Source organism: Acidimicrobiales bacterium (genome assembly GCA_041394185.1).
In the GTDB taxonomy this organism is placed as follows: domain Bacteria; phylum Actinomycetota; class Acidimicrobiia; order Acidimicrobiales; family Poriferisodalaceae; genus JAAETH01.
In genome coordinates this window covers 200,001-257,671 of sequence record JAWKIQ010000005.1, presented here as the reverse complement: position 1 = coordinate 257,671, position 57,671 = coordinate 200,001, and the positions used below count along the sequence as shown (strand labels likewise).

The 57,671-nt window shown below is 65.2% G+C and carries 49 protein-coding genes (2 of these 49 cut by a window edge); 37 read left to right on the top strand and 12 right to left on the bottom strand.

Annotated elements, in window-relative coordinates; genetic code table 11:
• The 8 genes from hisC to hisG form a co-directional block, all read left to right on the top strand.
• On the top strand, positions 1–628 hold the 3' portion of the coding sequence (gene hisC / locus R2770_21285; protein ID MEZ5282997.1) for a histidinol-phosphate transaminase. It extends 464 nt beyond the left edge of the window; 628 of the gene's 1,092 nt are visible here — the last part of the coding sequence; its start codon lies beyond the left edge, outside the window; its stop codon occupies positions 626–628.
• Positions 625–1,218, top strand: coding sequence for an imidazoleglycerol-phosphate dehydratase HisB (gene hisB, locus R2770_21280; protein ID MEZ5282996.1), 594 nt, complete (start codon positions 625–627; stop codon positions 1,216–1,218). Before hisC ends, hisB begins: the two co-directional genes overlap by 4 nt.
• A gap of 50 nt (positions 1,219–1,268) precedes the next feature.
• Positions 1,269–1,922, top strand: a complete 654-nt coding sequence (hisH, locus tag R2770_21275) for an imidazole glycerol phosphate synthase subunit HisH (protein ID MEZ5282995.1) — start codon at positions 1,269–1,271, stop codon at positions 1,920–1,922.
• Positions 1,909–2,652 (top strand): 1-(5-phosphoribosyl)-5-[(5-phosphoribosylamino)methylideneamino]imidazole-4-carboxamide isomerase, encoded by a 744-nt coding sequence (hisA, locus tag R2770_21270; protein ID MEZ5282994.1) that lies wholly within the window; start codon positions 1,909–1,911, stop codon positions 2,650–2,652. The genes hisH and hisA overlap by 14 nt, the downstream gene beginning before the upstream one ends.
• A complete protein-coding gene (hisF, locus tag R2770_21265; protein ID MEZ5282993.1) occupies positions 2,649–3,419 on the top strand; it encodes an imidazole glycerol phosphate synthase subunit HisF in 771 nt (256 codons plus the stop codon). Before hisA ends, hisF begins: the two co-directional genes overlap by 4 nt.
• A 48-nt stretch (positions 3,420–3,467) precedes the next feature.
• Positions 3,468–4,031 carry a TetR/AcrR family transcriptional regulator gene (locus R2770_21260; protein ID MEZ5282992.1) on the top strand — a complete coding sequence of 188 codons (564 nt, stop codon included), beginning with the start codon at positions 3,468–3,470 and terminating at the stop codon, positions 4,029–4,031.
• Positions 4,032–4,064: 33 nt separating this feature from the next.
• Positions 4,065–5,618, top strand: a complete 1,554-nt coding sequence (locus R2770_21255; protein ID MEZ5282991.1) for an AMP-binding protein — start codon at positions 4,065–4,067, stop codon at positions 5,616–5,618.
• 71 nt (positions 5,619–5,689) lie between these two features.
• On the top strand, positions 5,690–6,565 hold the full coding sequence (gene hisG, locus R2770_21250; protein MEZ5282990.1) for an ATP phosphoribosyltransferase: 876 nt from the start codon (positions 5,690–5,692) through the stop codon (positions 6,563–6,565).
• 190 nt (positions 6,566–6,755) lie between these two features.
• On the opposite strand, the gene R2770_21245 is transcribed toward hisG, so the two are convergent.
• Positions 6,756–7,142, bottom strand: a complete 387-nt coding sequence (locus tag R2770_21245; GenBank protein MEZ5282989.1) for a hypothetical protein — start codon at positions 7,140–7,142, stop codon at positions 6,756–6,758.
• Positions 7,143–7,383: 241 nt separating this feature from the next.
• Here R2770_21245 and infC point away from each other — a divergent pair, with 241 nt between their 5' ends.
• The 5 genes from infC to R2770_21220 all read left to right on the top strand — a co-directional run bounded on the left by infC (position 7,384) and on the right by R2770_21220 (position 11,228).
• Positions 7,384–8,064 (top strand): translation initiation factor IF-3, encoded by a 681-nt coding sequence (gene infC, locus R2770_21240; protein ID MEZ5282988.1) that lies wholly within the window; start codon positions 7,384–7,386, stop codon positions 8,062–8,064.
• Between the two features lie 144 nt (positions 8,065–8,208).
• Complete coding sequence (gene rpmI, locus R2770_21235) at positions 8,209–8,406, top strand: 50S ribosomal protein L35 (protein MEZ5282987.1); 198 nt, start codon at positions 8,209–8,211, stop codon at positions 8,404–8,406.
• Between the two features lie 79 nt (positions 8,407–8,485).
• Complete coding sequence (gene rplT / locus R2770_21230) at positions 8,486–8,842, top strand: 50S ribosomal protein L20 (GenBank protein ID MEZ5282986.1); 357 nt, start codon at positions 8,486–8,488, stop codon at positions 8,840–8,842.
• The gene (locus R2770_21225) at positions 8,839–9,615 is read left to right on the top strand and encodes an RNA methyltransferase (GenBank protein ID MEZ5282985.1); all 777 of its coding nucleotides are present in this window, start codon (positions 8,839–8,841) and stop codon (positions 9,613–9,615) included. The genes rplT and R2770_21225 overlap by 4 nt, the downstream gene beginning before the upstream one ends.
• Before the next feature lie 50 nt (positions 9,616–9,665).
• The gene (locus tag R2770_21220; protein ID MEZ5282984.1) at positions 9,666–11,228 is read left to right on the top strand and encodes an AMP-binding protein; all 1,563 of its coding nucleotides are present in this window, start codon (positions 9,666–9,668) and stop codon (positions 11,226–11,228) included.
• A 62-nt stretch (positions 11,229–11,290) separates the two neighbouring features.
• Here R2770_21220 and R2770_21215 read toward each other — a convergent pair whose 3' ends face one another.
• A complete protein-coding gene (locus tag R2770_21215; GenBank protein MEZ5282983.1) occupies positions 11,291–11,899 on the bottom strand; it encodes a hypothetical protein in 609 nt (202 codons plus the stop codon).
• Between the two features lie 145 nt (positions 11,900–12,044).
• On the opposite strand from R2770_21215, the gene pheS reads away from it, so the two are divergent.
• From pheS to R2770_21200, 3 genes are read left to right on the top strand one after another with little or no spacing between them, the layout of a single operon-like run.
• Entirely contained in the window at positions 12,045–13,082 is a 1,038-nt protein-coding gene (gene pheS, locus R2770_21210; GenBank protein MEZ5282982.1) for a phenylalanine--tRNA ligase subunit alpha, read from the top strand.
• A 9-nt stretch (positions 13,083–13,091) separates the two neighbouring features.
• The gene (gene pheT, locus R2770_21205) at positions 13,092–15,449 is read left to right on the top strand and encodes a phenylalanine--tRNA ligase subunit beta (protein ID MEZ5282981.1); all 2,358 of its coding nucleotides are present in this window, start codon (positions 13,092–13,094) and stop codon (positions 15,447–15,449) included.
• Between the two features lie 56 nt (positions 15,450–15,505).
• A complete protein-coding gene (locus tag R2770_21200; protein MEZ5282980.1) occupies positions 15,506–17,131 on the top strand; it encodes a S8 family peptidase in 1,626 nt (541 codons plus the stop codon).
• On the opposite strand, the gene R2770_21195 is transcribed toward R2770_21200, so the two are convergent.
• On the bottom strand, positions 17,125–19,188 hold the full coding sequence (locus R2770_21195; GenBank protein MEZ5282979.1) for an acyltransferase: 2,064 nt from the start codon (positions 19,186–19,188) through the stop codon (positions 17,125–17,127). The two genes, R2770_21200 and R2770_21195, sit on opposite strands and share 7 nt — an antisense overlap.
• Positions 19,181–20,752 (bottom strand): Rieske 2Fe-2S domain-containing protein, encoded by a 1,572-nt coding sequence (locus R2770_21190; GenBank protein ID MEZ5282978.1) that lies wholly within the window; start codon positions 20,750–20,752, stop codon positions 19,181–19,183. Before R2770_21190 ends, R2770_21195 begins: the two co-directional genes overlap by 8 nt.
• Before the next feature lie 437 nt (positions 20,753–21,189).
• On the opposite strand from R2770_21190, the gene R2770_21185 reads away from it, so the two are divergent.
• Entirely contained in the window at positions 21,190–23,346 is a 2,157-nt protein-coding gene (locus R2770_21185; protein MEZ5282977.1) for an alginate lyase family protein, read from the top strand.
• A gap of 26 nt (positions 23,347–23,372) precedes the next feature.
• Here R2770_21185 and R2770_21180 read toward each other — a convergent pair whose 3' ends face one another.
• Positions 23,373–24,833, bottom strand: coding sequence for a L,D-transpeptidase family protein (locus tag R2770_21180; GenBank protein ID MEZ5282976.1), 1,461 nt, complete (start codon positions 24,831–24,833; stop codon positions 23,373–23,375).
• Between the two features lie 135 nt (positions 24,834–24,968).
• Between R2770_21180 and R2770_21175 the strand changes: the two genes are divergently transcribed.
• Positions 24,969–26,552, top strand: a complete 1,584-nt coding sequence (locus tag R2770_21175; protein MEZ5282975.1) for a sulfatase — start codon at positions 24,969–24,971, stop codon at positions 26,550–26,552.
• Here R2770_21175 and R2770_21170 read toward each other — a convergent pair.
• On the bottom strand, positions 26,549–27,244 hold the full coding sequence (locus tag R2770_21170; GenBank protein MEZ5282974.1) for an alpha/beta hydrolase: 696 nt from the start codon (positions 27,242–27,244) through the stop codon (positions 26,549–26,551). The two genes, R2770_21175 and R2770_21170, sit on opposite strands and share 4 nt — an antisense overlap.
• 72 nt (positions 27,245–27,316) lie before the next feature.
• Positions 27,317–34,414: a hypothetical protein gene (locus tag R2770_21165; protein ID MEZ5282973.1), complete on the bottom strand. Its 7,098-nt coding sequence runs from the start codon at positions 34,412–34,414 to the stop codon at positions 27,317–27,319.
• A gap of 228 nt (positions 34,415–34,642) precedes the next feature.
• Between R2770_21165 and argC the strand changes: the two genes are divergently transcribed.
• The 9 genes from argC to R2770_21120 all read left to right on the top strand — a co-directional run bounded on the left by argC (position 34,643) and on the right by R2770_21120 (position 45,843).
• Positions 34,643–35,659 (top strand): N-acetyl-gamma-glutamyl-phosphate reductase, encoded by a 1,017-nt coding sequence (argC, locus tag R2770_21160; protein MEZ5282972.1) that lies wholly within the window; start codon positions 34,643–34,645, stop codon positions 35,657–35,659.
• Between the two features lie 98 nt (positions 35,660–35,757).
• Positions 35,758–36,651 carry an acetylglutamate kinase gene (gene argB / locus R2770_21155; protein ID MEZ5282971.1) on the top strand — a complete coding sequence of 298 codons (894 nt, stop codon included), beginning with the start codon at positions 35,758–35,760 and terminating at the stop codon, positions 36,649–36,651.
• Between the two features lie 51 nt (positions 36,652–36,702).
• The gene (locus R2770_21150) at positions 36,703–37,893 is read left to right on the top strand and encodes an acetylornithine transaminase (GenBank protein ID MEZ5282970.1); all 1,191 of its coding nucleotides are present in this window, start codon (positions 36,703–36,705) and stop codon (positions 37,891–37,893) included.
• Positions 37,893–38,783 (top strand): ornithine carbamoyltransferase, encoded by an 891-nt coding sequence (argF, locus tag R2770_21145; GenBank protein ID MEZ5282969.1) that lies wholly within the window; start codon positions 37,893–37,895, stop codon positions 38,781–38,783. The genes R2770_21150 and argF overlap by 1 nt, the downstream gene beginning before the upstream one ends.
• Before the next feature lie 10 nt (positions 38,784–38,793).
• Entirely contained in the window at positions 38,794–39,252 is a 459-nt protein-coding gene (argR, locus tag R2770_21140; protein ID MEZ5282968.1) for an arginine repressor, read from the top strand.
• A gap of 28 nt (positions 39,253–39,280) precedes the next feature.
• Positions 39,281–40,498, top strand: coding sequence for an argininosuccinate synthase (locus R2770_21135; protein MEZ5282967.1), 1,218 nt, complete (start codon positions 39,281–39,283; stop codon positions 40,496–40,498).
• A 6-nt stretch (positions 40,499–40,504) separates the two neighbouring features.
• Positions 40,505–41,926 carry an argininosuccinate lyase gene (argH, locus tag R2770_21130; protein ID MEZ5282966.1) on the top strand — a complete coding sequence of 474 codons (1,422 nt, stop codon included), beginning with the start codon at positions 40,505–40,507 and terminating at the stop codon, positions 41,924–41,926.
• 36 nt (positions 41,927–41,962) lie between these two features.
• Entirely contained in the window at positions 41,963–43,333 is a 1,371-nt protein-coding gene (locus R2770_21125; GenBank protein ID MEZ5282965.1) for an SWIM zinc finger family protein, read from the top strand.
• Positions 43,330–45,843, top strand: coding sequence for a DUF6493 family protein (locus R2770_21120; protein ID MEZ5282964.1), 2,514 nt, complete (start codon positions 43,330–43,332; stop codon positions 45,841–45,843). Before R2770_21125 ends, R2770_21120 begins: the two co-directional genes overlap by 4 nt.
• A 35-nt stretch (positions 45,844–45,878) precedes the next feature.
• Here the strand turns inward: R2770_21120 and R2770_21115 are convergent, their stop codons facing one another.
• Positions 45,879–46,247, bottom strand: coding sequence for a TIGR03792 family protein (locus tag R2770_21115; protein ID MEZ5282963.1), 369 nt, complete (start codon positions 46,245–46,247; stop codon positions 45,879–45,881).
• A gap of 133 nt (positions 46,248–46,380) precedes the next feature.
• Here R2770_21115 and R2770_21110 point away from each other — a divergent pair, with 133 nt between their 5' ends.
• Entirely contained in the window at positions 46,381–47,202 is an 822-nt protein-coding gene (locus R2770_21110; GenBank protein MEZ5282962.1) for a mechanosensitive ion channel, read from the top strand.
• Here the strand turns inward: R2770_21110 and R2770_21105 are convergent.
• Entirely contained in the window at positions 47,199–48,773 is a 1,575-nt protein-coding gene (locus R2770_21105; protein MEZ5282961.1) for a hypothetical protein, read from the bottom strand. The genes R2770_21110 and R2770_21105 overlap by 4 nt on opposite strands.
• A gap of 205 nt (positions 48,774–48,978) precedes the next feature.
• Here R2770_21105 and R2770_21100 point away from each other — a divergent pair, with 205 nt between their 5' ends.
• Positions 48,979–49,299: a hypothetical protein gene (locus tag R2770_21100; protein MEZ5282960.1), complete on the top strand. Its 321-nt coding sequence runs from the start codon at positions 48,979–48,981 to the stop codon at positions 49,297–49,299.
• A gap of 10 nt (positions 49,300–49,309) precedes the next feature.
• Here the strand turns inward: R2770_21100 and R2770_21095 are convergent, their stop codons facing one another.
• The gene (locus R2770_21095; GenBank protein ID MEZ5282959.1) at positions 49,310–49,912 is read right to left on the bottom strand and encodes a class I SAM-dependent methyltransferase; all 603 of its coding nucleotides are present in this window, start codon (positions 49,910–49,912) and stop codon (positions 49,310–49,312) included.
• Between the two features lie 48 nt (positions 49,913–49,960).
• On the opposite strand from R2770_21095, the gene R2770_21090 reads away from it, so the two are divergent.
• The 3 genes from R2770_21090 (at position 49,961) to R2770_21080 (ending at position 51,546) form a co-directional block, all read left to right on the top strand.
• On the top strand, positions 49,961–50,485 hold the full coding sequence (locus R2770_21090) for a hypothetical protein (GenBank protein ID MEZ5282958.1): 525 nt from the start codon (positions 49,961–49,963) through the stop codon (positions 50,483–50,485).
• Positions 50,482–50,757, top strand: a complete 276-nt coding sequence (locus R2770_21085) for a zf-TFIIB domain-containing protein (protein MEZ5282957.1) — start codon at positions 50,482–50,484, stop codon at positions 50,755–50,757. The genes R2770_21090 and R2770_21085 overlap by 4 nt, the downstream gene beginning before the upstream one ends.
• Before the next feature lie 81 nt (positions 50,758–50,838).
• Positions 50,839–51,546 carry a maleylpyruvate isomerase N-terminal domain-containing protein gene (locus R2770_21080; GenBank protein MEZ5282956.1) on the top strand — a complete coding sequence of 236 codons (708 nt, stop codon included), beginning with the start codon at positions 50,839–50,841 and terminating at the stop codon, positions 51,544–51,546.
• Here R2770_21080 and R2770_21075 read toward each other — a convergent pair.
• Entirely contained in the window at positions 51,543–52,481 is a 939-nt protein-coding gene (locus R2770_21075) for an alpha/beta hydrolase (GenBank protein ID MEZ5282955.1), read from the bottom strand. The genes R2770_21080 and R2770_21075 overlap by 4 nt on opposite strands.
• 60 nt (positions 52,482–52,541) lie before the next feature.
• Here R2770_21075 and R2770_21070 point away from each other — a divergent pair, with 60 nt between their 5' ends.
• Genes R2770_21070 through R2770_21055 form a run of 4 tightly spaced genes read left to right on the top strand, consistent with a single transcriptional unit; the run spans position 52,542 to position 54,497 of the window.
• Positions 52,542–52,952 carry a thioesterase family protein gene (locus R2770_21070; GenBank protein MEZ5282954.1) on the top strand — a complete coding sequence of 137 codons (411 nt, stop codon included), beginning with the start codon at positions 52,542–52,544 and terminating at the stop codon, positions 52,950–52,952.
• A 47-nt stretch (positions 52,953–52,999) separates the two neighbouring features.
• Positions 53,000–53,560: a DNA-3-methyladenine glycosylase gene (locus tag R2770_21065; protein ID MEZ5282953.1), complete on the top strand. Its 561-nt coding sequence runs from the start codon at positions 53,000–53,002 to the stop codon at positions 53,558–53,560.
• A gap of 29 nt (positions 53,561–53,589) precedes the next feature.
• Positions 53,590–54,228: an NUDIX domain-containing protein gene (locus R2770_21060; GenBank protein MEZ5282952.1), complete on the top strand. Its 639-nt coding sequence runs from the start codon at positions 53,590–53,592 to the stop codon at positions 54,226–54,228.
• 11 nt (positions 54,229–54,239) lie between these two features.
• A complete protein-coding gene (locus R2770_21055) occupies positions 54,240–54,497 on the top strand; it encodes a hypothetical protein (GenBank protein MEZ5282951.1) in 258 nt (85 codons plus the stop codon).
• Positions 54,498–54,504: 7 nt separating this feature from the next.
• Here R2770_21055 and R2770_21050 read toward each other — a convergent pair whose 3' ends face one another.
• Entirely contained in the window at positions 54,505–56,871 is a 2,367-nt protein-coding gene (locus tag R2770_21050; GenBank protein ID MEZ5282950.1) for a PBP1A family penicillin-binding protein, read from the bottom strand.
• Between the two features lie 116 nt (positions 56,872–56,987).
• Here R2770_21050 and tyrS point away from each other — a divergent pair, with 116 nt between their 5' ends.
• Positions 56,988–57,671, top strand: the 5' portion of a protein-coding gene (tyrS, locus tag R2770_21045; protein MEZ5282949.1) for a tyrosine--tRNA ligase. It continues 591 nt past the right edge of the window; the window shows 684 of its 1,275 coding nt (coding positions 1–684); it begins with the start codon at positions 56,988–56,990; the stop codon falls past the right edge of the window.

The window sequence follows — 57,671 nt, the reverse complement described above, 5'->3', positions numbered from 1 at the left end:
CCTGTGCTCGCCCAACAACCCGACGGGCACCGCCGAGCGCGTCGAGATCGTTGAGCTGGCGCTGAACCTGGCGCCTGGTGTGGTGGTGGTCGACGAGGCCTATGGCCAGTTCGCCAGCTTCTCGGCCCTCGATCTGTTGGCCAGGTCGGGTGGCGCCAACAGCGACCTGCCGTTGCTGGTGACCCGGACCTTCTCCAAGACATGGTCGATGGCGGGCGCCCGGCTGGGTTATGTGGTTGGCCCGTCGTGGATGATCGCCGAGATGGAAAAGGTGTTGTTGCCTTACCACCTCGACACCGCCAAACAACTCGCCGGCACCATCGCCTTGCAGTTCCAGGACGAGATGAACGCCCGCGTTGCCGCCATCATCGAAGAGCGCGGCCGCATCAGCAGCCGTCTGTCGGAGATGGGCTTCCAGGTGTGGCCGTCGCAGGCCAACTTCGTGCTGTTCAGAACCACTCCTCTCGGCCGCAAGGGCAAGGACGTCTGGCAAGGGCTGGTCGATCGATCGGTGCTGGTGCGCGACTGCTCGTCTTGGCCGCGGCTGGAGGGTTGCCTGCGCGTCACGGTGGGCACACCAGGCGACAACAACCGGTTCCTCGAAGCACTCGAAGAGGTGATCTCGTGACCCAGCGATCAGCCGCCAGGCAACGCCAGACCAAGGAGACCGACATCGATCTTCGGCTCGAGGTCGACGGAACCGGCTCGGTCGATGTCCAGACCGGCCTGCCGTTCTTCGACCACATGTTGGCCCAGCTGGCCAAGCACGCCAGGTTCAACCTCTACTTGAGGTGCAGGGGCGACATCGAGATCGACAGCCACCACACGGTCGAAGACACCGGCATCGCACTTGGCGAGGCTTTCCGTGAGGCCATGGGCGACAAGGCCGGTGTGCGGCGCTTCGCCAGCATCACGGTGCCGCTCGACGAGGCTGCCGTCGAGGTTGTGGTCGACCTGTCCGGCCGACCGTTCCTGCACTACGACATCGATCCGCCCGGCGAGAAGATCTTGGGCGACCCGCCGTTCGATCCTCAGCTGTGTGAGGAGTTCTGGCGGGGGTTCGTGATGGCCTCTGGCATCACATTGCACCTGGTGATGCTGAGGGGCAAGAACACCCACCACATCATCGAGGCCAGCTTCAAGGGCGCGGCCAGGGCGATGTACGACGCGGTCAAGATCGTCGACGACGTCATGCCCAGCACGAAAGGGGTGCTGTGAGCCGCACGGCGGACACCCGAAGGGTGGACCAGAAGGCGAACGTCGATGCTGTGAGCCGCACGGCGGACCAGAACGCGCCCTTGGTTGCCGTCATCGACTATGGCATCGGCAACCTTCGTTCGGCCCAGAAGGCGTTTCAGCGCGCCGGTGCCGACGCCAGGCTGACCTCAGACCCGGGCCTCATCGCAGAGGCGGCTGGTGTGGTGCTGCCCGGCGTGGGGCACTTCGGGTCGTGCATCGGACAGTTGAGGTCGTCGGGGATGTTCGACGTGACGCTCGATGCGGTGCATTCCGATCGTCCGTTCCTGGGCATCTGTGTGGGCATGCAGATGCTGTTCGAGGGTTCCGAGGAAGCCCCCGGGGTCGAAGGGCTGGGGGTCATACCCGGCATGTCCAGGCTGATACCGCCAGGGCTGCCCAGGCCACACATGCAGTGGAACCGCCTCGACATCGAGCGCCCCGAATCGCACCTGCTCGCGGGGCTCGACGGCGAGGTGTGGATGTACTTCGTGCACAGCTACGCCGCCGATACCGAGCCCGAATACATCGTCGCCACAGCCGAGTACGGGGTCGATCTGACCGCCATGGTCCAAAAGGGCGACAAGCTGTGGGCCACCCAGTTCCACCCCGAGAAGTCGGGCGATCGCGGACGCCAGTTCATCGCCAACTTCGTGTCCGAGGTGTCTGCGGGTGCCCGTGTTTGAGCTGTTCCCGGCCATCGATCTGCGCGACGGGCGCTGCGTGCGGTTGCTGCAGGGCGACTATGACCGCGAGGTCCGCTACGAGGCCGACCCGGTCGAGGTTGCGTTGTCGTTCGAGGCGGCCGGTTCACCGTGGATACATGTCGTAGACCTGGACGCGGCAAGGTCGGGGGTGGCGACGAACCTCGACGTCATCGGCTCGATCGCTTCTGCCGTGTCGGTGCCCGTGCAGTCGGGCGGTGGTGTCAGGTCGGTCGATGCGGCGAAGGCCCTGTTCGACGTGGGCGTGACCCGCTGCGTCGTCGGAACCGCCGCCGTCGAGAACCCCGACGTAGTCGATCGACTGGCGGCCGGCGGGCATCGCGTCGCCGTCGGCCTCGACGTCAAGGGCGACGAGGTGGCCATCCGCGGCTGGGAACAGGGCAGCGGCCGGTCGATTTTCGACCTGCTGCCGCGGTTCGCCGACGTGGGCGCCGACGCCGTCATAGTCACCCAGATCCACAACGACGGCATGGGCCACGGCCCCGATTTCGATGGGCTAGCTGCGGTGTTGGCGGCCACAGATCTGGCTGTTGTCGCCAGCGGCGGGGTTGGCAGCACCGACCACATCGCCGACCTGGTGCGTGTCGAGGTCGAAGGCAAGACGCTGGCCGGGGTCATCGTCGGCAAGGCCCTGCACGACGGCACCATCTCGATCGATGCCGCCGTCGCCGCATCGAAAGGAACGTCATGAAGACCGTCAGGGTCGTTCCCTGCCTCGACGTCGACAGAGGCCGGGTGGTCAAGGGTGTGCGGTTCGTGGAGTTGCGCGATGCGGGCGACCCGGTAGAACTGGCCGCTCGCTATGACCAGCAAGGCGCCGACGAGGTGGTGTTCCTCGACATCACCGCCAGCTCCGACGACCGCGACACCATCGTCGAGTTGGCAGAGCGCGCAGCCGAGGAGTTGCACATCCCCTTCACCATCGGCGGGGGAGTGCGCACGGTCGAAGACGCCAGGCGCCTGTTGCGGGCCGGGGCCGAGAAGGTTTCGGTCAACTCGGCGGCTGTCAGTCGCCCCGAGGTGGTTTCCGAGATCGCCAACGAGTTCGGTAGCCAGTGTTGTGTGGTGGCCATCGACGCCAAGCGGGTGGGCGACACCAGCGCCTGGCATGTCTATGTAAAGGGTGGCCGAGAGGACACCGGGCTCGATGCTGTCGAGTGGGCTGTCGAAGTGGCCAGGCTCGGCGCCGGCGAGATACTGCTGACGTCGATGGACGGTGACGGCACGAAGGCCGGCTACGACCTCGAGCTGACGCGCACCATCGCCGAGGCCGTCGATGTGCCGGTGATCGCGTCGGGCGGTGTCGGAACGCTCGAGCACCTGGTGGCCGGCGCCGTCGAGGGCAAGGCCGATGCGGTTTTGGCCGCATCGATCTTCCACTTCGGGCAACACACGGTTGCCGAGGCCAAGCAGGCACTGCTGGATGCCGGGGTGGCCGTGCGCCCGCCTGGAGCCTGACCGGCTGAATAGGTCTGCGGCCGGGCCACACGGCTAAGCTCGCTCCTCATGGGGGAGGGGGCTCACCACGAGGACATCAAGCTCTCTCTCGTCGACGCTGTAACGGAGCTGATCGCCGCGCACGGCATCGAGGGATTTACCGTCAGCGACGTCACCGGCAAGGTGGGGATCGCCCTGGGCAGCTTCTACCGCTACTTCGATTCGAAGGAGCAACTGATCGAGGCGGCCATACTCAACCATCGGGCCGAAACCTCCGACCTGCGTGCCTTGATCGACAAGGGCGAACACGACCCGATCGATCTCATCGGCATGTTCCTCAGCCGCAACTACGTGACCATGTCGCACGATCCGGCGCGCGCCGGTTTCGAACATGCGGTGATCGGCCACCCGTTCTACGCCAAGCTCATAGCGGCCGACGCAACAGCGCTGCTCGAGCTGAACCCACCCTCGGACGAGCTGGTGAGGCGTCGAAGCGACTTCATGGTGTCGCTGCTGAAGGGCTTCATGATCGCTGCGCACGAGTACGCGGCCGATCATCCCGAGGTGTTCGACGACGAGCTGGCTCTGGTCGACGCGATGACGATTATCAAGCGGGTATTCGGCGAGACCTGACCTGGGGATCGTCGCAACACATCTAGGGGGACCATGTATCCAGGAGTCCATGCGGCGGAAAAGCCCGATCACCCGGCGGTGATCATGGGCCGCACCGGAGAAACCCAGACCTATGCCGAACTGGACGAGCGCTCGTCCAGGCTGGCGTCGTTCTGGGTCAGTTCTGGTCTGCAGAAGGGCGACCACATCGCCCTGTTCATGGAGAACCAGATCCGCTTCATGGAGGTCGTCTGGTCTGCATTGCGAAGCGGGCTGTACGTCACCGCCATCAACAGCTACCTGTCGGCTCCCGAGGTCGCCTACATCGTCGACGACTGCATGGCCAAGGCCGTGGTCACGTCGGCGGCGCGCCACGCGGTCGCGTCCGAGGTTCAGGCGCTGGGCGAGACACCAGCCGTCGACACCTGGCTGCTGGCCGGAGCCGAAGGTGCCGCACCCGGATTCGACGACTACGAAGCCGCCATCGCGGCGGCCGATCGCTTCGACCCAGAGCTCGAGACCATGGGCTCCACGATGCTGTACTCGTCTGGGTCGACCGGACGCCCCAAGGGCATCCTGCGCGCCCTTCCGGGCACCCACCCCTCCCAACCCGACGCCAGGGCGCTTGGGTTGGTAGCCAACTACGACTATGGCCCCGACATGGTCTACCTGTCGCCGGCGCCGATGTATCACGCGGCCCCGCTGGCCTTCGTCACAGGAGCCCAGCGCCACGGCGGCACCGTGGTGATGATGGAAAAGTTCGACGCCGAATATTCGCTCGACCTGCTGGCCCGATACCGGGTTACACATAGCCAGTGGGTGCCAACGATGTTCGTGCGGATGCTCAAGCTCGACGAATCTCAACGCGCCGGACGCGATCTCAGCGCTCACCGCGTCGCGATCCACGCCGCCGCGCCGTGCCCGGTAGAGGTCAAGCGCCAGATGATCGACTGGTGGGGGCCGATCCTCTACGAGTACTACGCCGGCACCGAGGGCATGGGCAGCACCATCGTGACCAGCGAAGAGTGGCTGACCAAGCCGGGAACGGTGGGCAAGCCGCGCAACTGCGAGATCGTCATCGCCGACGAGGACGGCACCATCTTGCCCGCAGGCGAGATCGGCACCGTCTACTTCCGCGGCGCCGCCGACTTCGAGTACCACAACGCACCCGAAAAGACTGCCGAGGCCCACCTCGACGCCAACACCGCAACCCTCGGCGATGTCGGCTACGTCGACGACGACGGCTACCTGTTCCTGACCGACCGCAAGGCGTACATGATCATTTCGGGTGGTGTGAACATCTACCCCCAAGAGGTCGAGGACTGCCTGGTGCTGCACCCCGACGTCGCCGACGTGGCCGTGTTCGGTGTGCCCGACGCCGAAATGGGCGAACAAGCGAAGGCCGTGGTGCAGCCCGCCGAGGGAGTTCAGGCCGGCCCCGACCTCGAACGCGCCATCATCGCCTACACCCGCGAACATCTGGCCCACTTCAAGTGTCCAAAGACCGTCGACTTTCTCGACGAGCTACCCAGGCTGCCGACGGGCAAGCTCTACAAGCGGCTATTGCGCGACAAGTACTGGGGCAAACACGATTCGAAGATCGTCTAGCCCAAAGGCCCGGCCGTCGAGGTCGAAAGTCCGGATTGGGCGACTGCTACAAGGCGCTAGCTTGGGACACCATGCTCAGACTTGTCCTGCCCAAGGGGTCGCTCGAGAAGGCGACGCTTCAGCTGTTCGAAGAGGCCGACCTGGCCGTCAACCGCAGCAGCTCCGTCGACTACAAGGCCGAAATCGACGACCCCAGGGTCGCGGACGTGCGCATCCTGCGGCCACAAGAGATCGGTGGCTACGTCTCCGACGGCTTGTTCGACATGGGCATCACAGGCCGCGACTGGATCGAGGAGACCTCGGCCAACGTCGTGTCCTTGGGCGAGATGAAGTACTCGAAGAACACCTCCAAGCCGGTTCGGATCGTGCTGGCGGTGCCCAACGATTCGCCGTGGCAGGCGGTCACCGACATGCCCAACGGTGTCAAGGTCTCGACCGAGTATCCAGAGTTGACCCGGCGGTACTTCGCCGATGCCGGCATCGAGGCCGACATCAAGCTGTCGTACGGTGCCACCGAGGCCAAGGCCCCAGACATCGTCGATGTGGTCGTAGACATAACCGAGACCGGTCGGGCTCTGAAGGCCGCCGGTCTGCGCATCCTCGACACCATGCTCACCAGCTACACCGAGTTGGTCGTCAACCCCGAGGCATACCAAGACCCCGACAAGCGCAAGGCCATGGAGCAGATCAAGACCCTGCTCGACGGTGTTCTCGACGCTCGTGGGCGGGTACTGGTGAAGATGAACGTCCCGGCCGACGCACTGCAGGCTGTCATAGAGGTGCTGCCGTCGGCCAAGGTGCCAACGGTCAACGAGCTGTTCGGCGGCGCCGGTTATGCGGTCGAGACGGTGGTGTCGAAGGACAAGATCAACATCTTGATCCCAGAACTGGTCGAACGTGGTGCCACCGACATCCTCGAAATGGGCATCGCCAAGATCGTGCCTTAGCTTGCTGCTAGTTCGCGCCCTTCGGGCGCTCATACGCAGGTTGGCTAGCTGCTAGTTCGCGCCCTTCGGGCGCTCATACGCAGATTGGTCTTTGCCGTTCGTCGCCGAGGGCTCCTCACTACGTCTGGGTAGAGCTGCTAGTTCGCGCCCTGCGGGCGCTCATACGCAGATTGGCTAGCTGCTAGAAGGCTCAGTCTTGTTCGTCGGGGTCTTCGGCTTCGTTCATGGCGGTCGAGACCTCGACGTAGGCCATACGAAGCTGGGTCAGGGCCGCAGCCAGGGTCTGGTGCTCGGCGAGGCGATCACCCAGATTGTCGACAAGCAGGCCCATGGCGTCTATCGGCAGGCGGGCCTTGTCGAGGCTGCCGGTGCGCAGGTGCAGCGCGGCCAACTCGAAGAGCCCCATCACGTGGTTGGCCACAACCTGTTCGACCGGTGCAGCGACCAGCTGGGCCTGTGCTCGCGCCAGCTCCTCCTCGAGTGCCTCGGCCTGGGCGGCGGTCAGCTCGGGCTCGGTTGGCTGCCCGGCAGCATCGCCCGGTACCTCGTGCTCGCCGTCTGGTGTCCAAAGGCTCATCTGAGCGGTCCTTCCGTTGTGGAGAGGCGAATTGTCGCCGGCAGCTGCTAGGGTAGGACACCGGACAACTGAGGCAAGCGGGGCCGCGCCCCCACCTGGCCACGCCGAGTGCGCCAGGTCTACAGAAAAGCCCTCGTGGCTTTCTGTTGTGTGACCGTTTCAAACGGTCTCGTGGGCGGGCTCGTTTTCTTCGAGTCCGCCTGGTTTCGTTTCGGGCCCAGCCCGCTCGTCGCCAGGTGAGTTGCACATAACGGACACTCAGGAGGCGTCCCTTGGACAAGCAGGTCTTGTCATAGCACCCGCAAACGAAGACGAACCCCGTCGCAACGAACGGATCCGGGCCCGCGAGGTCCGTCTGGTCGGCCCCGACGGTGACCAGATCGGCATCAAGCCGCTCCCCGAGGCTCTGGCAATCGCCCGTGCCGCCGAACTCGACCTCGTCGAGGTGGCAGCCCAGGCAAACCCGCCGGTGTGTCGGATCATGGACTACGGCAAGTTCAAGTACGAGGCCGAACAGCGAGCCAAGGAATCTCGCCGCAAGTCTCGTGCTGCCGAACTCAAGGAGATGAAGTACCGGCCCAAGATCAGCGTCGGCGACTTCAACACCAAGACACGCAATGTCGAGAAGTTCTTGAGCCATGGTCACAAGGTCAAGCTGACGATCATGTTCCGCGGTCGAGAGATGGCACACCCAGAACTCGGGCGAGACATCCTCGACCGGGTCGCCGAAGCGGTCAGCCATGTCGGCAAGGTCGACCAGTACCCGCGGCTCGACGGTCGAAACATGACGATGGTGCTCAGCCCCGACAAGCGGGCCCAGCAAGCATCGGCACGCAAGAAGGAAGCCGATAGCCAGGCAACCGACACGGCCGAGCAACAGGACAAGACCGAAGCCGAGGCTTCCGCCGCAACCGGCGACTGATCAACCGAATCACAACCGTTCTCGTCATCAGATCCGGCGGCAGGTGCTTTGCATCGTCCGCCCGATCGTCACGAGCGGGCCCGGGTTCTCGCCACGACGCGAGGACACCACCCCAAGCCACCATCAAGACACGAGGCAATGCTCATGCCAAAGATGAAGACCCACAGAGGCACCAAGAAGCGCATCAAGACCACTGGTTCTGGCAAGCTGCGCCGGCGCCAGCGCAACCGCGCCCACATCCTCGAGAAGAAGAGCTCGCGTCGCAAGCGCCGGCTCGCCGGCGAGGTCGATCTCGCCCCGGCAAACGAGGCGCGTATCAACCGCATGCTCGGTCGTCGCTGAGCCAACCCATAGGCGCTCTGCGCCGCCCCACTCCCGGCGCATCTAGCGCCAACTTCTCCAAGATCGAAAGGAAGAACCGATGGCACGCGTCAAGCGCTCTGTGGCCTCGAGAAAACACCGCCGCACGACCCTCGCGAAGGCCAAGGGCTACTACGGCAACAAGAGCCGTTCGTACCGGGCTGCAAACGAGCAGCTCATGCACTCGGGTCAGTATGCGTTCCGCGACAGGCGGGCACGCAAGGGTGAGTTCCGCAAGCTCTGGATTCAGCGGATCAACGCCGCGACCCGCGAGCACGGCCTCAGCTACAGCCGGTTCATCAACGGGCTGCACACCGCCGGTGTCGAGGTCGACCGTAAGGTCCTCGCCGACATGGCCATCGCCGATCCGGCAGCCTTCGCCAAGCTGGTCGAGGTCGCCAAGGCGAACCAGGGTTGAGCTCTCCGCAGCACCTGGCGGCGTCCAATCGTCGCGTGGTCGAGCTGCGCAAGCTGACTAATAGCCGCAAGGCCCGTCGCGACGAGCAGGTGTTCGTCGTCGACGGGCCTCGTGCATTGTCGACCCTGGTCGCCGCCGGCGCTGGGGTGAGGGCGGTGTTCGTCGACGAGCAGCACCCGGTCGAGTCGTTGCCGTTCGAGCTGCCGCACACGACGGCCGTTTACGAGCTCGACCGTTCTGTTCTGGCATCGGTCGCCGAGTCGAAGAGCCCTCAAGGTGTTCTGGCTGTTGTCGAGCTGAAGATGGCCGCGCTCGAGACCGTGGTGGCCCACCCCCGCGTTGTCGTTCTGGACGGGGTCCAAGACCCGGGCAACGTGGGCGCCATCGTTCGGGCCGGTGCGGCGCTGGGGTGGGGCGGTGTCGTGGTTTGTTCGGGTTGTGGCGACCCGTGGTCGCCCAAGGCGGTGAGAGGCTCGGCTGGCACCATCGGTCTCGTAGACGTTCTGGCCGACATCGAGGTCTCTGACGCCATCGAGGCCCTGGGCGTTGCGGGTTTCACGGTTGTGGGTGCCGACATGAATCCGTCGACCGAGGTCACCTCCATCGATCCCGGGCAGCGTTTGGCGCTGGTGCTCGGCGCCGAAGGGGCGGGCCTGAGCGCGCAGGCTCGCAGCGCAATCGATGCGACGGTCGGCATCGCCATGGCTCCTCTGGTCGAGTCGTTGAACGTCGCCGTGACGGCAGGCATCTTGATGCACTCACTGGCTCGATGAGCCGGCCACGTCGATAACATCGTCTGCCAGCGAAGACCGACCCTGGGGGCATGATGATCGTTCATCCGAGCAAGCTCGAAGACCGCGAACTTCCCGTGATGTCAATCACCGACTACGTGCTTCGTCACGCGGCCCACAAGGCCGATGTGCCGGCGTTGATCGACGGTGCTTCTGGCAGGGTGGTCACGTTCGGCGAATTCGCCGATCTGGTTGCCAGGCTCGCCGGTGGTTTGGCGGCTAAGGGTTTCGGCAAGGGTTCGACCCTGGCGCTGATCGCTCCGAACATGCCCGATTACGCGATCGTGTTTCATGGCGTGGCCCGGTCGGGCGGAACGGTCACCACCGTCAACCCGGTCTACAACGCGGACGAGATCCGCCACCAGCTGATCGATTCGGGCGCGACCATCGCCATAGCCGTGTCGGCGGCGATTCCGACCGTGATGTCGGCAATCGAGGGCACGTCGGTCACCGAGGTCTACTCGATCGGCGACAACGATTCGGCCCAGAGTTACGAAGCCCTGTTCGGCGATCCGATCGACCAGGTCGACGTCGACCCCATGCAAGACGTGGTCGTGTTGCCGTACTCGTCTGGCACCACCGGGTTACCCAAGGGTGTGATGCTGACCCACCACAACCTGGTGGCCAATCTGGTGCAGGCCGAAGCCGCCCTCGAGTACTCCGAGGGGGATGTGGCCTTGGCGGTTCTGCCGTTCTTCCACATCTACGGAATGCAGGTTCTGATGAACGGCGTGCTGGCGTCTGGGTGCACGGTTGTGACCCTGCCGCGGTTCGATCTGGTTCAGGCCCTCACCCTTATCCAAGACCACAAGGTGACGGCCTTCTATGCGGTGCCGCCCATGGTGCTGGCACTGGCGAAACAACCTGTCGTCGATCAGTTCGACCTGTCGTCGCTGAAGTTCATCTTCTCGGGCGCGGCCCCGCTGGGCGCCGATCTGCAGGAAGAGTGCGAGCAGCGGGTCGGTTGTTCGGTGGTCCAGGGCTATGGCATGACAGAGCTGTCGCCGATCACGCACGCAACCTTGCCCGGCGACCAGAAGGCCGGCTCGGTGGGTGTCACCATGCCCAACACCCTGGTGCGCATCGTCGATGATGAGGGCAACGACCAAGATATCGACGGCGAGGGTGAGCTGTGGATCAAGGGCCCGCAGGTGATGAAGGGCTACTTGAACAACCCCGAGGCCACCGCGGCCACGATCGATGCCGATCAGTGGCTGCACACCGGCGATGTCGCGAAGATCGATTCCGATGGCCACGTGTACATCGTCGATCGGGTCAAGGAGCTCATCAAGTACAAGGGTTTCCAGGTGCCACCTGCCGAACTCGAGGCGCTCATCGTGACCCATCCGGCCGTCGCCGATGTGGCGGTCATCGGTGTCGATGATGCCGAGGCCGGCGAGCTGCCCAAGGCGTTCGTGGTGTTGAAGCCCGACGCCGAGGCATCGGCCGAAGACATCCAGAGCTTCGTGGCCGATCGGGTCACCAGCTACAAGCAGATTCGTATCGTCGAGTTCCGGTCGGAGATTCCGAAGTCTGCTTCTGGCAAGATCCTCCGCCGCTTCCTCAGGGACGAGGAGCGAGCGAAGCAGGGCTGAGCGGAGCGACCCGGGGGTACAGAGCGAGCGAAGCAGGGCTGAGCGGAGCGACCCCGGGGTGATCAGTCGGGGCGGGCGACCAGGTCGAACGCGTCTGGCGGCATGACGGCGCCGAAATAGTGCTCTTCGGCCGAGGACCACACAAGTTCCCAGTCGTCTCGGTATTCGTCGCCTTCGCGGTCCAGCAACTGGGCCCGCCGGCGTTGGGGGTCGGTGTCCAGCAGAACCCGGAGGTCGATGAGGTCCGACAGTTCGGGCCTGGCGCTATACGCGCCTTCGAGGATCACCGTGGGTGTGGGTTCGAGCGTTGTGGGCACGCTCGAGAGGCTGCCGTCGAAGGCCTCCCAGTCGTAGGCGTGATATTGCGCCGGCCGTCCCTGTCGAAGGGCCTCCAGCACGGGTCGCTGCCGCCGCCAGTCGATGCAGTGGTCGGCCCGTTGTGACGGAGTCATTTCGAGCCAGCGGTCGATCGCCTCGCCCGAATAGAAGTCGTCGCCTTCGACCACGGTCGAGCCCAGGTGTCGAGCCAGTTGGGCAGCCAGCGTGGACTTTCCGGCCCCGCTTCTGCCGTCGATGGCGATGACTCTGACACCGGCTGGGGTCACCAGGTCCTGGAGGGCGAGCGTTATCGCGGTGACGGCTGCCTGGTACAAGGTTCCCCCGATGCCCACGGCGGTACGATTCGCCAATTCTGCCGACAACCGAGCCGTTCGACACTGCCTGGTTGTCGCGATTTGCGGGCGGGGTGGTGGTGCTTGCCGGTGAAGTGTCGCAACTCGACAGGTTGAACGGGTTTGGTGCCCTACGATCTTTGGCGTGTCAGTGCACGATCAGATCGAAAGCGCTCGCGCCGAGGCCCTCGAGATGGTGGCAGCCGCCACCGACCTCGATGCCCTGAAGGCGGTCGAGCCGACGTTGTTCGGGAAGAAGTCTGCGCTTGGCGGCCTGAAGCGGCTGATGGGTCAGGTCGACCCGTCCGAGCGCGCCGGCGTGGGCCAGGCCCTCAACGCCGCGCAGCAGGCGGTGCGCGACGAGTTCGACGCCGCTCGGACGCGCCTGGCCGCCGTCGCCCGGCGCCTGCAGCTCGAAGACGAGCGAATGGATCTGACAGAGGTTCCCTATGAGCCCAACCTCGGCCATCTGCACCTGGTGACCCAGACCACCCAACGTCTCGAGGACGTGTTCGTCGGCATGGGCTTCACGGTGTCGGAGGGGCCAGAGGCCGAGACCGACTGGTACAACTTCACGGCGCTGAATCTGCCCGAGTGGCACCCGGCCCGCTCGATGTGGGACACGCTGTATCTCGACCTGGGCTCTGGCGACGATGTTGTGCTGCGAACCCACACCTCACCGGTGCAGGTGAGGGTGATGGAGAAACAAGAGCCGCCCATCTACACGGTGTGCCCGGGCCGGGTGTTCAGACGCGACACCGCAGATGCGTCGCACCTTCCCGCGTTCCACCAGATCGAGGGCTTGGTGGTCGACCGGGGGATAACGCTGGGCGATCTGGCCGGGACTCTCGACGAGTTCACTTCTGCGTATTTTGGGGAATCGATCAAGAGCCGCCTTCGCCCGTCGTACTTCCCGTTCACCGAGCCCTCGGCCGAGTTCGACATCACCTGCACGATCTGTGAGGGTGCGGGATGCCAGACATGTTCTCGCACCGGTTGGGTCGAGTTGGGCGGGTGCGGAGTGGTTCACCCCAACGTCTTGAGCAACGTGGGTATCGACCCCGAGGAGTTCTCGGGATTTGCGTTCGGATTCGGCATCGACCGTCTGGCCCTGATGCGCCACGGCATCGGCGATCTGCGCGACATGTTCACCAACGACGTACGTTTCTTGACCCAGTTCTGAGGAAGACTTATGAAGGTTCTGTTGAGCTGGCTTCGCGAGTTCGCTCCCATCGAGGGTTCGCCTACTCAGATCGCCGACCAGATGTCGATGCTGGGCATGGCGGTCGAGTCGATGGATGTGTTCGACCCGATGGAGTCGATCGTGGTGGCGCGGGTGCTCGATCTCAAACCACATCCCGATGCCGACCGGATTCAGCTGGTAGACGTCGATCCGGGTGACGGAGGCCCCCTGCAGATCTGCTGCGGGGCTTTCAACATGGCGGTCGGTGATCTGGTGCCTCTGGCGACCATCGGCACAGTCATGCCCAATAGCATGGAGATCGCCAAGCGCAAGATGCGTGGCGAAGTGTCCAACGGCATGTTGTGCTCTGCGGCCGAGATCGGGCTCGGGTCAGATCATGCGGGCATCTTCGTGCTGCCGTCCGACATGGAGGTGGGCCGTCCGCTGATGGCTCAGCTGGGGCTGGCGGGCGATGTCTTGTACGACCTCGAGATCAACCCCAACCGCCCCGACGCCATGTCGGTGGCGGGGGTGGCGCGCGACCTGGCTGCCCAACAGGGTGTGCCCTTCGCCATTCCGGCGTGGGAGGTCGACGAAACCGGCGAGCGGGTCGAAGATATCGCCAGCGTCTCGATCCACGACCCAGACCTGTGCGGTCGTTTCGTTGCCAGGGTGCTGCGCAACGTAACCGTAGGGGTGTCGCCCATCTGGATGCGCATGCGGCTGACCCTGTGCGGCATGCGGCCCATCAATAGCGTGGTCGATGTGTCCAACTACGTGATGCTCGAATTGGGCACACCGAACCACACGTATGACCTCGACAAGGTGCCAGGCGGCCATCTGGGGGTGAGACGTGCAGTTGAGGGTGAGACAATCACCACTCTCGATGATGCGACTCGCACTCTCCGGGCGACCGACGGGGTCATAGTTGATGCAAACGATGTGGCCATCGGAATCGCGGGAGTGATGGGTGGGGCTTCGACCGAGATCGGAGACTCGACATCGGCGGTTCTGCTCGAGATGGCCTGGTGGGACGAACGCTCGATAGCCGTCAGTTCGGCGTCGCTGGGGCTGCGCAGCGAGGCATCGGCGCGCTTCGAACGTGGAACCGACTGGGACCTCAACCTCAATGCCGTGAACCGATTCTGTTCTCTGCTGTCGCAGCAGGGCGCAACGGTCGCCAGCGGCGCAATAGACGTGGTGGGCAACCTTCGACCCAGGCCGGTCGTTCCGGTGCGGGTGGCGCGCGTCAACCACATGCTGGGTACCGATCTCAGCGGCGACCAGATCGTTGCGCTGCTCGAGCCCATCGGATTCGAGTGCGAACTGGCCGACGGGGTCATCACCACCACCATCCCGACGTTTCGACCCGACTGTGAGGTCGAGATCGACGTCATCGAGGAGGTGGCGCGTCACCACGGCTATGAAGCCATCGACAAGACCGTTCCGAAGTCGCCCGTGGCGGGCCACCTGACGGCCGATCAGCAGGCCAGGCGCGCCCTCAAGGCCACGCTGGCGGGTGCCGGCTTCAACGAGATAGTGCCTTCGCCGTTCCTGTCGCCCGATGCGGTGTCGCGTTCGGGGCTCGACCTCGAAGCGGTGGTGAGGGTGCGAAACCCGCTCGCGGCCGAGGAGTCGATCATGCGCCCTTCGCTGCTGCCCGGCATGCTGGCGACCATCGCATACAACCACTCGCACCGCAGCGGCGACGTCTCGCTGTTCGAGATCGGCAACACTTTTGGCCTTCCCCTCGGTGGCGAGGTTCTGCCCAACGAGGTCGCTTGGCTGGCGGTTGCGGTGTCGGGAGCTGATGCCACGGTGGCCAAGCGCGTTTGGGACATGGTTTCGGCCAGCGTCGGAATTGACGGCGCCACCCTGACCAACCGGGACGATCTGCTGGGCTTGCACCCGACCCGGGCCGCGGAGATATCGCTGGACGGGCGCGTCGTGGGGCGCCTGGGCGAGGTCGACCCGGGCGCACTCGAGAGTTGGTCGATTGCCGGGCGTGTCGCGTGGCTCGAGGTCGAGGTGGCCGCCCTGCTTGGTGCCAGGGTCGAGTCGAAGCCATACGTGGTCGTCAGCACCCAGCCCACGAGTGACATCGACTTGGCGTTCACAGTTCCAGACGACATCCAGGCATCGACGGTCGAGGCCACGCTGGTGCAAGCGGCCGCCGACGAACTGGCAGCCATCAAGCTGTTCGACGTGTACCGGGGCGCCCAGGTGGGCGACGGTGCACGCAGCGTCGCTTGGGCGCTCAGGCTGCAGGCGGCCGACCGCACGCTGACCGACTCGGATATCGCTGCGATCCGCCAACGTTGTATCGACGCTGTAGAGAAGGCCCACGGCGCATCATTGCGGGCCTGACGGCCTCACATCTGCCCGATCCATAACACCCGGCCCAGTTTCTCCGATGGAGAGGAATGCGTTCGTGGTTGTTGCGGTTGGTGGCCGGGTCGGTGTTCGCGACCGCGGTCTCGGCCTTGACGCTGGGCGCAACCCCTGCCGACGGCTCCGAAGCCACCTCGGTCGAGCCGCAGCGCTACGTGGTGATGGAGTCTCCAGAGGCGCTCGATGAAGTCGACCCCGCTGTCGCCCGTCTTGGCGGCGCCATCACGGCAGCCAGCTTCCCGCAACCGACGGTGGCAGACCAAGTGGCGGCCGTCGTGGGCGCCGGGCCGATCGAGCGCCTCGAAACGATCGATGCTGCGGTTGTCGAGCTGACCGCGGAGCAGATCGAGACGCTGCGGGCCGACCCGCGGCTGATAGTCGAACGCGACATCGAGGTGGGCGTCGCCGAGAACGAGCTGCCGTGGGGCGTAGACAGGCTGGATCAAACCTCACCCGAGCTAGATGGCCGCTTCGCGGCGCGCTTCGACGGTGGCGGGGTGAGGATTTTTGTCGTCGACTCGGGTGTGCGAGCCGACCACCAGCAGCTCGCGGGTCGAGTGGTGGACGGTTTCGACCTGTTCGACGAAACCTCTTCTGGCACCACCGATTGCCATGGGCACGGCACCCACGTCGCGTCGGTGGTGGCGGGCAACACGGTTGGGGTGGCACCGGGTGCAACCATCGTGCCGGTGCGGGTTCTCGACTGTTCCGGGCAGGGACACACGTCGGGCGTTGCCAGAGCTGTCGACTGGATCATCGCCAATCACGAGGCTCCCGGTGTGATCAACATGTCGATCGGAGGCGAACCAAGCGATGTGTTGGACGCTGCGATCGCTCGCGCCCACGCTGTTGGTTTCGTGGTGGTGGCGGCTGCCGGAAACTCCGCAGACGATGCTTGTGAGACGTCGCCGGCGCGAGCCGCCGAGGCGATCACTGTCGGGGCGGTGGGTCGCAACGACGTATACGCCAGTTGGTCGAACAAGGGTCCGTGCGTCGACATGGCCGCTCCGGGCCTTGCAATCGTGGGCGCCAATGCCCGGTCGGGCGTCGGCCTTCGCACCATGTCTGGTACATCCCAGGCGGCACCTCACGTTGCGGCGCTGGCTGCGATGTTGATCCAGTCTGGGGTGGTCGACCCAGCGGCAGTTGCCGCTGAGCTCGAAGCAGCGGCCCACTCCGCGGGCGTTGTGGTGGCTACCGGCGATGGGGCCGTTGTGGTTGCGACGCTGCCAGAACGGGTGCGTCACCATGTGTCATCGCTCGATGTGAGGGTTGCCGAGAGCCCGGCGCCGGTCATCACCGCGTCTGTAACAACCGACGCCGATGTTCGGGTGCTGCTCGTGGGCGGTCCCGAAGGCCCCGATTCTGCTTCTGCCAGCGAGGCGGTTGTGGTGGCCCGCCCAACCGACGGTACGGCGCTGGCCACGTTCGCGGTCGAGCCGGGGCGCTATCGGGTACAGGTCGCTGGGTTCGGGTTCGCCGCCGAGGTTGTCGCGTCGGGGCCCGCCGAGACCCAGTACCGGATCGATGGAGCGCTGCTGGGGTTGGAAGGTGTCACCCTCTTGATCGGCGCCGCGCCGGCGGACACGCCAGATGGGGGTCTCCGGTTCGGGCCTACCGGGCGCAGCGTGGACTTGGTCGGCTCACCGGCTCAGTAGTCGACAGGTACTTCCAGCAGCGCCTGCTCGATTCTGGCCCAGATGAATGCGCCTCCAAGCGGGCCATAGTGAACTCCGTCCCACCGCAGATTGACGTCGTCACCCACCGACTCGTCGGTGCAGAATTCGGCCGGTGGCGTCACCACTGCGACGTCGTCGGGGTAGGTGCTGGCGACCTGTCGAATCAGCTCGGTCAGGTGCTGGGTGCGTTGGCGGTCGCCGCGCTCGGGCAGGGCTACGAGGCCGCCGCCGTCTACGGGTGACCAGCACGGGATCTCCATCAGCGCGACCTCGGTTCCGGTTTCGAGCAGTGCGTCGATGCCGGCCGAGAGCCCAGCGGTAACGATTGCGTCGTGGTCTGGTGAGCCAAAGACGATCTCGCGCCCGTCGACGACCAGATCGAATACCTCCCATGCACCGATGGTCACGAGCGTGACCTCGTTACCGGCAGCGCCGCGCGCCCAGCGTGCCGGCAGGTCGGTACATGCTTCGAGGTTGCGGATGGTGCGCCCGTTCGATTTCAGAACGCCGTTTTCGATGACCCCGCATCCCTCGACGCCCGCATTGTCGACGGTGATGCTGTCGATGTCGGACGGGAAGTTGATGGCCATCGTGATGCCGACGCTGTCTCCGGTGACCGCAACCGAACGCGGCAGGCGTGCCTGGGTGGTGGTGGTTGGCTCAGTCGTCGATGTGGTGGTCGACGTTGTCTGCTGGCCGGTGGTCGTAGACGGGGCCGCGTCCGTGGTGGTGGAGGCCGTGGTGGTAGTGGTCGAGGCCCGGTTGATCAGGTCGGCGACGTCGTCGGTGGTGGCGGCCTCGACGGCGGCTGGTTCGGCCCTCACCAGCGCCAGCGTCAGGCCGGCGATCAGTATCGAGGCGGCAGCGGCCACCGCAACGGCGGGCTTTGCGCCCGCAGCCCCGGCGTCTCGAAAGCGCCGCCAGGCCCGGCCCAGGGCGCCATTTCTAATTGGCGTTTCGACGTAGGTGAACGACAGTTCGGTGAGCACCAGCGCCAAAGCGAGGCGCAACCCGTGCAGTTGCCAGCCGTCGATAGTGGTGTCGAGCCGGGGCCGGGTGAACACGATTATCGGCCAGTGCCACAGGTACAGGCCGTACGAGCGAAGCCCGACCCAAACCAATGGCTTGGCTGCGAGGAGCCTCGGCATCAGCGCTGCGGCGGGATGAACCACCACGAAGATCACGACCGACGTCAACAGCCCGGTCACCAGAAAGCCACCCCGGTAAAGGAACGGGCTCAGCTCGTCGAGGCGCCAGAACATCACGGCCAAGAACCCCAGGGCGGCCGCCGCGGCGGCGTCCATGACGGCCGGGGCCCGCGGCCCGACCCTGTCGGTCATACGCCATGGCGGCGACACCACTGCCAGCAATGAGCCCAGCAGCAGCCCTGCCGCCCTGGTGTCGGTTCCGAAGTAGATCCTGCTGGGGTCGGCGTCCGGGTCGTACAGGCCCCACATGAGCGCCGTCGAAGCCACCACACCCACGGCCATCGGCACCACCAGGCGGGTTGCGTTTCCCCGCGAGGCCCACAGGCCGCCGGCGAACACCAGGGGCCATATCAGGTACCACTGTTCCTCGACGGCGAGCGACCACAGGTGGCGCAGGGGAGAGGGGCGACCCAGCGCTTCGAAGTAGGACTGGTCGGAGAAGCTCAGGAACCAGTTCGTGACGTACGTCAGCGCTGCCAGCACGTCATCGCGGATGTCGACCAGTTCGTCAGATGGCCCCACGACCATGAACGCCACGAGGGCGATGATCAGCAGATACAGCGCCGGCAGCAGGCGTCGGGCGCGCCGCAACCAGAAGTTCGCCAGGTCGATCCGACCTGTGCGCTGGTGCTCGGCCAGCATCAGCGCGGTGATCAGGAATCCACTGATGACGAAGAACACCTCGACGCCCAAGTAGCCGCCCGCGGCCCAACCGAGGTCGAAGTGATAGGCAACCACCGCCAAGACGGCGATGGCCCTGAATCCGTCTATCGCCGGGCTGTAGCCCAGCCGTGGTTCTCGAGCGCTGTGCGCCGACCCGTCAGGCATGTGTTGCTTCGACGGGTCCCTTCACGGCCAACGTCACGCCTTCGCTGTTGATGCAACGGCCCGATGGCAGCTCGAACTGCCAGCCATGAAGATCGCAGGTCAACACGTTCGCCTCGACCGAACCCACTCGGTCGAGCGCCGCCTTCTGGTGAGGGCAGCGCTTCTGGACGACCCAGCCGTCGCACTCGACCCATTCGACCTCGCCTACCGACGACTCGGCCGAGTAGTGCGCCTCGACGGTCCTCATGCGTTCTGGCGAGAGCGACTTGAAGAACGTGTACACGAACTCGTTGTAGGGGCCGTCTCGGTGGGCGCTGAACCGACACGACAAGAACAGCTCGTTGCACCAGTCCTCGACCCGGCGTCGCACGCTGGACTCGATCAGGGGACGGTGGGCTCGAAACACGAAAGGAGCGGTCTCGTCCGGGGCTGCTTCGCGGATGCGTCGTTGGCTCAGATCGATCATGATCCTCACGCCGTCGTCGGTCTCGAGCACGATGTTGGCGCCAACGCCCTCGGCCGTCTTGTCGGCCAACGCCAGGATGGGGTCGAGCCACTCGGCCATCTCGGAAACGAGGTCGGTGGTGTCGGTTGGCCAGCTCGCATGCTCGGCGGCGATCAGCTCGGAACAGTCCTGCTGGTAGCGGAGCAGATAGTTTCGCTTGTCTGCGAAGATCGCGTCGACCTGTTCGACCGGTATCGGGTGGGTCAACGACCCGTCGGTCGGGCCGCCGACCTCGAGGGTCGATCCGGGGATCATCAGCTTGCCCTCGTCGTGACCCACCGAGCGCATGTAGTCGATGAACACAGACGCATCGGGGAAGATGGTCGGCGCCGTCTCTGGTTCTGAGCCGCTGAAGTCGTTGAACTGGAACAGTTCGGGGTCGAGAAAACACGGCGGGCCCGCGGTGGGTATCACGTGGCGAGCGCCGACCATTTCTATGAACTCGACTGCCCGGCGCATCTGCCTGGCCCGCTTCTCGCCGATGAGCCGGCTCATCTCCTCTTCGGTGAAGTCATAAACCATCGGGTACCAGATGGCGCCCGAGTGCTGCAGCATGTGGGCGTCGCAGGCGCCGAACTGCTCGACAATGTCCAGGTCTGCGGGATGAGCATCGTTCTGGTTCAAGACCACGGCGGTGCTGTCGGCCACCACCAAGGCCGAATCGCCCATCGGTCCCACGTGTGGGGCTGCGAGCGATCGGATCGCTATCGAGAGCCCACCGTCGAGTTCGACCGGCTCGTCGTTGCGCGTGTGCACGAAGTGGGTGAAGCCCACGTCGCGGAGCGCGTCTTCCAACGCCGATACCCGGTAGTGGGGCAGCAGGACGCGGGCCGACTTGTCGACGTGGTTGCGCAGGAAGTCGACGTCGAGGTGATCGAGGTGCAGGTGGCTGACATAGAGGTAATCGGGCTTGGCGATGAGGCTCAGGTCGAGGGTGTCGGTTCGAGGGAACGGGAACCACGAGCCGAAGAACGCAGGGTTGAACCAGGGGTCGCACAGGATCGAGCCGCCTGTGGTTTCGATCAGTCCTCCGGCGTGTGACGTGATGGTGATGCGCACGTCTTCGAGTGTAGGAGCCACCAACAGCCCGATCGGGCCACCCCATTGGGCAGATCGACGGTACACAATCACACGAGAAGCACGTGGAGTAGCCACGGTATGGGTGTAGGCCACGCGTGGTGGTGAAGGCGGGGCTTAGGCACGTGTTTGCCCCGCCGACCTGACCATACGTGATGGTCCTGCGCAATCTGTTCGCCTGCTCGATCGCGGTCGTCACGCTGATGTCTACCGCAGCCACGCCTGGGGCGCCCGCCGCTGTCGAGTTACCCGAGACGAGGCTGGCGGCCGATGTTGCGCTGAGGGTCAATTTTCAGCCGTCGGGTGTTGTGGTGCCTTCGGGTTGGGTGGCTGATTCGGGTGAGGCGTTTTCTGGTGGGCGTGGTTTTGGGTGGGTGTTGTTGGATGGGTTGTCGCGTCAGTGTGGTGATCGTGATCGGGTGGTTGATCAGGTTTGGGACACGTTTTGTCATGCGACGACGCGTTATGAGCGGGTTGGTGGTGTGTGGCGGGCTGTTGATTCGCCTGCGTCGTGGCGGGCTGTGGTTCCTGATGGTGTGTATCGGGTGACGGTTTTGGTGGGTGAGTCTTTGGCTCATTCGTCTTCGATTGCTCATTCGGTTCAGGTTGAGGGTGTTGTTGTTCATGATCGGGTGTTGACGTCGTCGGCTGTTCCGGTGGTGTCTGGGACTGTTGATGTGGTTGTGTCTGATGGGTTGTTGGACATGACTTTTGATGGTGGTTCCAAGACCAAGGTTGTGGCTGTTGAGATCGAGTCGATCGATGGTGGTGGCACCACGACGACCACGACGACGGCTGCACCCACCACGACCACTACTTCGACTTCGACCACGACCACGACTTCGACCCCGCCGAGCCCAGAGGGTTCACCGATAGCCGAGTACGGCTTTGGTGAAGGGTCCGATGTATTCGCCAGCGACTCAGCGCCGGTGCCGTTCCCGAACGATCTCTTCTTCGGCTACTACGGACCAGGGTGGATGTGGACCAACGGTGGCGTCGCGTTCGAATCGGGTGTCGCCGCGACACCCGGGCCGGCGTCTCGCCTGACCAGCCGGTTGGCCGAGACGGGGCGTACCACCGTCGAGGTCTGGCTCGATCCCGGACCACCCGACCAGGACGACGGTGTTGTTGTCGCCCTCGCCGACACAGCAGGCTCGTACTCGTTCATGTTGCTGCGCGAAGGCCCCAACCTCGTATGGCGGGTCGGGTCCGGCTCGTCGCAGATCGCAGCACCGGCTGGGGCCGGCACACAACACACCGCCCTGGTAGTCGATGGCCAAACGATCGAGATGTGGCTGAACGGCAGCCTGATCGATTCGGTGACGGCTGCTGGTCAGAGCCCACTGATCTCATCTGAGCTGGCGCGCCTTACCGTCGGGGGTCTCGTCGACGGCACGCAGTCGTGGGTCGGCGACATCGATCATCTGCGCATCACCGACGGGGTTACACCGGCCGATCGTCTGGCCACCAGAACCGCCCAATCTCCATCCGACCTCTGTTTGCCTCCGGTCGCTGCGGTGAGGGGAGGGGCCGGCGATGCCGACGGCCGAACCTACCGGGGCGTGCTGTTGCCTGAGGCCGAGATGCTCGCGGCTTCGGCATCAAGCGCCGCGGTCGACGACTTGATGTCCAGGGCTCAGGCAATGCTGTGCCAGAGCCCGCTGTCGGTCGTGGCCAACGGTGGTGGCAACACCTGGAACACCGACAGTGCCTACACCTCAGACGGGATCTTCGACGATCTCGCCGACAGACACGACTATCGTGCCGCGGAACGACTGTCGCGTGGCCTCGTCTCGCTGGGTTGGGCCTACCGTCGCACCGGCGACGGGGCTTACGCCGAGAAGGCGCTCCAGCTGATCGATGCGTGGGCCATCGACCCCCAGACCCGATGGGTTCCGGCGGTCAGCGACACGTCTCGTGACATCGAGATCTATATCACCCAGCCGGGCATCATCTATGGGGCGGATCTGATCTGGAGTTATCCGGGCTGGACACCACAACAGCGCTCCGACTTCGAGCAATGGGCCGAACGAGCAGCCGTCGCGTTTGCTGCCGGCGATGCCGATGCAAATATCGATTCGTGGCGCATGGCTGCATCGGCGGTCGCCGCCGCCTTCGCAGGAAGAACCGATCTGCTCGACGATGTGTTCAACAGGTACGGCACCCTCATCGACGAGCGCATCTCGAGCACAGGAGTGATGTCCACCGAGATCGACCGCACCCGTTCGCTGTTCTATTCGGTGTTCCACATTTCGGCCCTGACAACCCTGGCCGAGGTGGCGCGCAGCCACGGCACCGACCTCTACGCAGCGACCGGCTCGTCGGGTCAGTCGCTTCGGACCGCGTTTGACTATGTGGCGCCGTTCTTGGCCCAAGCCGACCCGGCAGCGCAGTGGCCGTATGAAGAGATCGGGCCGCTCTGGCCGCAGGACACACCCATTGCAGTGTTCGAGGTCGCGTCTGTGCGCTACCCCGACGCGGACTATTCAGCGGTGTTCGATCGCTGGGAACGTCCGCTGTTTCAGCGTGTGGTGTTGGGCCCGGTGACCTTCAGCCACTCGACTCTGGGCCCCTAGACCCCGACCGACCTGTGTCTTTGGGTCTAGTAGACCCACACCGTGGTTCCGACCGGGGCGAGGTTGGCGTCATAGATGAAGTCCATCGCCGGCAGCGAAACGCGGGCACAACCATGCGAATCGGGCCACCCGGGGATGAAACCCGACCCGTGGATGGCGATTCCGCCGTTGAAGTACTTGGGCCTCCACAGCGCACCGAGATGCGAGATCCGCCAGCCGTTCGGGCGTTCGAAGTAGACGCTGTAGGTTCCGGTGGGTGTGCGGGCGCCGTACCAACGGCCGCCGTACTCGTAGGGAATCTCCGAACCGGTCGATGTATTGAGCGTCCAGCGGACCGCACCGTCTCGAACGAAGAAGATCAACTGGCGAGCCAGATCGATCTCGACCATGTCGCCTTCGGTGCTGGCCGGTGTGGGGCGTTCTGCAACCTCGAGCGCGTCCACCGTGGTCTGGTCGGCTATGCCCGTGCGTTCGAGCCCGGTCCACTTCTGGAATGCCATCACTGCTTGTGAAGTGACATGGCCATAACTTCCGTCGGGAGTTCCGGCCCAATATCCGAGCGAGTTGAGCCGCTGCTGCAAGACGATGACCTGAGGCCCCGATTGCCCGGGTTCGGCGGCTCCCAGCGTTGCCTCGAGCAGCCAGTACGACGACCCGTGAGAGGCCGCTGCCGCTACCGGGCGGCCCGAGTACCCACCGAAGTGAGCAGCGCCGTAGCTGCGCACCAGGCCATCGCCCATGACCAACCGGTAGCCGTCGGGTGCGGCGAGGATGGCGATGATGTCGTTGCGTCCCTCGGGGGCGGCGCTGCCGTGGAACTGGGCTGTGCCAAAGGCGAACACGCCACCGTCTGCGCCCGCCAACAAGTATCCGCCGCCGTCGGGGGCGGTGATCGCGTCGACGACGGGCGACTTGGCCCGACGCCCGGGGCCAAGAACCTGGGGAACCGAGCCGTGGAACTGGGCGTCACCAAAGGCGAACACGCCGCCGTCGGACGCGAACAGCCAGTAGCCGTCGCCGGTGGTGGTGGGCGACATTGCAGCGATGGGCCTGTCGGGCATCACCCCTGGAGGCAACACCTCGGGAATCGACCCCAGATAAGGCGCAGAGCCGAACGTGAAAACCCCGCCGTCGGCCGCGACCAGCCAGTAGCCGTCGCCGTCTGGGGTAAAGGCGATGTCGACGATGGGTGAACGCAACTGCATGCCCGATGCGTCACCCAACCACGAGGTGGCGCCACCGACCGCGACCCGGCCCGCCGCGTCTACGGCCACCAGGCCGGTTCCGGCCGGGTTGGCCGAGAGGGCCACCGCGCCGCGAAGCTGGGGAATGATTGTCGGGTCGGCGCCGCCGTAGCTGGTTACCGGGGCCGAGGGCGCAGCGGGGCCGGCCTTCTCGTCGGCCCGCGCCGGCGCTGCGGTTGCCAACACGCACATCGCGGCCAACAAGCCAGCGGCCAGCCTGGCGGTTCTCGGAGCTGACCTCATCGTGGGACTCGCATTGCTCTGGTCGATCCTCCGTGCTGACCCTGTGTTGCCGACATGCCTGCCGGGCGACAATGCTGGCCAGTCTCTCACATCGTCCACATGGGTCGCGTCGGCCCCGCGGGCTAGTTTGACGACGTGCCAGGCACCACATCAAAGCCCTCCAAGCTCATCGTCGTACTGCTCGACTCGCTCAATCGCCACATGCTGGGCGCCTATGGCGGAAGCGAGTTCTCGACCCCCAACCTCGACCGCGTGGCGGCCCGGGGGGTGCGGTTCACCAACCACGTGACCGGCTCGTTGCCCTGCATGCCCGCACGCCACGACATCTTGGTGGGCGCCCTCGACTTTCTCTGGCGGTGCTGGGGGTCGATCGAGGTCTGGGAGGAATCGATAGTTGCGTCTTTGCGACGAGCCGGTGTGACATCGGCGCTGTTCACCGACCACCCGCATCTGTTCGAGACCGGCGGCGAGAACTATCACACCGACTTCACCGCTTGGGACTATGTGCGAGGTCACGAGGGCGACCAGTGGTTCACCGAGGCCGACCCATCGTGGATGGGCACCCCCGAAATAGCCGCGGCTCGACCCTTCGGTTGGCATCTCGAGCGCACCCGGGGCATCAGCATGGGCCATCGTGGTTATGACCTGAGCCGAACCTGGTTCCGAGCCGAGGAAGACTTTCCCGGACCGCGCACCATGGCGGCGACGGCCGAGTGGCTCGAGCGGTCGGCCGCCAGCCACGACAGGTTCTTCGTGTTCGTCGACGAGTTCGACCCTCACGAACCCTTCGATGTTTCCGAACGCTGGCGCGACATCTATTGGTCCGAGCCGTGGGACGACGACGTCCTCATCTGGCCGCCGTACGCGGTGGGCCCCCAGGCCGACGGCACTTTGTCGGATGCCGAGGCCCGCCACATCAGGGCCAACTACGGCGCCAAGTTGACCATGATCGACCACCACCTGGGTCGGGTGCTCGATGTCATGGACCGCAACCAGATGTGGGACGACACCGCCCTCATCGTCTGCACCGACCACGGGCACTATCTGGGCGACGTCCGCCAGGGTGTCGACATCTGGGGCAAGCCGCAGGTGCCCCAATACGAGCCGCTGGGACACACGCCGCTGCTGGTCTGCTGGCCAGGCGTGCCCGGAGGAACGACCTGCGACGCACTGACCACCAACGTCGACCTTCATGCCACGATTGCCGATGTGTTCGCCGTCGAGGCTGCCCACCGCACCCATGGCCGGTCGTTGGCCCCGCTGGTCACCGGAGATGCAACTTCGATCCGCGACTGGGCCATCGGTGGTGTATTCGGCTGCTGGGTTCAGGTGACCGACGGTCGCTTCAAGTACGCACGCGCGCCGGAGGGTCAGAACTTCCCCTTGTCGATGTGGTCCAACCGTTGGTCGACCATGCCGGTGCACGTCGACGGGTTCAATCCTTTACCTCCGCCCGACCGTCGGGCCTGGATCGATTTCATGCCCGGATCCGACATTCCGGTGCTGCGCCAGCCCTTCGAACCCGGCGACATGTACCCCATGTGGGCTGGCAGACGATCGATGGTGGGCACCCACGCCCTCTACGACATCGCGACCGATCCGCACGAGTCCGAGAACAGGGTCGGAGAGCGGGTCGAGAGGATCATGGTCGATCTGCTGCGAACGGCCCTGGATGAGCTGGACGCTCCGACCGATCAGTACGAACGTCTGGGCATCTAGCCCGCCAGCCAACCGATCGCTTCGGCCAGTTGCTCGTGGGCCTGGTCGCCCAGAATCGGGTGGTTGAAGAAGTGGTCTGCGCCTTCGATGGCCACCAGCTTCGATCGGCACCCGGCATCTCGCCAAGCCTGGTCGAGGCGGGCCGATCCTTCGACCGGCACCAGGTCGTCGAGGCGTCCGTGAACAAAAACGGCGGGCACCGGACGGGTCGAGACCACCTGGGCCGGGTCGAACTGCGCCGGGTCGGCGCCGTTGGGCAGGCGGTCCTGCAGGGATGAACCGATTCGTGGAACGGGCGCCAACAGCGACATGCCGACGATCGCTGTCGAGATGTCGCGCAGAACGGGCACCATCGCCAGGTAACCGCCTGCCGAGTGTCCGCTGCTGAACACCGGTGATGTGCCTGCGACGTTGCCCGCCACCCAGTCGAGCCCGGCCTCGGCGTCGTCGAGTAGATCGTCGATGGTCAGTTCGCCCGTCAGGTGTCTGTACGACAGCGAGACGAATGCCTGCGATCGCTCGAGGTGGGCCTCGGCGAAGCGATAGCCCCATGTGGGGTCGCCCATTGTGAAGCCGCCTGGGTGGAAGAAGGCCACCGTGGCGGCCGGTTCGGCGGTGGGCTTGAACACGTGTGCATCGAGAACGATGCCCGCCGCCGATTCGAACTGGTGGGTCTCGGGACGCACGATCATCCCACCGATGCTACGCGCCCGCCGGCGGCGCGCCCGGAGTCTGGCGTATGCACCGGGCTGGTCGGCAATGCGTCAGCCGCAGCCGTCGTCCCAGATGGTGTCGAAGCCCTCGATGAAGGTGGTTGTCAGCGACGAGGCCCTCAGGCAGTGATTGCCGCGCAGATACAACGTGGTGAGGCCGGTCAGGTTCGACAGGGTGTCGGGAACCGTGCCCTCGAACTGGTTGCTGTTCAGATACAGGATGTCGAGAGTGTTGGCATCTCCGATCTCGGCGGGAATCACCCCGCCGATGAAGTTCCCCTCGACCCTGAACGAGATGATGGCGGCCATGTCGCCGATGGTCGACGGCAGCTCGCCCTCCAGCACGTTGTTCCACCCGTACCAGTACTGCAGGCGGTCCATGTTGCCCAGCCCGAAGGGCAGCGACCCGGTCATGGTGTTGTCGTAGTAGTAGAAGTGGGTCAGGTTGCTCGCCTGCGTCAGCTGGTTGGGAATCTCACCGTCGAGCCGGTTGCCGTGCACCAGCAGCAGGCCCAGGTTCGATAGACCGCCCACGGTGCTGGGCACCGTGCCGGTGAGGTTGTTGTTGCCGAGGTGCAGGTAGTACAGAGCGCTCATCGAGCCGATGGTGCTGGGTATGGTGCCGTTCAACTGGTTGTTGTAGGCGTAGAAGTAGCGCACCTTGGTCATGCCGCCGATGGCGGGGTCGATGGTGCCGTTCAGGTCGTTGTCGTGGACGTAGAACTCGGTGACGCTCTCGAGGTTGCCCACGCCCGCTGGAATACCACCGGTCAAGCGGTTGCCGGACGCATTGAAGTACGTCATCTTCGTGAGGTTGCCGATGCTGTTGGGGATGGAGCCCGACAGCAGGTTGTTGTAGAGACGAAGCTGCAACAACTCGGTGAGACCACCGATTCCGGCGGGGATCGAGCCGGTCAGCTGATTGTCGTGGAGGTACAGGTACCGCAGCGCGGTGGCCCCGCCGATGTCGGTGGGAATGATGCCGTCGAGCCGGTTGCCGTGCAGATAGAGCTGGTCGAGGTTCTTCAGGTCACCGATGCCGGTGGGCACCCCGCCCGTCAGCTGGTTGCCCGATGCGTGCAGGATGTACAGGTTGGTCATGCCGCCGATGTCGGACGGCAACGAACCCGTGAGGTTGTTGGTGTGCAGGTACAGGTAGATCAGCGAGGTCATGCCGCCGATGCCGGCCCCGACCGAGCCGTCGAGCCGGTTGTTGTGCAGGTACAGATAGGCGAGGTCGCTGAGGCCGCCGAACGAACCGGGCACGCCACCGGTCAGGAAGTTGTTGGACAGGTTCAGGTAGTAGAGCGTCGAAGCGTTGCCCCAGTTGGCAGGGATCGGTCCGTCGAGGTCGTTGTTCGGGAGGTGGATGTACAGAAGGTCCGGAAGGTCGCCGAAGCCGTCAGGCAGCGGGCCGGTCAACTGGTTGTTGTAGGCGTAGAAGTAGCGCAGGCTGGTCATCGTGCCGACACCGGCAGGAATGGGACCGCTGAGCTTGTTGTCGTACACGTAGAAGTGCGTCACCTGCGTCAAAGTGCCGATGGTCGACGGGATAGACCCGGTCAGCCGGTTGTCGCCGGCTTCGAAGATGACGAGGTTGGTGAGTGCTCCGATGGTGGTGGGAATGGTGCCCGTGAGGTCGTTGCCCAGCACGTACAGATAGCGCAGGTTGCCCAGCAGCCCCAGCTGGCTGGGGATCGAGCCGGTGAACTGATTGCGGTGCAGGTACAGGTGGGTCAGCTTGATCATCCCGGCGAAAGTCGGGATCGAGCCGCTGAGCCTGTTGTCTGACACGTGCAGATACTCGAGGTTGGTCAGATTCGTGATGCTGGCCGGAATCGGGCCAGACAGGTTGTTGCGGTACAACCACAGATGGGTGAGTGTCGCGATGTCGCCGATTTCTGACGGGATCGACCCCGAGAAGCGGTTGGCGCCCAGTTCGAGCCGCCGAAGCACCGGCGCGTCGCCCAAGGTCGTGGGCAGGGTGCCGCTGAACTCGTTGTAATGCAGATACAGCTCGTTCAGCTGGGGGAGTGTGTCGAGCCACGACGGCAGGGGGCCGGATAGCTGGTTATAGGCCAAGTGCACGTAGTACAGGTTTGGGTGAGCGGTGAGGCTTGGCGGCAACGTGCCCGTGATGGCATTGCGGTACCCAACCAGGTAGCGCAGGCTGGTCAGCGAGCCGATGTCGGCGGGAAGGGTGCCGCTGATGGAGTTCTCGTAGAAATACAGGTACTGCAGCGCGGCCATGGCGGTGAGCGTTGCCGGCAGCGGCCCCGACAAGCCGTTGCGGTCGATGTACAGGTGGGTCAGGGCGGTGAGGTTGCCGAGGTCGTCGGGCAGCGTGCCGACCAGGCCGTTGTTTCGCAGGCGCAACTCGGTGATGCGGCCGCCCGAGATGGTCACGCCGTACCAGTTGGCGAGGTTGGTGTCGGTCAGCCATCCGGTCTTGTCGGTCCACCCGGCGCCGTTGGTTGCCGAATACAGAGCGACCAGGGCATCGCAGTCGGCGTAAGGCACCGACACCTGGGTTGTGCAACCCGCCCATGGGGTGTGCGCCTGAGCGGTCAGGTTGCCGCCTTCGCCCTCGGTGCCGGCCGCCACCAGAGCTGCGGGGTCGGTCGGTGGGACACTCGGAGGTGCTGAGGGTTCGAACGGGTCGGCTCCATCGTGGTCGAGCGGTTCGACGGTGTCGCCCGTGCCCGGTTCGGGCGCTCTCGGCGTGTCTTGCGGTTCGGGATCTGGTGCAACCGGGGCTGTGTCTGTAGGTGGTTCGGGTACCAGGTCGACCTCTAGGGCGGGTTCTGGTGCACCTTCGTCAACGGCAGGTATGGCCGTCGGCTGTGCGCTGTCGTCGGCGACCGCGGCCGCGCCGGTGGCGGGGCGAACCAGCGAGTTGGCCACGCCTTGCCCGGACCCAGAGGTCGAGGCCACCGACACCAGGGCGAAGGCCGTCGCCACCGCAAGCCACACCCGCAGCACGCCGAAGGCCTTGGCATAGCCGGGGCGACGCCGTGTGAGCACCGAGGTGCTTGTCTTGGAGGCGTGTTCTCGCCAGCCGATCGCCGGAACCGGATCCAGTGAGGCGCCATCTTGTCGCGCGAGGTCGCTGGTCGATCTCGGGGCTTGTTCAGACTGGGCCCCAATGGGTTGTGGCGCGGTGTCGGTCAAGTCGATCACCTCGTCGACCAGGTCTATCGTCGGTTCGGCCGCGGACGTGTCGGCCGCCGGGCTGTCGGTGAGGCCGCGGTCTGGGTCGCTACTTGGAGCCCTGTCTTCGTCGGGCCGTTCGTCGTGGGTTGGCAGCTGCATCGCCGCCCCCCGGTCGTGCCCACCGTCGTCGGGGTCGGGTGGCTCGACATCGCCGCCCGGGTCAGAGCCGGGCAGCGGACCGTCTGGGCGGGGACGCGACAGCCACACCAGCACGAGCCCCAAAGCGATCATGGTCAAGCCGGTGGCCAGCGGGGCCTTGGTGTCGGCACCTGTGCCCACCAGGCCCGTTATCACCGTCGACTCTGAAACGTAGGTGTTGTTCGAGGTTCGCGAGTCGGCCAGCCCGCCGCTGACGGTGGTGGTCAGAACGATCTGGTCGCTGGTGGCCGCCGTGACCCTGGTGCGAATCGCCAGAGGAGGTGCCGACTGGCGTGGGAACAGGCCGGTTGGATATGTGCACGTGACCGACAGCGGTGAAGGCGTGCATGTCCAGCCGTTCGACGGGCCCATTATGGGAGTGTCCAGGCCCTGGGTGAGCGTGATGGTGATGCTGAGCGGGCCAGGGTCTTGGATGCCACCCAGGTTGCGGACGTTGACCACCCAGTCGACGTCGCTCAGATTGGTCGGCGCGTCCAGCAGGCTGGCGGTTACCGCCAGGTCTGGCGCACACCCCGACTCCCAGTCGGCGTCGTAGCCCTCGACGAAGGTGGCGATGGCCGCCGCCGCCGTGAAGCAGTAGTTGTCGCGCAGCAGCATGCCGGTCAGCTGGTCCAGGTTGGTGATGCTGGCCGGGATCTCGCCCGACATGTCGTTGCTGTGCAAGTACAGCTCGCCGAGCTGGAACAGATTGCCGATGCTGTCGGGGATGGCGCCCGAGAGGTCGTTGTAGCCCAGGTGGACATAGCGCAGATCGGTCAGGTTGCCGATCTCGTTGGGCAGGCCCGACTCGATGTGGTTGTCGTACAGGTGCAGCGTCCGGAGGTGGTCCATGATCCCGATGGTCCCGGGCAGGTTTCCGGTGAGTTCGTTGCTGTAGAGGTAAAGGTGGCGCAGATCGGGAACGTTGCCGATGCTGTCGGGTATCGGGCCGCTCAGCTGATTGTTGGCGAAGTGGATGTAGACCAGGTGGGTCATCTGGCCGATCTCTTCTGGGATCGGGCCTGTCAGGTTGTTGTCGTACGCCCAGAAGTTGCGCACGTTCTGCAGGCCACCGATGGTGTCGGGGATCTGGCCCGTGATGTCGTTGTTGTGCAGGTAGAGGTACTCGAGGTTCCGCAGGTTGCCGATGCTGTCGGGTATGGGCTCGGTCAGCAGGTTGCCACCGACGTGCAGATAGTCGAGCTCGCTGAGGTTGCCTATGGTGTCGGGCAGCCCGCCAGTGAAGTCGTTGTTGTACAGCGCCAGCGTTCTGAGGTGGCTGAGGTTGCCGATGCCGTCGGGGATCTCGCCTGTCAGATCGTTGTTGGCGAGGTGCAGCACCCTCAGGTCGCTCATGCCGCCGATGCCGCTTGGAATACCGCCGGTCAGGTCGTTGGTGTACAGGTACAGCCAGCGCAGCTGCGTGAGGTTGCCAATCGAGTTGGGCAGCGCCGTGAGGTGATTGTTGTGGGCGTGGAAGCGCTCGAGCTTGGTGAGGTTGCCGATCTCGGTCGGAATGGGACCGGTCAGCTCGTTCTGCTGCAGGTACAGCACTCGCAGATCGACCAGGTCGCCGATGCTGGCAGGGATCTGCCCGTCCAGTGCGTTGTTGTTGAGGTACAGCCACCGCAGGCGGGTGAGGTCGCCCATGTCGGCAGGCAGCGTTCCCGAGATCGAGTTGTTCGACAGGTGCAGTTGCACCAGTTCGGTCATGTCGCCCACCGACGCCGGAAGCGGCCCGGTGAAGTTGTTGTTGTAGGCCACCAGATACCGCAGGTTCGTCAGCTGGCCTATGTCGGTCGGCAACGAGCCCGTGAGCTGGTTGTCGTACAGGTACAGGTTCTCGAGGCTGACCATGGACGACATGTCGTTGGGCAGCACACCATCCAGCTGGTTGCGGTCGAGGTAGAGATCGCGCAGCCGCGTCAAACCGCTGACTGAGGTTGGCAGCGTGCCGGTGATCTGGTTATTGCGAAGGTTGGCAGTGATCAGCGAATCGAGTTGGCCGAACCCGGCCGGCAGGTTGCCGGTGGTGCCGGTGCTCTGCATGTGGAGCGCCCGCAGCTCGCGCAGCCCACCGAAGGTCGACGGTAGCGGCGAGTTGAGGGGGTTGTTGTAGAGGTACAAGTACTGCAGTCGAGCCAGGTTTCCGAACGATGCAGGCAGTGGGCCTGGAATCTGGTTGTTGGCCAGGTGCAGGTAGTCGAGCCGCGTCAGGTTGCCGATGGTGTCGGGCAGCGGTGTCGCTATCTCGTTGTTGTACGCCCGAAAGTCGCGCAGCTCGCGCAGGTTGCCGATCTCTTCTGGCAGAGACTCGATGCGATTTCGGTCTATCCACAAGGTCTGCAGAAACGAGAGGTTGCCGACCGAGGTCGGGACAGCGCCGCTGATCTGGTTGTCCTGGAGCCTCAGGTGCCGCAGGCGCGTCATCGAGTTTGCGGCCACCGGATAGGTGGTCAAGTTGTTGCTGTAGAGCTGTAGCTCGTCGAGGCGGTCGAGGTTTGCGTACGACGCAGGCACTCCGGTGATGCGGTTGCTGCCGGCATGCAGCACCCGCAATTTTTCGACCTGACCCAGCGTTGCAGGCAGGTCTCCGGCGATCTGGTTGTTGTACAGGTACAAGACCTCGAGGTTGTCCATCAACGTCCAGTTGTCGCTGAGGCCCGTCAGCTGGTTGTACTGCAACTGGATGCGGTAAACGGTTCGCAACTCGCCGATCTCGTCAGGCAATACCCCGGTGATCTTGTTGTTGTTCAGCTCCAGGTATGTGATGCCGTTGAGTCCGCCTATCTCGGGCGGCAGCTCGCCGCTGAGATTGTTGCTCGAAAGATTCAGTTGGTAGATGTCGCCGTTGCGGGCATCGACGCCGTGCCAGGTGTTGAGGTCGGTGCTGCTGAGCCATCCGGTGCGGTTCTTCCACTCGGCGCCGGTGGTGGCGTAGTACAGCGCGACCAGGGCGTCGCACTCGGTGTACGACAGGGTTATCTGAATCAGGCATCCGCCCCAGGGCGGATGTGCCTGGGCCTCGACGTTTGCGGCGAGAAACTCAGATGCCGCCGCTACTGCGGCGGCGTCGAACGGTGCTGTGCGGGCGGGCTCTTGAACCGTGCCCAGTGTGGACGGCTCGGGCGGTGAGCCGGGTGGTTCCAGTCCCGGGTCTTCACCGAGGTTGGGGTCGACCAGAGATGGGTCGTTGGTGTCGAGTTCGCCATCGCCGAGAGGATCTCCGGGATTGTTCGGGTCGCCGGGGTCGCCGGTTTCGACGCCCGGGAATGCGCCGGGATCAGATTCGCCGGGCAAGTCCTCGCCGGGTGCTGGTCCGCCACCGCCCAGAGCCGGGTCGTTGAGCGAACCGCCCGGGTTCGCTCCAGGGTCGTCGGGGCCACCGGCTTCGCCCGGTTGGGGAGGTGCCGTAGTGGTGGTGACCGTCGTCGGCGAACCGGTAGGGATGTTGATGGTGTCGCCACCGCCACCGGAGCCGTCGTCGCCCGAGCCGTCGGGCGATTCGGAACCGTCGCCCGACGCGGTGCCCGAACCGTCCGGCGCGTCGGTGCTGCCTGGGCTGACGGGTGAGTCGTCGACCCGGCCAGAGCCGCCTGGCCGCGTGGTCGTTGGTGCGTTGGGGTCGAACGTCGGCAGCTCGATGTCGCCAGTCGCATCGGGCTCGTCGCCCACCTGGGTGGTGGGGGACTGCTCGAGCTGGACGATGGGGTCGTCGCTGTCCGACGCCAACAGGCTGCGACCGAAGACGGCAAACGAGATCGCTCCGATGGCGATGAACACACCGAGCCTAAGCATCAGCGAGTCGTCGAATAGTGAACGAAGTCGATCCATGAATGCGCCAGTCACCGGCTAGCGAGGCGGTGATCTCCGCTGGGTTGAATCGGCCGTGAGGATGCCCGCTTTAGCGCGCAGCGCCCGGCGACGCCTGGCTATGAATAAACTTGCACTCTCGTGAATAGCTGGTACCGTCTGTATCTCTTGTTCGCGCCGGATCGTTGACGGCATTGGGTTGAGGGAATTGGAATGTTGAAAGTAGGCATCGTCGGGGCGTCGGGCTACACGGGCACCGAGCTGCTTCGTCTGTGCGCCACCCATCCCGAGTTCGAGGTGGTGGCCGCCACCGGCGAGTCCATGGCCGGCACCCGGCTGTGCGATCTGTACCCCAACCTGGCTCCCGCCTACGGCGACCTGACCTATCGGGTCTACGACCCGGCCGATTTCGTGGGCCTCGATGTCGTCGTCATGGGGCTTCCGCACGGCACCAGCCAGCCGATAGTCGCCGAGCTGTTGGGCAAGGTCGGTGTCGTCGCGGACATGGGCGCCGACTTTCGCCTGGACGAGCCGGCGCTCTACGACGAGTGGTACGGCGCCCCTCATACCTGTCCCGACCTGTTGCCCGAGATGATCTATGGATTGCCCGAGCTGTTCCGCGAACAGTTGGTCGGCGCCCGTGGCATCGCGGTGCCGGGGTGCAACCCGACGGCCGCCTGTCTGGCGATGGCGCCTTTCACCAAGCAGGGCTTGCTGGATGGCGGGCCGGTGATCGTCGACATCGCGGCCGGCGTGTCTGGTGCCGGCCGGGGTCCGAAGGCCCACACCCAGTTCTGCGCCGTCGACGAGAACTATGAGGCCTACGGCATCCTCACCCACAGGCACACCCCCGAGATGGAGCAGGTGTTGGGAGCGCCGGTGTTGTTCCAGCCTCATCTGGCGCCGATGAACCGGGGCATTCTGGCCACCTGCTACGCACGGCCGGCCGAGGCGATGAGTTCGCAAGACGCTTTGGCGGCGATGGCGGGCTTCTACGCAGACGAACCGTTCATCACCGTCGACGAGCGGTCGCCGTCGACCAAGGCCACGATGGGGTCGAACCAGGTCCACATGACGGCCAGGGTCGATCCGCGCACCGGCACCCTGTTGGCGATTGCTGCCATCGACAACCTCACCAAGGGTTCGGCGGGCGGCGCTATCCAGTCGATCAATATTGCGATGGGGCTGCCCGAGACCATGGGCCTTCCCCAGATCGGATTGTTGCCATGAGCCGCACGGAGCGACCCGAAGGGTCGCCAGAAGGCGAAAAGAGTGCGATGAGCCGCACGGAGCGACCCGAAGGGTCGCCAGAAGGCGAAAAGAGTGCCATGAGCCGCACGGAGCGACCCGAAGGGCCACTCACTCCTGAGTTGACCGCACACCTGCTGACCGAGGTGCTGCCCTACATTCAGCGGTTCCGCGACAAGATCGTTGTCGTCAAATATGGCGGTAACGCGATGATCGACGACGATCTGGCGCGCACTTTCGCCTCCGACATGGTGCTGCTGCGCCAGGTGGGGATACTGCCCGTGGTGGTGCATGGCGGCGGTCCCCAGATCGGCGACATGATGAAACGCCTGGGCAAGGAGACAGTGTTCGAAGACGGCTTGCGCGTCACCGACGCCGAGACGCTCGACATCGCCCGCATGGTGCTGGTCGGCAAGGTCAACCGCGACATCGTCGGTGCCATCAACGTTCACGGCCCCCTGGCCGTGGGCCTTTCGGGCCAGGATGCCGGAATCATCACGGCCTCTGCTCGCGACCCGAGGCTGGGTTTCGTGGGCGACGTCTCGAAGGTCGATCCGACGATCATCCAGCGCCTGCTGGCCGAGGGCCTCATACCGGTCATCTCCACCATCGGTGCCGATACCGCCGGTCAGGCTTACAACATCAACGCAGACACCGTCGCAGGTGCCATCGCCGCGTCTCTAGACGCCGAGAAGGTCATCTACCTGACCGATGTGGCGGGCCTGCTCGCCGACGTCGACGACGCGTCATCGCTGATCAATCGCATCACCAGCGCCGAGCTTCAGAGTCAACTCGACCGGGGCGAGCTCGAGGGCGGGATGATCCCGAAGATTCGTGCGTGCGTCGATGCGGTCGAAGACGGGGTTCGATCCGCTCACCTGCTCGACGGCCGCGTACCTCACGTGGTGTTGATCGAGCTGTTCACCGATTCGGGTATCGGAACCCTGATAACCCGCGAGCCCTACACCAACTGACCCTGCCACCTACAGCACCAACACCTGAGATCGAGTAGCCGAGAGGGCGAAATGACACATGTAGCCGGCGTCGACGACGCACCCGACCACTGTCCGATAATGCCCACCTACGGGCCGCCGAGCGTGATGTTCGTTCGTGGCTCGGGAACCGAGTTGTTCGACCGCGAGGGCAAGCGCTATCTCGATCTGCTGTCGGGCTTGGCGGTCACGTCGCTGGGGCATTCGCACCCGGCGGTGGCCGAGGCGTTGTCCGAGCAGGCCCGCACCCTGTTGCACGTGTCAAACCTGTTCGCCACCGAACCCCAAATCGAGGTCGCCCAGACCATCGACCGCCTTCACGGAGGGGGAGGGCAGGTCTTTTTCTGCAACAGCGGTGCCGAGGCGAACGAGGCCGCCATCAAGCTGGCCAGGCGTCACGGTGGTGTGGGGCGCCACGTGGTGGTTTCGGCCATGCGGTCTTTCCACGGCCGAACCCTTGCGACGTTGCACGCCACCGGCCAGCCCGAAAAGCACGAGGTTTTTCAGCCTCTGCCCGAGGGTTTCAGGCACGTTCCGTTTGGCGACATCGACGAGCTCGAGCGCTCGATCGACGACACGTGCGCGGCGGTGCTTCTCGAACCGGTGCAGGGTGAAGGTGGCGTCAACCCTGCACCTGAGGGTTACCTCGAGGCTGTTCGCGCGCTGTGTGACGAGCGCGGCATGCTGATGATGATCGACGAGGTGCAGACCGGCTTTGGTCGCACCGGCGAGTGGTTCGGCTACCAGCATTACGGTGTGCGCCCCGATGTGGTGTCGATGGCCAAGGCCCTGGGCAACGGCGTGCCCATCGGTGCCATCTGGGCGCCGCGCGAGGTGGCTGCATCGTTCAAGCCCGGAGACCATGCCACCACCTTCGGCGGCCAGCCTCTGGCGACCTCGGCGGCACGGGCCGTGCTGCGGGTGATGGAAGCCATCGACGCCCCCGACACGGCCATGCGCATCGGCGGTGAACTGATGGCCAAGCTCGAAGAGGTCGACGGCGTGTCGGGTGTGCGGGGTCTGGGCTTGCTGCTGGCAGCTCAGCTCGAAGAAGGCATTGCGGCAGGCGAGGTGGTCAAGCTGTGTCTGAACCGTGGCCTGGTGCTCAATGCGGTTACGCCCACGTCTATCCGGTTCGCCCCGCCGTTCACGCTGACGTCCGAGCAGATCGACGAGGCCCTCGCCATCCTGGCCGGCGCCATCGCAGATGTCAGGAACACGTGATGCGGCACTTCCTCGAAATCGACGACCTGAGCCCCACCGAACTCGACGAGGTCCTCGAGCTGTCGACCATGCCCGGAGTGCCCCAGGTGCTTGCCGGCAAGGGCGCGGGGCTGGTGTTCGAAAAGCCGTCGGCGCGCACGCGCAACTCGGCCGAGATGGCCGTTGTGCAGCTGGGCGGCCACCCGATCTACATCCGCGATGAGGAGGTCGGCATCGACAAGCGCGAGTCGGCCGAGGACGTCATCAGGGTGCTGGGGCGTTATCACGCGCTAGTTGCGGCGCGGGTGTTCGACCACGGGGTACTCGAACGCATGGCGGCATGCGACGCGGTGCCCGTGGTCAACCTGTTGTCCGACGTTGCCCACCCGATGCAGGCCCTCGCCGACCTGCTCACGTTGCGCGACGAGTTCGGCTCGCTCGAGGGGCTCACGGTCACCTACGTGGGCGACGCCAACAACGTGTGGCGTTCGTTGGCGCTGGGGTGCGCCATGACCGGCGTCGTGAGCCGCATTGCGTGTCCGGCCGACTATGCGCCCAGCGCTGAGGACCTCGACCGGGTGCGCTCGCTTGGTGGTTCCATCGAGGTGTTCGACAGGCCCGAGGCTGCGGCCGAGGGCGCCGACGCGGTGTACACCGATGTCTGGACGTCGATGGGCCAAGAGGCTGAGTCGGCGGCTCGACTGCGCGCATTCGAGGGCTTCCAGGTGACCCCGTCGTTGCTCGACCTGATGTCGCCGCGGGGCATCTTCATGCACTGCCTACCCGCCCATCGCGGAGAAGAGGTCAGCCACGAGGCCGTCGAATCCGAGCGCAGTCGCGTGTTCCCCCAGGCCGAGAACCGAATGCACTCGGCGCGTGGCCTGTTCGCATGGATCGTCCAGCAGGCCTAGCGGTGCAGCGATGAAGGCCCAACGACAGCACGCGATCGAAAAGATCCTCTCCGACCATCAGGTGACGTCGCAGGGGCAGTTGGTCGACCTGCTCGCCGAAGGTGGCTTCGACGCCACCCAGGCAACGGTGTCGCGCGACCTCGAGGAGCTGGGTGCGGTAAAGGTCCGGGTGCCCGGAGGCGACTCGATCTACGCAGTGCCCGAGATCGCCCACCAGCGCCAGGCGCCCGAGGACCATGTGCGCAGGGTGTTCTCCGACTGGGTGGTCGAGATCGCCGACAACGACCCCGTCGTGGTGCTGCGAACGCCGCCCGGGTCTGCCCATGTGGTGGCCTCTGCCCTAGACCGGTCGGGGCGCGCCGACATCATCGGTACGGTGGCCGGTGACGACACCATCCTGGTGGTTGTCGCAGCTGGCATCGAGGCCGCCGTGGTGGCGGCAGAATTCAAGGATCTCGCCGGGCTCTGATCGCCCCGGCCCTCATCAGGAGCAACAAATGTCCAACTCAGTCGAGCGTGTGGTTCTGGCCTATTCGGGCGGTCTCGACACCTCGGTGATCCTCCAGTGGCTTCGAGACAACTACGAATGCGACATCGTGACGTTCACCGCCGACCTCGGCCAGGGCGAGGAACTCGAGCCGGCCCGGGCCAAGGCACTGAAGATGGGCGTGCCCGCCGAACAGATCTTCATCGAAGACCTGCGCGAAGAGTTCGTCCGCGACTTCGTCTTCCCGATGTTTCGGGCCAACGCCATCTACGAGGGTGAGTACCTGCTTGGCACCTCCATCGCCCGCCCGCTGATCGCCAAGCGTCTGGTCGAGATTGCGGCCGAGACCGGCGCCGATGCCATCAGTCACGGAGCCACCGGCAAGGGCAACGACCAGGTGCGCTTCGAGCTGAACGCGTATGCGCTCAACCCCGACATCCGGGTCATTGCGCCCTGGCGCGAATGGGACCTGGGTGGCCGCGAGACCCTGTTGGCCTATGCCGCCGAGCGCGACATCCCCATCGACAAGACACGCGGCAACAAGTCGCCGTTCTCGACCGACGCGAACCTGCTCCACATCTCCTATGAGGGTGGCCCGCTGGAAGATCCTTGGACCGAACCTCCCGCCGAGATGTGGCGCTGGACCACCAGCCCCGAGGAGGCCCCCAACGAGGGCACCTATCTGGAGCTGACCTACCGCAAGGGCGACATCGTGGCCATCGACGGCAAGGAGATGTCGCCCGCGCAGGTTCTGGCCGAGCTGAACCGCATCGGCGGCGCCAACGGCGTTGGTCGCACCGACATCGTCGAGAACCGCTTCGTCGGTATCAAGAGCAGGGGAGCCTACGAAACCCCCGGCGGCATGATCATGCTGAAGGCCCACCGGGCCATCGAGTCGATCACCCTCGACCGCGATGCAGCTCACCTCAAGGACGAGATGATGCCCAAGTACGCGGAGCTGATCTACAACGGCTTCTGGTTCGCCCCCGAGCGCTACATGCTGCAGGCCGCCATCGACCTCAGCCAGGCCCATGTCAACGGCGATGTCAGGGTCAAGCTGTACAAGGGCAACATCACCATCGCTGGTCGTCGCAGCGACGACAGCCTCTTCGACGAGGCCATCGCCACCTTCGAGGAAGACCAGGGTGCCTACAACCAGGCCGACGCCGAAGGCTTCATCAAGCTCAACGCCCTCCGCCTGCGCAACCTGGCTCGCAAGCGGAGCTGAGTCGCTGTGAGCGCAGACACTTCAGGCGCCCAGCCACAGCAGGGTCAGACCCTCTGGCACGGGCGGTTCGCCGGCGGTCCGGCCGAGGCGTTGCAGGCCCTCAACGACTCGTTGCCCTTCGACCGGCGGATGTATCGCGAAGACATCGAAGGGTCTCGGGCTCACGTGCGCATGTTGTGCGACGTCGGGTTGTTCACCATCGGTGAACGCGACAGCGTCTTGGCGGCCCTCGACCAGGTTCAGGCCGAAATCGAGTCGGGAACGATGGTGTTCGTCGCATCGGACGAAGACATCCACACCGCGGTCGAAAGGCGGGTCACCGAAATAGCGCCGGCCGGGGCCAAGATGCACACCGGCCGTAGCCGAAACGACCAGGTGGCCACCGATGTCAGGCTGATCACCCGCCGCGAGATCACCGAGGTCGCAGAACTGGTTCTGGGGTTCCAGCAAACCCTGCTGGCCCGCGCCGACGAGGCCATCGAGAACGGCTGGTATCTGCCCGGCTACACCCACCTGCAGCGAGCGCAGCCGGTGATGTTGGGCCACCACTTCCTGGCCCACGGTTGGGCCTTGGCCAGAGACGTCGACCGCCTGCTCGATGCCCGGCGCCGCACCGACGTTTCGGTGCTTGGCGCCGGAGCCCTCGCCGGCTCGTCGCTGCCGCTCGACCCGCAGCTGTCGGCCGACTACCTGGGCTTTTCGGCCGTGTTCGACAACAGCCTCGACGCCGTGGCCGACAGAGATTTCGTGGCCGACACCCTGTATGCCCTGACGATGCTGGGTGTGCACCTCAGCCGCATCGGCGAAGAGTTGATCCTTTGGGCGACCGACGAGTTCGGTTTCGTCACACTCGACGACGGGTTCTCGACGGGTTCGTCGATGATGCCCCAGAAGAAGAACCCCGACATCGCAGAGCTGGCCCGGGGCAAGGCGGGTCGACTCGTGGGCCACCTGACCGGGTTGCTGACGACGATGAAGGGTCTTCCCCTTACCTACAACAAGGACATGCAGGAGGACAAGGAGCCGCTGTTCGACGCCCTCGACACGGTCCGACTGACCCTGCTGGCTCTCGACGGCATGATCTCGACATTGACCATCAGGGGCGACCGCATGGCTGCGGCAGCTGACTCGCCCTATTCGGCTGCCACCGACCTGGCAGAACACCTGGTGGTCAACGGAATGGCCTTCCGCGATGCCCACGCCGTTGTCGGCGAGCTGGTTCGCCGGGCCCTCGGCGGCGAAGGGTCGCTGGCCGAGTTGGTGGCCGCATCACCGCACCTCGGCGAGGAAGCGGCCCTGATCCTCGAGCCTGGCGCAGCGGTCAAGCGCCGCACCACCAGGGGCGGGGGAGGGCCCGCCGCGGTGGCCGAGCAACGCAAGCGTTTTGGGAAGCGCCTGGCAGCCGACTGGGAGAGGGTCCGTAGCTAGGCAGGTGCTATGCCGCACCGGCGGTGGGAGGCATCGGTGGCCAACACGATCACCTATCAGTACGAATCGCCATCGAAGCTCTTCCCTGGAACGACACCACAGCTCGGGCTGAGCACGTTCACGCCTCCCGAGCAGCTGACGGGTCGATCGCCTTGCTTCGTCGAGGCGTTCGTAGTGAGGCCCGACGTAGTGGCCGCCGCCCTACTAGCCGTCGCTACAGTTGCCGGCTCGCGCTACTTCGAACCGTGGAACTCGATCGCCAAGCGCATCCGCGACTCCGATCCCGTGGTGACGTTCGATGGCGAATGCCTCAGATTCGAGTCGTTCTCGGCGTGCTCGGGCGTTCACGCTCGCCTCGACATTGCGTCCGACGGCCTCGACATCGATCACGCCTCGACAGGCACCACCAACGTCGACGTGAATCCGCCCCTTAGAGCCGCACTGTCATCGCTCGCGGCGTCGGACCCGCTGCGCCTGCGGGTCGGGTCAGATCGGCTCGAGGTCGACACCATGGGGGGAACGCTGGTCGAGAAGCAGGTGCCGCTTCCAACGCGTTGGGTCAGGGGCTTCGGCGAGACTCAGGTCGTCCAGCGTCGCTCGAAGCAGCGCCTCGACGTCGGAGCCGCAGCGTTCAGGAAGCTGATTCAAACGATGCCGACCAAGTCCCGCGGGAGCCTTCACGTAGAACAGGCGGGTTCGGGCCTGCGGCTGGGTCTGCGCCCGGGTCCGCGATCGGTGACCCTGATCGGCCCTGATCGCCTGGCTGCGTTCAAGCCCCTGCTGCGTTTCGCCGAACGGCTGGTCGTTTGGTCAACCGAGACCGAACCGGGCATGCCGACGGCGAGCGTATGGGAGCTGACCCTGCCCTCGGCTCGCCTGACCCTTTCGGTGAGCCCTGAGCCGGCACGGGGATTCTCAGGGGAGGGGGGCCTGCTCGAGGCGCTGAGCGCGCAAGACGTCGACGCTGCCGAGATGGTCGAGTTGGCGCTCGGCTTGCGGCCGGTGGCGTCAGTCGAAGACATCGCTGCAGGCCTCGGATTCGACGCGGCCTCGGCTGCGAGGTCTGTCGACATGTTGGCTGCTGCGGGCAGGGTCGGCTTCGACCCGGGCCTCGGTGGCAGCTTCCATCGCCTGCTGCCGTTCGGTGGCGTGATCGACGAGTTGAACCCCAGGCTGTTGTCAAGCAGAGCCTTGCTCGACGCCGGGGCAGTGAGCTTCGACGGCCCCGACATGAGCAGATGCAAGGTGCTCAGCGGAGATCACCACCACGTCGTCCAGCTAGCGGGTCAAGGGGCGGAGGGGTCGACCTGCACCTGCGCCTGGTACGCCCGCTATCTCGGCAGCAGAGGGCCATGCAAGCACGTGCTTGCGGCCGTGGCGCACCGCCGCGAGGTGATGGGCCGATGACCGAAACCGCCGAGCTGATGGCGCAGCTCGATAGGCACGTCCAGGCGCTCGACAGCGCTGGAGTGGCGGCGTGGTGCCGTGAGGTGGGGCCCAAGCAGCTGCGTTCGATGCGCACCACGATCGCCGCGTTCGCCGAGAAGCAGTATCGCCACTACGACCGCAACGAGAGCTGGTTGGACGCCAAACGCCGCGCCGGTGCAGCCGCTCTTGCGGTCCTGGCCAGCGCCAGCACTGTGAACAAGGCCGCCGCTGGTATCGACTACTCGGCGGTGAGTATCGATCTGACTGCAGCCGTCGATCTGATGGCCGAGCTCCGGCCGAGTTGGCTGGACGGCCTGGCAGAGCGGCTGCTGAAGAACCGCTCGGCGACGCACTGGAACCTCGGTCACGCGCTCCAGGCTGCGGGTCTCACCACAAAGCCATCAGGCCGTGAGTACCTGGTGCAGATGGCGTCCAGCCTATTTCCGGTCGCCCGGAAGCTTCGGGAGCACCCCGAGCTGATCGACGACATGTGGAGGCTTTTTGACGACCCTTCGATCGGCATCGGCGGCCCGTGGGTCGGTTGGGCGGCAATGCTCGACCTCGAAGAGCGGCTCGGAGAACCGGGGCCGGAGGAGTCTGGCTGGGTCCCGGCGCTGCTTGTCTTGTCAGCGGAGGGCACAGTCAGCCGCGACCGACTGATCGACTCGGCGCTTCGGGCCCTGCAGATCGAGATCGACCGCGCCGATCCGCGGTCATATCTGGAGTTGTTGAAGCAGCTCGGCCCGACGCATGCCGAGAAGGCTGCCAGGGCCGAGACCTACTCGTCGCTTCAACGATCGACCAAGCCAGCGGTCGTCAAATACGGCCTGAGCGTCGTCAAGGAGTTGCTGGCTTCCGACTCGGTGCGTCCCGACATCGTTCTCGAGCACGCAGACGGTCCGTTCTTCCTTGGCTCCAAGTCGCTGGCGAACCCGCAGATCGCTCTGTTGAAGCGAATCGGCAGGGCACCCGAGTGGCGAGACGCTGCCGCCTTGTCGTTGGGTGCGGCGCTCGGGCACACCAGTGCGGACGTGCAGGCACGCGCCATCGATCTGGTTGCAGCCTGGTGGTCGGATCTATCGGCCGAGACGCAGCAGGCGCTCAACACCGCGGCCCGGGCCCTGGCCCCGTCGCTGATGGGGGCGTGGGCCGTCGCAACTGGTGCCGAGATGGCGGCCTCAGGGCTTACGGGCGCCTGGACGCCTCCTCCCCGAGAGCGGATGCCAGCGGCATTGGACGAGGATCAACTCGTGCTTGGGCTCGCATCGGCGATGGAGGGGACGGCCGCCCCGATCCTGTTCGATCGGGTGATCGAGGGCGTCCTGCGAGTCGCCTCGATGTCTCTCGGCGCGCGGCGCGAGCTGTTCGCTCCTGTTGCGTCTCGAGCTGCGACCAATGAGTGGCCCAAAGGGCAGCCAGAGAGATTCGCCGCCGTCGCATCGCTGATGCTCGCCGGTGTTGATCCCCAGCAGTGGACCATCAGCTCAAGGACCATTGGCGGCGCCGTGCTCCGCGAGGTCTTGCAGAGTGTGGCCGCGGGCGAGTCGCGTCCTTATCTGGCCATGCCGCAGCACGTCGGCGGTCGGATCGACCCTGCCGAGGCAAGGAAGCGCCTGGCCGAGGCCCCAGGCTCGGCTCCCGCAAGTCGGCGGCTGTGTGCCCTCCGGTCGGACGCAGATCACCAGTACCTCCGAGTGGAGGCGTCCTGGGAGCCGTCGCCGGTGCCGGACCCGTGTCGCCGGTATCGCTGTCACGCTGTGGTGCACTTCGCGGAAAGCCCTCTTGCCCTACCTCCCGGTCACCGTTTCGACTGGTTGGCGCCCGGGCTCAGAACAGAATTCGACGTCGTGGGCACCGAAGAGGATCTGAGGATCCTGAGCTACGTTGCTCCTGAGAGCTACAACTACAGCGATCTCGAGGCTCGCTGGCAGTTGACGCTCGTTCCCCACCACCTGGATCTCCTGGCTATCGCCGGGGCCTCGAACCTGGCCGAGGGCATCGACAAAGAGCCGTCTCCGTACACCAGTAGCGGTTTGCGGGATGTTCTCGAAGCCCTGGTCTCAACCGACCAGCCGGCGGGTCCGCTGGCCCCGTTCGTGGTTGGTATGGGTCTGGGTGCCAAGGCCGCGGTGGTCAGTACCGCCGCCGTCGATGCAGCGATCGCGCTGTGCTCGACAGAGCGTTCGACGGTCGACGCCATCGTGTCGGAGGTCGGTCGGCTCGTCGACGCGAAGATCGTGAAGCCGGTACGCCTTGCGAAGTCGCTGGCTGCGATGGTGCAGTTCGATCCAGCGCTGGCCCGTGACCTGAGCATTGCAATCCTCGAGCGAATTGGAGCTGCACGCGACGCGGCTGCGGTCGCGTCAGTCGCATGCGACGCGGCGGCCCTAGCGGGGGTGGCCCCTCTGCCGGCAGGACTTCGCGAGATCGCGTCCGCCGTGGGGTCGTCGCGGCTCCAACGCGAGCTTCGGCGTTTCCGCACGATTTGACCTGTGCACAGCGTCGAGGCCTAGCGCAGGCTGGGTCAGCGGTACTCGCTGATCTTGAAGTACTGCTCCTGGGCATGACCCTCGAAAACGAGGCGGAAGTTGTCGGCACCGACGACCTCGCTGAATTGCCGCTCGTGCTCGGCCAGCCACTGCGGATCGATCGCCTTCCACTGCTCGAGGCTCTCCCAGTACAAGATGATGGTCACCTTGTGCGGGTCGCCCTCGCACAGCCACATCTCCTTGCCGACGAGGATCGGGAAGCGGTCGGCCTCGCCCTTGGTCCAGAACTCGAACTCGGCCTCCAGCCAGCTGTCGAACGCCTGCGGCTTGACCTCGTAGACGAGGTGCTCGACGGCGAGCGGCGGATCGAAGCGGTGCAACTGCTTGTTGTTGACCCAGTTCATTGCATCAGCATCGCAGGTCTCCCGACCACAGACCGGATAGCCCTGTTCAGTACAAATGCTTGGCCCCGGCGCGCTCTCATGTTACGGTTTCATTACGGACTGTGCGGGGCGGGTTGATTGGGAAGGTGTTCCAGTGGACCTGAGCAGGCTCGAGACGGCGGCCGGTTCAAGCGAGGCAGCGGTGCTCGCCACGCGTACCTCGTTGCGCTTGCTGGCGGTGGCGTTGGCGACGCTCGTCGCGCTGCGCGTCATGAAGGGGCTCGTGAGTCGTATCGATGACGAACGAATTCGTGGCCAGATGGCCTACTTCGTGCCCAAGGTCGTGCGACTGTTGGGTGCTATTGCAGGGATAGCCGCAATAGGAGTCGACGTCTCGGGTATGGCAGCGGTGATGGCCACCATAGGTTTCACCGGCGCGGTGGTGTTCACGCCGGTAGGGCAGAACCTGGTGGCCGGCGCGATGGTGCGGATAGACGACGTGTGCGTCGAGGGGGACGTGGTCACGGTGGGCTCGCGGCACGGAACGGTGGTGCATCGATCGTTGCTGCGCACCGAGCTCGAGCTGCCCGACGGCTCGAAGGCCTGGATCCCCAACTCGATGTTCCAGGACGGTGAGGTGCTCAACCACAGCCGACTCGGCGGTTGGCGCATCACGGTGCAGATACCGCTTGATCGCTCAGAGGACAGGCGCCGGGCCCAGGTGGTGATGGAACGCGTGGTGTCGGAACTGGAATGGAACCAGCCGGGCAAGCGAGCGTTCGTGGCATTCGACCACGTAGGTGGCGAGGCCATGTTCTTCAACGTGTTTGCCTGGATAGCCGACCGCACCGAGGAGCCTCGCTATCGAGGAATGCTGCTGGACGAACTGGTCGACGCACTGGAAGACGAGGGTGTGTCGGTGGGCCAGACCACGAACCTGACACTCGAGGCGGTCACCGCTTCGTTGTCTGGCTAGCTGGAAGCGTCACCCGAGGTGTCGTCGAAGTCTGTGTCACAGTCGGTGAGCCCCACCATGCGGTCGAGGTAGGTGCCGGGCGCGTCCAGATACATCGAGTCGACCTGGAAGGCGACCTTCGTTGCCGTAGCCGGGTCTACCGACGACAGGGCCTCGTTCCAGAGCCGGCACAGTTCGAGGTCTTCGGCGACATCGTCCCAGTCGACCACGCCTTCCAGATCGCGGCCGAACGTTGCCGTCATGATGTGATCGAGTTCGTCGAACTGGTCATCGGTGCAGCCGTTGTCTGGGTCGGAGGCGAAATCGGCACAACCCAGAAGCTCGGCTATGAAGTCGATGTCAGCGAAACCGTCGGGGGAAGCCTGCGCCAGGCCGAGCAGCCAGCGATAGTGCGCCGCACTGTCGGCGATCGATGCCAGAGCCAGGCGGGCCTGGGGCTCCTGCACCGTCGGCAGCACCTCCGCGGCCTTCATGTCGAGCGCCTCGCTGAGCGCCACACCCGTGGCCAACCCGACGGCCAGGTACCGTTCCTCGTCGTCGCTGTCGTACACGGCTTCGTCGTATTCGGAGGCCGCACCGGCCTCGACCAGCGCTGCGAACACCTGAGCGAAAGCGGCCCGACCCGGGTTCATGTCCCAGGAGGCGTCCTCGTCCAGGTCGGCATCCCGGCGGCACTCGCTTCGGCCGAGGAACCGCGAATCGAGCCACGAATCGTCTACCAGGGCATCGAACAACTCCATCTGCTGGGGACCGAGGCGCTCGATGGTGGGATCCCACTCGTCGCACAGGCTGTAGCGCTGACCGGTGTCGGCGTTGATGAACCCGGCGGGGTACTGATCGTCGAAGTCGTCGAGCTCGTCGGGCAGTTCTGTGGCGTTGTCGAGGTCGTCGAAGGCCCGATTGATCGTCTCCGCGTCCGGGTTGACTTTGCACGCCTTGTCGCCCTGCAGTAAGAAAGCAGCCACGCACGAGCGGCCCAGGCGGTCGAGGCCGCGGGCCTGATCGAGTAGGTCGTAGGCCGCCTGGTTGTAAGCGACGAACACCTGAGCCGCCTCAGATCTCACGCTCCAGTAGCTCGAGTAGTCGGGGTCGAGACCCGCACCCAGCGCAGCCTGAGAGAACGCGTCGATCGTTCCGTAGATGTCGATGCTGATGCTGGCCGAGGCCGAGAACGATGCCAGGACCAGCTCTGGGGACTCGTCGTCGGCGCCTCGATCGAACTGGTCGATCATCACGGCGTCGACCGCTCTCTGGTCGTTCAGCACCAGGTCGGCGATGGTGTCGAACATGTGGGCAACGTGCTCGTTGTCGGAGGTCGGCGTTGGTGGGGTCGCTGCGCCGCTCGGGGGTGGGGCGAAGCGGATCGTGTCGAACCCGTCGGGCGGAGCGAGCAGCTGGCTTTCGTCGTCGGCGGGTGCCGTCGTGGGCGATGAGTCCTGGGTCTGCTGCGTCGACTCGGGCGCCTGCGTCGTGGGGTCAGCGCCGTCGGATGCGTTGGTGTCGCCGCCTGACCCACAGGCGGTCAGGGCCAGCCCGAGTGCTAGCGCAACGGTTGCGAGTCTGGAGGGCATTTCGAGTTCTCCTTGTCGGCGGGCATGCATCGTGTCGCCCTGCCATTAACGACCCGTTAATTGGGCGGGGTGGATCTGCCGGCTCGGCCTGCGTCGAATTCACCGATCGGCGTCGTTTCGTTGACGCTTCGTTAACCGACGTCGAGAACTATGGCCCCAAGCCGAAACGCGACAGTCGGGCTGAGCAGGGGAAGGAAACCGATCGATGGAACTCGCCGGCAGGGTCAGATGGGACGATGGCGAGCCGTTGGTGGACGGGGTCGTCGAGATACGCGGACCCCAGCGGCGCCGAGTGCGCCACTGGGAGTACACGCGCTCGCTGCACCTGCTGAGCACGTCGCGAACAGACGCCGGCGGTTGCTTCGTGGCCTCGATCGATGCCGGGCCGGTCGACCACCTGAACGTGTTGGTGAAGACGCCAAGAAACGGCATCGTGTTTGTGGGCAGGTTGTCACCGGCGCGGCCCGGCGAGGCGGTTCACACCATCGTGGTGCCGCGCGAGCCCGAGATATCGCGCTCTGCGTGAGATAGGGCGCTCAGGCCTTGGTGGCCAGGACGCACAACAGCTTCCCTCGCGACGCCTGGCTGGTGGTCAGGCGAACATCACCGAGGCCGTGCGCTGCGCACGCGGTCATGAACACCTCGGCTTGTGACTCGAGCCAACCGTGGTCGGTGATGTCGGTTCCGTCTCCGCGTAGGTACCGCTCTATCGCCAGGAACCTGCCACCGGGCTGCAGCACCCGCCCGACCTCGGTCAGCCCGGCGTCGACGTCTTGCCAGTGGTGCACGGTTGCCATCGACCAGACCACCGTGGCGCTGCTGTCTTCGACGGGCAGGGCTTCGGCGGCACCGGTCCTCCACTGAATCGATGGGTGATCGTTGCGGCGCTTGCCCACCTCGATCATGACCTCGGCCGGGTCTACTGCCACCGCTGTGGCGCCGCGCCTCACGGCTTCGCGCACCGCCACGCCCGGCCCACTGCCGATGTCCACCAGGTGATCGCCTGGCCCGATGCCGACGAGGTCGCACGCAACTCCGGCGTCGGTTCCGACCTTCAGGAATCGCACAGCCGCCTTCAGACCCTCCCAGCCGGAGAATCCGGGGTGATGCGCGTGGTGGTTGGGAACTGGCGCTTCCATGACTGCTCCGAGGGTGGGCTTGGGCTCGACTCCAGGCAGAGTAGTGACATGATCCTGCGTCGGCGCGAACGCCAGCCCGAACCTCCATGGAGGCAGCGCTTCGATCAGGCGCGGACTTTGGTGCTGGCCCGCACCGACGATGCCTCGGTCGCTGTGAGGTTGTCGGCCGTCGAGTCGGCGTTGCTCGAGGCCACATCGGACCGCGCCTCGTTGGTGGGTGCGATCGACCAACTCGGTGGACATCGCGCGGGCGACGAACTGAAGGTCGCTCTGCGGCGCAGACCCGACCCGACCGCTGCGGACTCGCCCGAGATCATCAGCCTGCGCCGCCGCTTCGAGTCGGTTCAGCGGTTGAAGAACTCGCTCGATGATCTCGACCAGCGGGTCGCGGCCACACTTGCCGATCTCGAGTCGTACGCCGCCGAGGTGGTCGAGTCGTCTGTGACGGGTGTTGGAACCGCCCAACAGCACCTCGATGCTCTGAACGGCGACGCGGCCGCGTTGCGGGCCGCTCATGCCGAGCTAGAAGCCCAGTTCCCGATCGTGACCAGAGACCCAAGGGGAGGCCGATGAACTGCCCGCTTTGCATCGACCGTTCGCTCGAGCCCGTTTTCAGATCGGGTATCGAGATCGATGTCTGCCCGAACTGCAAGGGGATGTGGCTAGATCGGGGCGAGCTGGACAAGTTGGCCGGCTCTGTGGACCCAGCACCTCGGGACGCGGTTGGTTTCGAGCCCGTTGCGTCGGCAGGCGGCAAGGTCAAGCCGGACAAGGGCAAGAAGAGGCGCAAGAAGTCGTTCGCCGAACGCCTCGGCGATGTCCTAGAAGAGGTCATTGACCTCTGACCAGAGGGTAGAGAAGAGGTCATTGACCTCTGACCAGAGGGTAGAGAAGAGGTCATCGACCTCTGACCGAACGGAGTTCTAGTGGGTGATGTAGTTGACGACCGGCGAGATTGGCAGGGGTACGTCGAGTTGCGCGATCGCTTCATCGACTTCGTTGGTGGGCTCGACAACCGGTCTCTGTCGACGATCGTGCCGATGTGCCCGGCCTGGTCGGTTGCCGATGTCGTGGCGCACGTTTGCGGCCTGAATGCCGATCTGGTCGGCGGCCTCCGCACCGATCTGGGTTCCGACGAACGCACCGGCTACAACGTCGAGCTGCGTCGGGGTGTATCGGTCGGTGAGGTCTGTCGCGAGTGGGTCGGCTACGAGGACGAGGTTCGTTCGGTGCTGATGACACTTCCGACCATGTCTGGTCGGCTGGCTGCCGACCTGTTGGTGCATCTGCACGACATCCAGCAAGCGCTGGGGTTGGCCATCGACCGGCAAGATGCTGCGCTGGTGTCGACCGCCGCGGTGTACGCCCGGCGCTGTGTGGATGGTGTGGGCGAGGTGTTGGGCCAGTCGATCGCCCTCGAGATCGAAGGGGTGGGCACGTGGCGACCACGAGAAGACCTGACCGCATCGGGCGTTTCGCTTCATGCCAGCGCGTTCGACTTCGTCCGTTCCTACAGCGGGCGGCGCAGTCGGGCACAGGTCGAGGCGCTCGACTGGCAGGGTGACCCTGGCGAGATCCTCGACAAGGCGTGGAGCCCCTATGGCGGGTTCCAGCCCGAGGACGTGGTCGACTAGAGCCGGGTCAGGAACTCGTCGATGGCCTGATTGAGGGCTTCGGGCTGGTCGTACTGAACCATGTGCCCGGCCGCCGGGATCACCACCTCGTAGGCGTTGGCGAAGTTCGCCATCCGCTGCGCGTGGGCGGCGTCGGAGTATCTGACGGCTCCGGCCGACGGTCCTTGCGACCAGAAGCGTGCCCAGGCGTCGCCACCGTTCACCACCAACACCGGGCAGTCGATCGAGCGCCACCTCTGGTAGGCGCGTTCCTGGTCGTGTCCGGCGAGCCAGTCGCGGGTGGCGGGGTCGAACAGCCATTCGTGGGCGCCGTTGTCGAGCACGCGCGTCGAGCGCTCGACCAGGTGCAGCGCCCGATCGGGTGACAGTCCGGGGTGGCCGGCTCTGAAGCGCTCGACCGCGGCATCGAGGTCGTCGAAGGTTCGGCTGCGATAGGGCTGGCGCATCAGGTCGGCGACCCGGCGGGCCCATGCGAGTTGGGCCTGGTCGTCGGTCAGCTCGACTCCTGCGCTCGGCCGTCTGGAGTCGACCGGTGGGCCCATTCCTTCGACCAGAACCAGAGCGCGGGCCACCGCGGGGTAGATCCCGCAGAACTGCGACGAAACCTGCCCGCCAAGCGAGTGGCCGACGATGATCGGGTCGGTCAGGTCCAGAGCGTCGATGGCACCGGCCAGGTCCGCGACCATCTGCAACACCGCGTAACCGCCCCGATCGCTCAGGCCGTGGCCGCGCAGGTCGAGGCTGAGCACCCGATATCGATCGCCGAATTCGAGCGCGATCGAATGCATGCTCCACGCCGAGTCGGCCTGGCCGTGAAGCGTGAGGATGGTTCCCAGCGGCGCTCTGTTGTTCAGCAAATCCGAATAGTCCAGGTGGTTCAGGGTCAGCGCACCGACGTCGATCCGGTGCTGGCGGGGTTCGAAGCGGTTGGGCACGGCGGCGATCGTACGCGACCGGGCTGCGGGCATCCCCTTCGCAGGTGGCAAGATCGTGGAGTGGCGTTCAGTTCGCGTTTCCGCAACTCGATCAGGGTCAGGTACGGCGAGGTCGACCAGCAGGGTGTGGTGTTCAACGCCCACTACATGGCCTACATCGACGACACCCTCGAGCACTTCATGAGCACCCTCGGAGATCTGCGCGATCTGGGCTGGGACATGATGATGAAGAAGATCGACATCGAGTGGCAGGGGTCGGCAGGCAACGGTGACGTGGTCGACGTCGACGTCGCCGCGGTCAGGTGGGGCAACACGTCGTTCGAGCTGGGCTACGCGGGCAGCGTCGAGGGCCGGCCTGTATTCACCTCGACGGTGCTCTATGTCTCGGTGCAGCTGGGCACCACCCAGACCATGCCCACGCCGGTAGAGGTGGTCGAGGCGTTCGGCCCCGCCGTCGATCGTCCCAGTTGAAACCGGGAGACACGTCGGCATCCGAGGGGCGACCAGGTTTGAACCCGGTGCCACTCGCAGACCTGGCCGGCGACGCGCTGGATGTCGCACCGCTTTTGCTGAACAAGATCATCCGATGCGGCGCAGCATCGGGACGCATCGTCGAGGTCGAGGCATACCGCGGCGCCGACGATCCCGGATCGCATGCATTCAGGGGGCGAACCCCTCGCACCGAGGTGATGTTCGGCCCCGCCGGTTTCGCCTACGTCTATTTCACCTATGGCATGCATTGGTGCCTGAACGTGGTCGTGGGCCAGCAGGGGACCGCCTCCGCGGTGCTCATCAGGGCCCTATCTCCAATAGAGGGCGTAGAGCTCATGTGGCAGCGTCGCCCCAAGGCCAAGCGCGAGCGCGACCTGTGCAGCGGCCCTGCGAAGCTGTGTCAGGCCCTGGGGGTCGACGGTGCGCTCGACGGCCATGACCTGTCGGTGCCGCCACTGGAGTTGCTCGACGACGGCCTGCCCGCTCCTCGAGAGCCGGTCGTCACCACCCGCATCGGTCTGACACGCGGGGCCGAGCTGCCCTGGCGGTGGTATGTGGACGGCGATCCGAACGTGAGCCGCGCCTGACCCGCGGGTGGGCGTTAGGTTGGTCGACCGTGGATTTCGAAACCGCACCCGAAGGGCCGCGCTGGGCCTCCCTGGAACAACTCCAGTCCGAGTCGCATCTGGAGACCGCACGTGGCCTGGTGCACGACCTGGAGGCGGCCTGCGACGACTCGGCGCGGTATCGCGCCGAGGTTCTCGAGTTCATCGACTCGCACCCCGACGCGTTGCACCGCACCTGCGTGACGGGCCATCTGACGGGGTCGGCTTGGGTAGTAGACAGCACGGGCGAACACGGGCTGGTGCTGTTCCACTCGAAGATCCAGCGCTGGTTGCAGCCCGGGGGTCACGCTGACGGCGAGGCCAACCTGGCCCGTGTCGCGCTGCTGGAGGCATCAGAGGAATCCGGAATCGAGGGGTTGCGGGTGTGGACCCAGCCCGTCGACGTCGACATCCACCTGTTCGTCAACCGCAAGTCTTCCGAGCCCGACCACCTGCACCTGGACCTTCGCTTCATAGTGCAGGCCCCTGCCGGGTCGGTCGTCAGCGGCAACCACGAGTCCGAAGAGCTGCGCTGGGTGACCTCTGGTCAGCTCGACTCGCCCGAGCTCGCTCTCGATGCCAGCACCAAGCGCCTGGCCCATCGAGGCTTCGAGCTGATGCGCCGTCAGTCGGCTGGGGCCAGAGGGTAAGTTTCACCGTCGTGGAGCAGTTCCAGGCGATCCTTCTTCGCTTCCTAGAGTGGGCCGTGGGCCTGGCGGCCGGGCTCGTGGTCGGCTGGTTCTTCTTCTGGCTGGCACCCGGGCTCATGTGGCCCCCCGCCGTGGGTCTGGTTTGCCTGGTCGCGGGCGGCAAGCTGATCTTCGAAGGGGTGTTCCCCGGGTTCGGCTACGGGTTGGCGATCTCGTCGATGATCAGCCTCGGGTACTTCGTTTCGTACTACCTGGGCGTCGGCATCTAGCCGTGTGTCACAGCGCTGGGTTTGCCCAGATCGTCACGGTCTGGCCGGGTTCCAGCGGCGAGTGCGTTCCGGGGTCGACCTTCCACACCTGGCCGGCGCGGATCTCTGCGGCCTCGGGGTTGTCCTCGGCCTCGACCACTATTTCGACCTCGTAGCCTGCGCCCAGCACCATCGCGGTCGCGGCCTCGACTCCTTCGCCCAACACGTCGGGCACCCTGCGGACCTTCTGCCCGTTGGCGACATACAGCACGACCTCGCTGCCCGACGGCACGATCGACTCGCCGGAAGGTTTCATCGACGCGACGACTCCGGGCGGATACTGGTCGTCGGGCACCGACTCGGTCGAGACCACGAACCCGGCGCGGGTCAAGATGTCGCTGGCCAGGTCACTGCGCATGCCTACGACGTCGCTCACCAGCTCACCCGGTGCTACGACTTCGTCGGCTGCAGCCGCGTCGTCGCCTGCATCGACCCGGTCTTGGGAGTCGCCAGCACTGTCGTCGGCGGATGGTTCGTCTTCGATCGGGTCGCCCAGCTCGAAGTCGCTTGCGGGCGTTTCGGCCAGAGCCGAGGTCATGAACATCTGCCACACTTCCGCGGGCCAGGTGCCGCCGGTGACTCGTATGCGAGTGGTTGGCGGCACCATCGGAACCTGCCCTTCGGCGAACCCGACCCACACGCTGGTCACCAGCTCGGGCGTGTAGCCGACGAACCAGGCATCGGCCCAGTTCTGGCCGGTTCCGGTCTTGCCGGCCGCGGGCCGCCCGATGCGGGCCCTGACTCCCGTGCCTCGCGAGATCACCTGCTGCAGCACCTGTGTCACCTGGTCCGCGGTTTCGCGTTCGAGCACTCGCAGGGGAGAGGGAGCGTGCTGATAGATGACCTCGCCGTCAGGACCGAGCACCCTGGTAACGAACACCGGGTCGTTGTGGACGCCACGGTTTGCGAACGACGAGTAGGCCGATGCCATGTCCAGCGGGCTGACGTCGTTGGCGCCCAACACCGCCGACGGCACGGCCATCAACGGCGAGTCGATACCGATGCCGGCTGCCACCCGCACCGCGTCGGCCGCGCCGACGTCCATCACCAGTTGCGCGTAGGCCGTGTTGTACGAGTTCACGGTTGCGTCGACCAGGTCGACCACGCCACCCTCGGTGCCGCCGTAGTTCTCGACCTCCCAGGTGCCGCCCGTGACCTCGATGTCCATGTGGGCAGGAGCGCTGTAGCGGGTGGACAGTTCCATGCCCTCTTCCAGCGCGGCCGCCAGCACGATTGGCTTGAACGACGAACCCGATGGCCTCTGCCCTTGCGTGGCCAGGTTGAACTTCGACTGTGGGCCGCCGTCAAAGAAGTCGCGGCCGCCCACCATCGCCTTCACCTGACCGGTCGCTGGGTCCATCGCCACCAGCGCGCCGTCCGGGTCGTCGAATGGGTCCACCAGAACCCGCTCCATCGATGCTTCGGCCAGCGCCTGGAGACGCAGGTCGAGGGTGGTCTCGATGGTCAGGCCGCCGGTGAACAGCAGCCGGGCGCGTTCTTCATAGGTTCGCCCGAACGCCGGGTGTTCGAGGATGAATCGCTTGACCTCCTCGACGAAATAGGCGCCGTCGTAGGTCGACTCGGGATCTGGGGTGGCCAGCACGATGTCGGTCTGGGCCAGTTGCTCGGCCTCGTCGGCGCTGATGTAGCCCTCGTCGGCCATGGCGTCGAGCACGAACGTCCGTCGCTCGATGGCGCCCTCTGCGTTCACGAACGGGTCGTAGGTCGAAGGCGCCTTGATCAGGCCGGCCAGAAGTGCGCCCTGGGCGATGTCGAGGTCGGCGGCGGGTATACCGAAGTAGATCTGTGCGGCAGCCTCGATGCCGTAGGCGCCAGCGCCGAAGTAGATCGTGTTCAGATACGACTCGAGGATCTCTTCTTTCGTGAACTGGCGCTCTACCTGAATCGCCAGCGACGCTTCTTCGATCTTGCGGTCGAGTGTGCGGTCGCTGCCGATGATGGCGTTCTTCACGAACTGCTGTGTGATCGTCGAACCACCTTCGACCACGGCGCCCTCGTCGACGTTTCGGCGCAGAGCTCGCAGGATGCCGCGCACGTCGATGCCGATGTGGGTCCAAAAGCGCCGATCCTCGGCGGCGACAATGGCGTTCTGGACGTGCTCGGGCACTTCGTCGAGTGTTATCTCGGTGCGGTTCTCGCCGGCGTGAAGGGTCGTCAGCTCGGTGCCGTTGGCCGCCAGGATCGTCGAGGCTTCGCTGTTGGGCGGGATGCTCGCATGCAGCTCGGGTGTCGTATAGGCACAACCGGCGGCCAGCATCGACACCGCCGCGACTGCGGCCACCACTCTCGACCTGGTTGCTGCGGCCGCGTTCACGGCTTGCCTCCTCGTGCCGACATCCCTCCCCGTCGGCTCTCTTCCAGTCGACGATGGGCCAGTCGGATAAACGGTTTTGTGCCGTCGGCGTGCGTGCCACGCTGTAGGGCGTGAACATGCTCGAGGACCTCAGCGCACGTGGTTTGATCCACGACACCACCGACCGTGGCGCTCTTGCGGCACGACTTGCCTCGGGACCGATCCGGCTGTATTGCGGGTTCGACCCGACCGCCGACTCGCTTCACGTAGGCAACCTGGTTCCACTGCTGGCGCTCAGACGCTTCCAGCTGGCCGGCCACATTCCCTATGCGCTGGCCGGAGGGTCCACCGGCATGGTCGGCGATCCGTCGGGACGGTCCGCAGAGCGCAATCTGCTCGACGACGAGACGCTCGCTCACAACCTGGCCGCCATTCGGGGACAACTCGAGCGTTTCCTCGACTTCGAAGGTTCCAACGCTGCCCGCATGGTCAACAACCACGACTGGACCGGGCCGGTCAGCTACCTCGACTTCCTGCGCGACGTCGGCAAGCACGTCACGGTCAACCAGATGGTGGCCAAGGAGTCTGTGAAGAACCGGATGGAGAGCGGCGACGGCATCAGCTACACCGAGTTCTCCTACATGCTGTTGCAGGGTTTCGACTTCATGTGGCTACACGAGAACGAGAACGTCGAACTGCAGATCGGCGGCTCCGACCAGTGGGGCAACATCGTGCTCGGCGCTGACCTGATCCGCCGGCGCAGTGGGGGAGCAGCTCATGCGCTGACCGTCCCCCTGCTGCTGAAGCCCGACGGGACCAAG

Bases quoted from the DNA above. Each gene is read 5' to 3' on its own strand.
- R2770_21100 (MEZ5282960.1), top strand. From the start codon at position 48,979: ATGGAACTCGCCGGCAGGGTCAGATGGGACGATGGCGAGCCGTTGGTG.
- pheT (MEZ5282981.1), top strand. From the start codon at position 13,092: ATGAAGGTTCTGTTGAGCTGGCTTCGCGAGTTCGCTCCCATCGAGGGT.
- argR (MEZ5282968.1), top strand. From the start codon at position 38,794: ATGAAGGCCCAACGACAGCACGCGATCGAAAAGATCCTCTCCGACCAT.
- R2770_21105 (MEZ5282961.1), bottom strand. From the start codon at position 48,773: ATGCCCTCCAGACTCGCAACCGTTGCGCTAGCACTCGGGCTGGCCCTG.
- R2770_21095 (MEZ5282959.1), bottom strand. From the start codon at position 49,912: ATGGAAGCGCCAGTTCCCAACCACCACGCGCATCACCCCGGATTCTCC.
- R2770_21260 (MEZ5282992.1), top strand. From the start codon at position 3,468: ATGGGGGAGGGGGCTCACCACGAGGACATCAAGCTCTCTCTCGTCGAC.
- R2770_21115 (MEZ5282963.1), bottom strand. From the start codon at position 46,247: ATGAACTGGGTCAACAACAAGCAGTTGCACCGCTTCGATCCGCCGCTC.
- hisF (MEZ5282993.1), top strand. From the start codon at position 2,649: ATGAAGACCGTCAGGGTCGTTCCCTGCCTCGACGTCGACAGAGGCCGG.
- R2770_21170 (MEZ5282974.1), bottom strand. From the start codon at position 27,244: ATGATCGTGCGTCCCGAGACCCACCAGTTCGAATCGGCGGCGGGCATC.
- rplT (MEZ5282986.1), top strand. From the start codon at position 8,486: ATGGCACGCGTCAAGCGCTCTGTGGCCTCGAGAAAACACCGCCGCACG.
- R2770_21135 (MEZ5282967.1), top strand. From the start codon at position 39,281: ATGTCCAACTCAGTCGAGCGTGTGGTTCTGGCCTATTCGGGCGGTCTC.
- R2770_21245 (MEZ5282989.1), bottom strand. From the start codon at position 7,142: ATGAGCCTTTGGACACCAGACGGCGAGCACGAGGTACCGGGCGATGCT.
- R2770_21220 (MEZ5282984.1), top strand. From the start codon at position 9,666: ATGATGATCGTTCATCCGAGCAAGCTCGAAGACCGCGAACTTCCCGTG.
- R2770_21150 (MEZ5282970.1), top strand. From the start codon at position 36,703: ATGACACATGTAGCCGGCGTCGACGACGCACCCGACCACTGTCCGATA.
- R2770_21180 (MEZ5282976.1), bottom strand. From the start codon at position 24,833: ATGAGGTCAGCTCCGAGAACCGCCAGGCTGGCCGCTGGCTTGTTGGCC.
- argB (MEZ5282971.1), top strand. From the start codon at position 35,758: ATGAGCCGCACGGAGCGACCCGAAGGGCCACTCACTCCTGAGTTGACC.
- R2770_21120 (MEZ5282964.1), top strand. From the start codon at position 43,330: ATGACCGAAACCGCCGAGCTGATGGCGCAGCTCGATAGGCACGTCCAG.
- R2770_21195 (MEZ5282979.1), bottom strand. From the start codon at position 19,188: ATGCCTGACGGGTCGGCGCACAGCGCTCGAGAACCACGGCTGGGCTAC.
- R2770_21255 (MEZ5282991.1), top strand. From the start codon at position 4,065: ATGTATCCAGGAGTCCATGCGGCGGAAAAGCCCGATCACCCGGCGGTG.
- R2770_21090 (MEZ5282958.1), top strand. From the start codon at position 49,961: ATGATCCTGCGTCGGCGCGAACGCCAGCCCGAACCTCCATGGAGGCAG.
- R2770_21200 (MEZ5282980.1), top strand. From the start codon at position 15,506: ATGCGTTCGTGGTTGTTGCGGTTGGTGGCCGGGTCGGTGTTCGCGACC.
- rpmI (MEZ5282987.1), top strand. From the start codon at position 8,209: ATGCCAAAGATGAAGACCCACAGAGGCACCAAGAAGCGCATCAAGACC.
- argF (MEZ5282969.1), top strand. From the start codon at position 37,893: ATGCGGCACTTCCTCGAAATCGACGACCTGAGCCCCACCGAACTCGAC.
- R2770_21165 (MEZ5282973.1), bottom strand. From the start codon at position 34,414: ATGCTTAGGCTCGGTGTGTTCATCGCCATCGGAGCGATCTCGTTTGCC.
- argC (MEZ5282972.1), top strand. From the start codon at position 34,643: ATGTTGAAAGTAGGCATCGTCGGGGCGTCGGGCTACACGGGCACCGAG.
- R2770_21085 (MEZ5282957.1), top strand. From the start codon at position 50,482: ATGAACTGCCCGCTTTGCATCGACCGTTCGCTCGAGCCCGTTTTCAGA.
- hisG (MEZ5282990.1), top strand. From the start codon at position 5,690: ATGCTCAGACTTGTCCTGCCCAAGGGGTCGCTCGAGAAGGCGACGCTT.